The following is a 57,671-nucleotide window of genomic DNA, read 5'->3' on the forward strand; positions in this document are numbered from 1 at the left end:
AGATTTTTTTTGTCTTCTGGTACGACTCTATAAGTTTCGTTTGCACACACGCAGAGCGTGTGGTTTAAAAAGACTAATTAAAAAAAGTGTCCTCAAGGACACTTTTAACAAATAATAATTCTCTCTTTATACATATCTCCAAATATACACTCCAACCGCAATTAATGAGAGCAGTATCACGATAGTATAGATAAGGGTTAAGTTGATGCTGTTTCGCTTTGTTTTTTCTCGGTAGTTTGCGTCCCCTTTTCCTGCTATTAACATGGTTCCAATTAATGCTGCGATTCCAAGGATAATGACGATAGTAAACGCCGTATTCACTTTACTGTTTCACCTCGATTATAAAGATGTCTCATTTTCGATCATTGCGTTTTTCGGGAGCTTTTCGCTTGTTTCTTGAACGATGATCACAGCTGCAATCACCATAATAATCCCAACATATTGCCACATTTGCAAAGTTTCTTGAAAGATAAAGAATCCTATAATGGCTGCAACAACTGGTTCTATCGTTGCAATTATGGATGCCCGGCTTGACTCAATATACTGTAAGCCTTTTGTATATAGGATAAACGCCATCATCGATGATAGAAATCCTAATCCAATGATGTAATTCCAAGCTTTTAGATCCGTAAACAGATTCGCTACCGTCCATATACCGCTGAACGGTGTTACTGCAACAGCAGCAAAAATAAACGTATACACCGTGACAGTAAGTGAATCATATTTTTCAAGGGCAAACTTGCCAAAGATACTATAAAGCGCGTAAAAGAAACCGGATCCGATTCCCACCACTAGACCGAAGGGAGAGATGGTACCTGAAAAGTTTGGAAAGACCCCCACAACAAAGGCACAGCCGACAATAGTTACCACAAGGGCCAAGATCTTTCGAATGGTGAGTTTCTCTTTAAATAAAATTCTAGCAAATATCGTGACAAATGCTGGTGCTGTATATAGGAGAATCGCAGCAACAGAAATCGATGTTTCCTCAATCGCTACAAACATGCACCAGTTAAAAAAGACAATACTTATTATTCCTGTACCGATAAAATATTTACTGTCAGATAACTGAATCTTGAAGGCTATCGGATTTCTAAATAAAGCATATGTAATGAGAAAAATGGAAGCTGCGATTGCTCTCACAGTGACAACCTGTAGTGGCGTAAAGCCAATTGCGTACAGATTGCTTACAAATAAACCAATAATGCCCCATAAAGCCGCACCTGCTGCAATTGAAAGCCCCGCTGTCTTTTTGTTCATTAGCGTTTCCCCCGATGGACGTATTGCCCACATATTACCAGATTTTCTGATTATTGAAAAGAATCTACACCTTTAATCATAGCAAATATCTAAAGAAAAGGAACTCTAGAAATAGTCAATGCTTAGAATAAAAATAATCCTTATTTTCCCCTTTGTGGTTTTGCTTCAAACATAGCCATATCGGCATCTTGCACAAGGACATGTGCTGTAATGCCCTGCTGCACTCATCCCGATGTAATGGATGCCGGCAAATGGTGCAGGCTCTTTTAGCTTACCTTGAGTTAAAAAAAACATATATCATGCACCATTTCAAAAGATTTGGGGCGATGCAGTCACCACCTTAATCTTAGGATGGTTTTATAGAGAAAATACATTCTACAAAACACCATGAAATCTCCAACCAAAAACCAAAAAAGGCTCTTAAATCCCACTCCCATGCAATTTCATTGCATAAAATACTTGTACGCCAATTTTGCAAAGGAGAGATTACGTGGGAGACAAAAGTACATCAAATTCTTCGAATGACCATTCTCATTGTTTTGAACCATTCATTAGCCCTAACCCCATAACTTCATTTAATCCGATTCAACGCTTTCCTCAGATAGATAAAACAGCTTTTGTGAGTCAATTTTCCAGTGTCATAGGTGATGTTTCTATTCGAAACAATGTTTATGTAGCACCTAATGTCAGTATACGTGCGGATGAGGGAACTCCGTTTTATATAGGTAGTCATACAAATATTCAGGATGGAGTCATTTTACACGGCTTATTAAATAGAAAGATTTCGGTTGGAAGTAAAAGGTATTCTATCTTCATTGGTAATGAGGTGTCCATTGCTCATGGGGCTCTTGTCCATGGTCCTTGTTTTATTGGAGACAAAGTATTTGTTGGTTTTAATGCCATTGTTTATAATGCAATTGTTGGAAGAGGCTCATTTATTTCATATAATGCAGTAATAACAAACGGTGTTCGAATACCACCTAATAGGTTCGTCCCACCAGGTGCGAATATTGATTCTCAAGTTAAAGCGAACCAACTTTCACCGGTGCCAGAAGATAGTAAGGAATTTGCACGTGAAGTCCAACGGGTCAATCAGGAATTCCCCGCATCTTATCATTTATTATTTGGAAAAAACCGTTGCTCCTGTGGAATGGCATATGACTAGCTATATATTAACCCTGACATAACTAGCTTCAGATAGTGAGAAAGGTGAATTTGAGGATGTTCAAATTCACCTTTCTCTTTTATTCGTGTAAAATCTTCTATTACCTTAGTTGTTGGAAGTGCAATTTTTTATGGTAACTTATTTTATCAGATCTATTCCTTCGTTTTATTTCCGATATGGCTTTTGTCCTAATCTATTCAATTTTAGCCATTCTTCACCTTTGTAGCACTGCCTCTGACAATGAGCTTTGTGTGAATGGTTATTTTTTTACAGACTTCACGCTTGGTTGCAATTTGCTCAAGCAGTAAGTCGACCGCGGATTCGCCCATAATTTCCGTGTACAATTTTACGGTTGTAAGCGGTGGCATCATGTATTGTGCAGACGACACATCGTTAAAGCCGACGATGCTTAGGTCCTCCGGTATTTTAACATCTAGTTCATAAGCTGCCTTGTAGCAACCGACTGCAATGGAATCATTAGCCACAAACACCGCGGTTGGTTTTTCGTTCTGACTGAGCATTTCCTTAAGGATTTGATAGCCATCCTTTGGATTATAGCCGCCAATTTTGACGAAATCTTCATTAAAAATTCCTTTTTCCTTTAGATAGCATTCAAAGACATCCTGTCGTAAGTCCTTGAACCGATTCCCATACATATCTGTTTCAACGCCACCGATAAATCCTATTTTTTTGTGTCCTAGTTCAACCAGATAATTAAGCGCCGTTTTCGTCGCAGAGGTAAAATCGATGACTACCGCATCAAAACTATCCTTATCTGGATTTGAATCCACAAACACCGATGGCTTATCAAAACTTTTAATCAACTCAATATCTGCTTTTTTAAAGGTTCCAAGGCAGATAATCCCGTCCAATTTTGAAATACTTCTCTTTGTATCGTCCTTTGTAATTCTGAAAAATTCCATTCCCATGCTTTCAAGCTTCTTTTCTAATGCAACCCGAATCGAAAGGTAATAGGTGTCGACCAATTCCTCTTCAAGTGAATAGGAATAGTAAAGCCCCACTACCCCTTTCTTTTTCGTTTTTTTCTTTTTCGGGGTAACGACATAATTTAGTTCCTCTGCCGCTTCGAAAATTCGCTTTCTAGTCTCTGGTGCAACGTTTAACGTTTCATCATAGTTTAACACCCGAGAGACCGTTGCCATGGAAACCTGCGCTAAATCTGCTATATCTTTAATTGTCGCCATATATCATACCCACTTTGTCTTAATACTTCTATTGTAATACATAAAATTCCAATTTCACACTGCTTCTTTGTAGCTTTTTTTTTTTATGAATTTCAGCTTTGTTTCGGAAATGATGATCGCTACAAGGATAATGATGGCTCCGATGATCATTCTTGTGGTTAACACTTCACTTAGAATGATAACGGAGAATACCATGCCCCAGAATGCTTCTGTTGATAAAATGATGGCCGCATTTGTTTCGGTTGTGAATTTCTGTGCGACTGTTTGCAATAAAAACGCGATTGTTGTGGAGAATATCCCTAAGTACAGAACCGCGGATACTCCTTCAAAACTTGCCGCAAAATTCATTTCACCTTTGAAAAGAACGACGATGAAGCCCAAAATCGTAGCAGCCGCCATCTGAATAACCGTTAATAGCACTGGATCTTCATCCTTCACAAACTGTGCGGTATAGAAAATATGGAATGCGAATGCAACCGCACATAATAGAGTTAAGAAGTCTCCAAAGTTGATGCCTCCTGAGAGCTGAAGTGATAACACCCCTATACCTGTTATCGCAAGCACTGCGCCTAAGAGCTCAAACTTATCCATTTTTCGTTTAAAGATAAAGAATGCAATAATCGGAACAATGACCACATTTACCGCCGTCAAAAAGGCATTTTTCGATGGTGTGGTATAGACTAACCCGACTGTTTGTAGAGCAAATGCTAAATATAGAAAGATTCCAATAATCGAACCCTTGATTAACGTACTCTTTTTGATATGTTTTAGTTTCTTAAAAAAGACAAGACTCAACAAAGTCACACCAATTAGGAAACGGATGGCTAGAATTTGATAAGGTGTATAATGTTCCAGCGACACCGCGCTCGCCACAAACCCGCTTCCCCAAATGATGGCTACGATCGTAAGACCTATTTCCCCAAAATATTTCCGCATGTAAACCTCCACCTACTGGGACTCAAGGGACAGGTCCCTCGTCCCATTTTTTTAGATTCGTGGGACAGGGGACCTGTCCCCGTGTCCCATTAATTGAAGAAAGACGCTTGATGTCCATGTGAAGGAGGTATCGACGAGCCCTGTTCCGTTATGAGGGTCGAAGTTTTCTGCCATTCCGCCGACAAGTGTTAAATTTAAGTATTTCTCTCTGATTCTTTCTCCAATTTCACTGTAGCCAAAACTTATTAATGAATCAATAAAAAGATAGGTGACTGGTGCCCAAATTGGTCCGAGCCAGTAGCCATTTTCCTTATAAAATGGGCTTGATGGCATTTCTGTTGCAAATCCATATTTCGTTTCAAAGTTCTCCGTAAGGTCATCCACAAGTTGATCCATTACCTTTTTATCAAGACGATAGCCGATTAATACAGGCAAACGGAGAATCAAGCTTGAGCGAATGTCGATCCTTTCAGCATCTTTACCAACGCGGCCAAAGAATCCATTTTCGTCGTACAATCTTTCCATTAATAAAGCAAACATTGAATCTGCTCTTTCTGTAAATTGCTTTGCTTCTTCCTGCTCTCCAAGCATGCCTGCAAATTTCGTTAAAATATCATATGTTCTGATTAAAAAGCTAGCAAGGTCTGGTGCTTCAACCGGCATACCGCGATGGAATAATGACGCATTATCCCAGCCGGAATCATTGCCGTGCTTATAATGTGGAAGTCGACCTTCATATGTTCGATATAGGTCAAAATACTTCATAACTTTTTTTGTAGATTCATAAACCTCTCTTAAGCGGTTTTCATCTTTAAAATAATCATTTTCTTCCATGAGTTTTTCATAAACATATGCAAAGATTGGTGGCTTAATACAGTTATAGGATACAAATTTATCATTCACAAAATCAGGGTATGCCCCAGATTCATCCTGTGTATCGATAAAGATTTTTAGTTGGGCATACGCTAGTTCAGGATACTTAGCCCCTAGATTTAACGCATTGAAACAATTGTCCCAGGACCAGATATTGTACATCCACAGCTTTGACATGTACATGGCGTAATCTTTTAAAAGGCCATCTGGGTGAACGACACTTGACCAAGTGATATATGCCGCACGGTCAATCGAAGCTTGGTAGACTTCATTTTTCTCCGTGATATTTCCGAGCCACTCTTGATAGAGTTTCTCGACCTTTTCTTTACCCGCTTCAAAGCTGGTATACTCTTTTGGCTTGAATACGGTACGGTAGCTCTCAATCACAAAATGGCCATTACGCATGCGAATGTCGATAAAATCATTTCCGATAACATTCCATGGTGCTTCAACTGACATTTCTCCAGTGAGCTTGCTGATCATCAGCTTTAGTTCCTTCGGATAGATATGGTATTCATACATGCCATCCTCATATTCATGCAAGGTATCGTATTTCACTTTGCTTGCCTGCAATCGTACTTCTACTCCACTAACTTTCATATGGAGCTCATCCTCTTCAGGAATGATGATTTCCGCATATTTCTCCAAGTCATCTATTAGATGAAAACGCAAGGACGTTTCTGTTGCGAGAATCTCAAATTCTTTTTCAACACCATCCTGCAAAAGATCGAATTTAAAAAGTTTTGAAGGGGCGTCATCCCCACCATGAACATCGCGTATATAAATTTCTTTAGAATCCTTTTCCTGTGACACGCAAAAATAAGAACCAAATCTAGAAAAAGGAATTTCTCTAATATCTAAATTCATCTATCATTCTCCTTTATGGAAGAAGCAGGGTTTCCCCTGCTCTCTTAACGTGCTGTGAAAAATTTACTTTCTTCTACTAGGCTATCCTTTTCAATCTTTCTTATTTCAAATTGAAGGCGGAAGTCCTCAATCACTGTTCGATATCGAGGTAGCTGCTCTTCACCACAGCTATTGCTTCCAACACCACTTTGCTTATAATCAATGGTCAACACATTGAATGGTGACTTCTTGATATTCCCGCGGTGTTTCGCCTCTTCAAGTGCACTAGTTTCATAATCATGAATCGTAAAGTCATACTCTTCTTTAAAATTAATCAGGTACTTGTGGTCACCTTTTGCCAGAGCTAGGAAAGAGGTATCACATCTTGATCCATTCTCCTGTGGATACACATAATCAGTGTGCATATCTTCTACAGTCTTGTTGTAAAGGCCAATTGGTTGGCTACGTTTCGTATCTTGATAGGATTCAGAATCCCCACGGCCATACCAAGTAACCTCGCTGTAATCTTGGTTAAGATGCATGGTTACACCGATTCGTGGCAGCATTTCTGGAATTTCTATGCCGCGTAAAACTTTTTCACCTTTTAAGTCAACATTTAGCACACCATTTTTCGTAATACGGTAATTGTATGTTAAATGGAAGCCCCATGCTTGGTTTACAGTTGATACGTACTTCGTGATGACGACGTCCACATGGTCTTCAGACACCTCATAAGTGACTTCGCCGAGCTGTTCTTTTGTGTTTTTAAGGAAGTACTTGTTAATCCAGTCATCCTTTTTATACATATCATTGTCAATAATCGCTCTCCAAAGCGTTACTTTAGGGCCTTTATTGATAATCTCTTCCCCTTCAGATTCAAAGGATTCAAGTGTGCCATACACATTTGAGAAAACAGCCTTGAACATATCATTTTCGATTTTAAGCTGAGCTGCTTCGTCTTCAATGGCAAAATCAGACCCGATTGAAGCGACAGTTATTACACCTTTTTCAAGTTTCGTAGATTCTAGTAAAAAACTTTCCTTTGTAATCTCGTGTCCTTTTTCTGCATAGAGCGTATCTTCCGCCTCTCGATAGCTTAGGTAGATACGAACATCGTCATATTGAGCAGCTTTTGCAACATCGATTGGCAACGTAATTTCTACTTCTTCATGAGCCTGGATACTCGGTAGCTTGATTTCTTTTTCCTCGATAAGTGTGCCGAAGGATTTCACTTCAACATGAAGTACGATTCCACTAATGTTTTTAAAATCGTATAGATTCTTCACACGGATTTTGCCTTCTGTTAAGTTAACTTCCTCCGTCACGATTGGCTCGATGACCTTTTTATATTCAATTAGTCCTGGTGATGGCGTTCTGTCTGGGTAGACAAGTCCGTCAATACAGAAGTTTCCGTTTGTCGGGAAGTCACCGTAATCGCCGCCATATAAATAGTAAGTTTCACCATTTTCATTCGTCGTTTCGATTCCATGGTCACACCATTCCCAAATAAATCCACCTTGTAATCGAGGATACTTTCGCATTAACTGTTGGTACTCTGTTAATCCACCAGGGCCATTCCCCATTGCATGTCCATACTCACATAATATATGAGGCTTCTTACCTTCTGCATTTTTACCGATTTCTTCGAGTGGTTTTAAGCGAGTATACATAGTTGTGTAAACATCACTATAAGCTGCAACTCTGTCACCCTCATAATGGACGAGTCTAGTAGGATCGATTGCCTTGATTGCGTTGTACATCGCCGTGAAGTTGCGTCCAGCCCCTGACTCATTTCCTAATGACCACATCACAATACTTGGGTGGTTGCGGTCTCTTTTTACCATGCGAACTGCACGGTCTACATATTGTTTTTGCCATAATTCATTATCGGAAATCCAGTTGTAATTACCCGTGTTTTCGAAGCCATGGCACTCAAGGTCCGCTTCATCTATTACGTATAATCCGTACTCATCACATAAATCATAAAATACATCATTATTTGGATAGTGCGCTGAACGAACAGCATTAATATTATACTGCTTCATCATTTTAATATCCTGAAGCATATCCTCATAACTTACCGTTCTACCTGTCTTCGGATGTGAATCATGACGGTTCACTCCGTTAAAGAAAATGCGCTTTCCATTGACACGAATTTCATTGTCGATGACCTCAATTGAACGGAAACCAATGCGAAGCGGCACAATTTCCTTATGACCGTTCGGTAAACAATATTCAAAAACGAGATGATAAAGATTAGGCTCCTCTGCATTCCATAAATGCGGCTTTTCTATCAATCTACTAATCTCGAATTTTCCATCAGCCACTTCAATGTCAAACTGATCCACTTTCTCATTTTGGTGATAAAGAGTCGCAAATAAACCTTTTACATTGCTTGTTAAAAATTCTCCACCGATTTTCAAGGTGAAATTTTCATAGTTTTCATCAGGCAGTGTTTCCACAATAACATCCTGAAGCGTATTTTTGTTAATTTTAAAAAGCTCTACACTTCTAAAAATTCCTGACAGCCACCACATGTCCTGGTCTTCTAAATATGTGCCGTCAGAGAACTGATAGACTCTTACCGTTAAGCGGTTGGTTCCTTGTTTCACATACTCCGTAATGTCAAATTCAGACGGTACTCTGGAAACCTTGCTGTAACCGACATGCTGTCCGTTCACATATAAGTCAAATGCAGAGTCAACCCCATTGAATTTTAAAATAAGTGCTTCGTCGTCTGCTAAATCTGAAACCATTAACTCCCTAAAATAGATCCCAGTAGGGTTTTCCTGTGGTACAAATGGTGGGTTGATAGCAAATGGGTATAAAACATCTGTATAATGCATGTTTCCGTAACCCTTGATTTGCCAACTGGATGGTACTTCAATATCATCTAAACCTTCGATAGCAAAGTACTCTGCCTCGAACCCCTTTGGTGAAAGTTCCGGCGAATCAACAAATAAAAACTTCCACACGCCATCAAGTAATGTATAGCCAATACTATTTTCTTTGTTGAATGTTTTTGCGTTCTCTTTCGTTTCATATCTATAAAAATCCGTATGTGCAGGGAGTCTGTTAATCCCCGTCAGATGGATATTCTCCCATCTTTTCATCTCTCGTCGCATTTTATCTTCCTCCGCATAAATCTATGTTGATCTTACTTAATTGATCCGCTGATTCCCTCGACAATATACTTTTGGGCAAATAGGAACACGAGAACTGGTGGAATAATCATGACTAACGTGATAGACATAATTGGTAGAATTTGAAGGTCATGAATTCCTTTAAATGCCGCAAGCCCTAGTGCTAAAGTATATTTTGATTGATCTTGAAGGTAAATTAATGGACCTAAGTAGTCATTCCATACTAATAAAATATTTAATACGGCGATTAGGATAAGTGGTGCTTTCATAATCGGTAAGAATATTTTAAAGAAAATCTGGAATTCGTTTGCACCATCAATTCTCGCTGCATTTTCAAGATCCTTCGGTATGTTCATTAAGAATTGTCTTAATAAAAAGATGTAATACGCTGATCCAAAAAACGCTGGGACAATTAATGGTTTTAAGGTGTTAATCCACCCAAATAAATTGAATTCCATGTATAACGGAATCATCGTTACATCCCATGGAATCATCATCGTCGCTAGTAATAAGATGAAAAGTCCATTCTTATATTTGAAGTCGTATCTTGCAAATCCGTAGGCTACTAGAGAGCAAGAAATTAATTGACCTAGCGTAGTCATTACAGTGACGATAACTGAGTTTTTTAAATAGGTTCCAAACGGTTGACTGTTCCATGCATCAATAAAGTTTCCCCACTGTGGCATTTCCGGGAAAATCTTTGGAGGGAAGCTAAACACTTCTGCCTCTGTTTTTAACGCAGAAAGGATAACCCACACAAATGGTAATAAGAAGTAAAGTGAAAATAACGCAAGAAGGCTGTACATTATGATTTTATATTTCTTTGACATCTTCATTTTTTCTTCTTCCCTTCTTTTTTCACTTCATTTTCGTAAAATACCCATGTAGATGATGATTTAAAGATTAACATCGTTAAGATTAAGATGACGATGAACATAAACCATGCGTTTGCACTTGCATATCCTAGTTCATGGTGTTTGAAGGCGTTGTTATACACGTATAGTCCATAGAAATATGTTGATTTTAACGGACCTCCACCGGTTAAAAGTAAGACTAGGGCCAATTGTTGTAGTGCGGCGATTACCGATGTAATCACATTGAATAAAATAGTTGGTGTGATACTTGGGATCGTGATACTGAAAAACTGACGAAACGGACCCGCACCATCAATTGCTGCTGCTTCATATAACTCTGGCGGGATTCCTTTAATGTCTGTATAAAAAATAAGCATCATTGTTCCGACACCCCAGGCACTGGCAATGACGATTGTCAAGATAGCCCATTTCGGATCGACTAGCCATTTTGGCCCTTCAATGCCTATTAATGAAAGCAAGTAGTTTAAAATTCCATATTCAGAGTTGAAAATCCAGCCCCAAATAATTGAAATCGCAACTCCAGATACAACCGCAGGTAAATAGAAAATGGTGCGGAAAATTTTCATTCCTTTTAATGGTTGAGTAATGAGGAGTGCTAAGGTTAGGGCAATAACTAAGTTTAATGGCACAAAAATCGCGGCAAATTTAAATGTAATGACTAAAGATTTATAGAATTGTGGATCGTCCGTGAACATCGTTTTATAGTTGTCGATTCCCACAAAGCTTGGTGCACTTGTAATTGGCCAATCAAAAAAGCTCATGATTAATGAGAAAGCTAATGGACCAAGGGTGAACACCAAAAATCCAATTATCCAAGGTGAGATAAATAAATAGGGTACTTTCCTACTTACTAGCTGATAGCTATTCGCTTTCTTTGTTTTATTTGACATAAGATGACCCCTTATTCAGATTAGAAAATAGGGTAAAGCACTGTAAAAGCGCTTTACCACGTTAAGTTTTTTACTGAGCAGCGTCCTTTAATGCTTCTTCAGGATCTACCATTGTGCTTGGGTTAAAGATCGATTCGAATACATAATTTAGATTGTCAGAGACTTGGCTCCAGTCCTCCACGATGAACGAAGCAGGAGTGTATCCTTCACTCTTCTCAAGCATTGAATAGAACACACTCTTAATTTCGTCTTGCTCAAGCTTTTCGCTTTCAACTACAGATTTTAGAACCGGTAGTTCGAAATCGATTCTAGCTTTGTTAGCTTCTTCGCCAGTCCAGAACTTAATGAACTCAAACGCTTCGTCCTTGTGCTTAGAATTCTTAGAAATAGAAATCCCTGAAGAACTTAAGATACTAACACTTTGTCCATTATCAAACGTCGGTAATTCAACAACACCATAGTTAATTCCAGCCTCAGTTAATGGGTGAAGTCCCCATGCACCATAAACAAACATGGCCACTTTACCAGATTTCATTTCTGTAGCTCCAGATCCCTCAGTTGAGATAGCATAGCCTTCTTTCAACATATTTTGGAACATGACAAACACTTCAACTGATTCTTTTGAATCAAGATTTCCTTTTAAGTTACCTTCTTCATCAACATAAGCTGCGTTATTACCCCATAGGAACATTTCGAAATCATAAGGGTCAGGCTTTCCAGAGAAAGCAAATCCAGTTACCTTTGTTTCTTTGTTTGTTAGTTTCTTAGCTGTATCTTGAAGGTCTTTCCAAGTCCAGTCTGCTTTTGGATATTCAACACCTGCTTCGTCAAATAGTGCTTTGTTGTAATACACAACATGTGTTGTGTATCCAACTGGTAATCCTAGGATTTGGTCATCCGCTGAGTTATAGTTCCAAAGAGTTTCATAGAAATTGTCTTTGTATTCAGCGCCTTCTTTTTCAATGTAAGAATCAAGTGGCTCTAATGCATCCTTGTATTGTGGGTAGTTCCACATATACATAATATCCGGAGCATCCTTCGCACCCATTCCAGCTGTGATTTTTGTATCATACTCACTTCCGTAAGCCTCTAAAACAACTTCAATATTCTCGTGAGATTCATTGAATTTGTCGATCATATCTTGCTGTAAGCCCACATCATCCCCAACATCCCATGTAGCAAATCGAAGTTTCACCTTTCCATCTTCCGTCATGTCACCACTGCTTTCCCCAGAAGATGAGCTACAACCTGCTAAAAGCAATATTGTTGCAATGAATAAAAAGAAAATAGATTTGAATTTTACTAGTTTCATAATTGCCCTCCTTTTTATTTGACACCTTCATTATATTTTGAATTTTACTAAATGTAAACGGTTTTATTAACAATTTTACTAAAAATTATTTTTGGTTAAATATGTATTACTTATAGTGTTGGTAAGGTTTAACAGTTTTTTTTGTTAGTTTAGTAAACAGAGAGAAAAAGACATTTTCATTAGTAAAGTGCGCTTATCGGATTAGTTAGTTTTAGTAAAAATCGGGTCACAGGGACAGGTCCCTTGTCCCAGTTGAGGGGATGGATACGGAGGCCGACTCCTGTCTTAGATATGTGGACATGCTTCTGCTCCTAGGGCGTGGAGAATTGAGTTTTGCTGTATTATGAAGGACTTTTCATATGGGATTTTCGCTCCTAATGATCTTCATCGGGCTTATGAAGAACTTTTCGAACGAGTTTTTTGCTCCTAATGGTCTTCATCGGGCTTATGAAGGACTTTTCGAACGAGGTTTTCGCCCCTAATGGTCTTCATCGGGCTTATGAAGGACTTTTCAAACGAATTTTTCACTCCAAATGGTCTTCATCGAGCTTATGAAGAACTTTTCGAATGAGTTTTTCGACTCAAATGGTCTTCATGCTTACAAAACAATTAATCTCACCAATAGTAAAAAGCCGATTCCCCACATATGGGAAATCGGCTCATTTATTTTTTGGGCCCATAAAACAGGCACCTCTAAATCGGACTAATCGTAAATTCAAATTCCATGTCTTCGTTTGGATTTAGCAGGTATTCTGGGTAAACAGGCGCTCCCCAGCTGTCATCTCCTCCAACGCCCATTTGTTTGCCTGCAACCGTTACAACTGTGTAATGTACATTTGGTAGTTCATAATGATGGGCAGCATTTTCTAGTTCAAACGCCGTGTAAGGTGAGAAATTACATTCTACTGGACGGGAAGTAGATGCAATTTTAATTCCTTTTCCTTCACGGTTGGTTAGGTTTACCCAACGTACTCCCGTGCGATTGCCAGACTCTTGCGGTTTTACATATCCAGACAAGTTGTCTGCAACTGTATTTTTAAATACCCCGAGCCTTGCGCCAGTAGCGCGGTCTGAATAATTTTCTTCTGGCCCCATCGCGTACCACTCTAATTGGTCATAATCAGCAGAAACCTTAAATGAGAGTGCAAAGATTGGCATTTGCGGAAGGTTGTCAGCGCCACGATAGTTTGATTTTACACGAACACTTCCATCTGCAAATACAGTAAACGTATTTTTCACTTCAATTTCCGAATGGACCGAGAAATTATAGGTAAAAGTAACCTCGATACGGTCCTCTTTTTCCTCTACCTCCCAGCCAATCGATTTACGAGCTAGACTAGCTGCATACCAGCATCCTGATGTAAACCCTTGAGAATATCCTTTGTCATTGTCGGTTGTTGCTCTCCAGAATAGTGGAAGTAGTGGTGCCTCAATCATCTCTCTACCTCCATATTTCATCGAAATCAGACTACCCGCCTTGCGACAGAACATAATTGTAAAATCAGTACCATGTATACCAACATTCTGTGTTCCGTATGCCACTCGTAGATTCCCGCTAGGAACTTTTGCAATCTGTTTTTTCTCTTCAAACACAAATTGGCCAAAAGCAATCTCATAACCAGCATCTGCCCAAATCTCTTCTTCTTTCAGTTTAAAAGATGTATGGATGACATACTCGCCTGCTTCATCAAGTAATTCAGATGGCCAACTAAATTCAATTCGTCCCTCACTTTGTGCAGGAATCACCACTGTTTGTTTCTGATTACGATACAATTCCTTTCCATCTAAGAATAAAACGTATTCTAGTTCATATTTTGATGTATCTTCAAAAAGATTTTCATTTATAATCGTTACGCTTGTTTTATCCACAATAAGTTTTATATTTTGATAGAGATATTTTACTTCTTGCATCTTTGGTGATAGCTCGCGATTGGCATAGACAATGCCATTCGTACAGAATCCGTAATCGGTAGGACGGTCACCAAAATCTCCTCCAGTTGCAAGAAAATCCTGACCATAGCGGTCCTTTTTCACCAAGGATTGGTCAATATAATCCCAAATAAATCCACCTTGGTACATCTCATATTTATTTTCAAGAGCCGTGTATTTGTCCATGCCCCCGAGGGAATTACCCATCGCATGCATATACTCACAGCTTATATAAGGCTTTTCAGGATTGTCAGTTAAATATTCCTCAATATCTGCAGGCTTTGCGTACATCCGGCTTTCCATATCGCTTGTGTCATTGTAGTCACGATTATGGAACACACCCTCATAGTGGACAAGTCGACTTGGGTCAACAGATTTAAAGTAATGTGTAACATTTAAAATAACTTCTCCTGCATAGGACTCGTTCCCACATGACCAAATCAAGACGGACGGATGGTTTTTGTCTCTCTCTAGCATTGAAACGGCTCGATCTAAGACAATATCATTCCATTCTGGCTTGTTTCCAGGAATATTCCAAGATGGTTCAACCTGCCCCATCTTCTGCCAGGATCCATGTGTTTCCAAATTCATTTCATCAATCACATAGATTCCGTATTCATCACATAACTCATACCAATAGCTTTGATTTGGATAATGGGAGGTACGAACGGCATTGATATTGTGTTGTTTCATTGTTTTAATATCCCAAAGCATGTCTTCCTTAGTAATCGCACGGCCACTACGATGGTTAAATTCATGACGATTGACACCCTTGAACATAATTCTTTCGCCATTGAGTCGCATGATTTTATCCACAATCTCAAACTTACGGAATCCAACCTTTTGTGGAATAACCTCAATAAGCTCACCTGAAGCGTCATAGATTTGGAGATAAAGTTTATACAAATACGGGTTTTCCGCACTCCACAACTTTGGAGCCTCTACTTCCATCTCTACTGAACCCTTTTCATCCGTAAGTGCACTACTTGTTTTTACTACTCTGTTTCCTTCTTTATCACAAAGCTCAGCTACAATTTCGGAGCCAACTGGGAGATTTGGGAGAAGCTTAAAATCTACTTTTAGCTCTGCCTTTTTAAAAGATGAATCAAGTTCGGTATGAATGTGGATATCCTGTGCATGAATTTTAGGTACGGTATATAGATAGACATCCCTAAAAATACCAGAAAATCTCCAAAAGTCCTGATCCTCTAACCAACTTCCCGTACTACGTTGAAACACCTCAACAGCCAGTTTATTTTCACCTTCTTTTATAAAAGGAGTTAATTCAAACTCAGCTGGTGTGAAACTGTCTTCGCTATACCCAACAAATTCCCCATTCAACCAAACGTAGAAAGCGGATTCTACACCTTGAAAAGAAATATACACAGGTTTGTTTTCCATATTCTCTGGTACTTTAAAGTACTTCACATAGCTGCCAACAGGGTTAAAATCCCTTGGGATTTCTGGAGGGCGTATATCTCGATGTCCATCCCACGGATAAATTGTATTCACATATTGCGGCGTTCCATAACCTTGTAATTGAATGTGGCCTGGAACGGTAATATCTCCCCAGGCCGAGCACTCAAAGTCCGTTTCGAAAAAACGCTCGGGTCTTGAATCAGGGTTGATTGAATAATGGAATTTCCAATTTCCGTTCATGTCGTAACGCATCTTCATCGCAGATGCATTTTTCGCTTCCTCAATTGTTTCATAGTAAACATGGTCAGAATGAGCAGGTATTCGGTTCACTGCAAACACATTTACTTCCGTTAGCCAATCGATACTTGGAGTTTGGACTCGTTTTGTTTCTTGAATTTGAGTATTCGACATCATCATATTCTTCCTTTCTATTCATCTACCATATAGTGTTAGTTACTGGCTGTTTTCATAAGCTTTGTTTTTTTATCGTTGACTTCAGCTTCAGGTGGATGCTTTCCGCGGGCTTGAGCCTCCTCAACGAAATGTGGAGGCGGCTTGCACAGAAACGAGAAAATTGGCCGTCAACAACGCCACGTCCTGTGGCATTGTCGGCACTAGCACATCCTGTGCGTCGGAGACTCCGACAAAGAGGCGTATTTTGCCTCTGAAGGAGGAGTTGAAATTTCTCGAGTTTCTAGCCGCTGCAACTGGACAGGTCGCTGCCGCTTCTGCGGGGTCTCAAGTCTCACGCTTTTCCCGCTGGACATTGAATTTACTTCTTTGAAATAACCCACGCACGAAGAAAATGTGAATACATTTTCGAGGAGTCGCCACCCTACACTCCAATCAACTTGGTTTGCGATTTATTAACAAAAAGCAACAATCTTTTTGAATAGAGCCAAGTTATTTTACCGATCCCATCATTCCTGCTACGAAATGCTTTTGAAGTAGGAAAAAGATGAGTGCTGTTGGTAATGTTGCAATCACAATAGTTGTCATAATCATCCCGAAATCAGGTGCATGGCTCGAACCAAGATTCGAAATAAGTAATGGAATCGTATGGTTTTCAGGTGACTGTAGTACAACGAGTGGCCACAGATAATTGTTCCAACTTGCCATAAACGTAATGATAGCTGCTGCCGCATAGGTTGTTTTCATCGTAGGGACATAGATCCGGAAGAATACACCAAGCTCTGTTAAACCATCGATTCGTCCCGCTTCTAGGAGCGCTCTTGGAAACATCTTTGTATTCTGTCTGAAGAAAAAGATCAGAAATGCTGTTGTAATACTTGGCAACATAGCAGCAGTTAACGTATCAATCCCAATCCCAGGTGCATATTGAGAAATAGTCCCAAACATCCGGAAGAGCGGAATCATCAGTGCAGCAAACGGAATCATCATCGAAAGAAGCAAGATATTAAAGACTACATCCTTTGCCTTACTCCGGTAGATTTCAAAGCCATATCCTGCTAGAGATGCAATGATCAGGGATAATATGGTCGTTGCAATCGAGATGATGGCCGAGTTCATTAAAGCTGGAACAAGGTTGACCGAATTTAATAGGTTCTGGAAGTTTTCCAGCAAATGTGTTCCAGGCAATAACCTCCCATTTGTTACATCAACAGATTTATTTGTCGCACTAACAATCATCCATAGAAACGGAAAAATAGAGATGACTGTAAAAATCGATAGAATAATATAAACGAAAGACTGTTTTATTTTATGCATTTTTATCACCTGCTACTTTGAACTGAATGATCGAGAAGAAAATGATCATAATCACGATTGCATATGACACAGTCGCAGCATAACCAAAATCAGGAGTATATTTAAATGAGAGATCATAAATATACTGAGAGATTGTTAATGTTGCATTACCAGGTCCACCCTTTGTTATGTTCATTACTTCATCAAATAACTGAAGCGTACCGATGGTTGATGTGATGGATGTAAATAAAATAATCGGCTTTAGCATTGGAATTGTAATTTTAAAGAATTGTTGAAATGCATTTGCACCATCAATCTTTGCTGCTTCATATATTGAGTTATCCACATTTTGCAGAGCAGACAGATAAAAAATCATATTATAGCCTGTCCAGCGCCATGTGATTGCGATAATAATCGTTACCTTTGCCCAAAAAGGATCTGTGAGCCATTGAATCGGTTCTGCGATCAGCGATAGATTGATCAGCATTTTGTTTATGATGCCATCTGTACTAAATAAATATTTGAATACGACCGAATACGCTACAAGTGACGTAATACAAGGTAAAAAGATGGCCGTACGAAAGAATCCTTTTAGCTTCAGATTTTTATTATTTAACATCACCGATAAAAACAATGCCAGAATGATCATGACAGGTACTTGGATGATCAGGTAGATTACTGTATTTTTCACAGCCGTTATAAACGTCGGGTCCGTAAATAGCCGCTTGTAATTTTCGAAACCTACAAACTGTAGATTTGTGCCAGCACCCGATTGAAAAGAAAGAATAAGTGCTTGGACCATTGGATAGAAGTAAAATATACAGATCATAGCCGTTGCTATTGAGATAAACGACCAGCCTATTAATCCATTTTTAAACCGGAGTTTGTTGTTATATTTTCTTGGTTTCGTCTCTATGTTCTGCTTCGTAGTTGCTTGTATCACTTCTCTCAACTCCCTACTTATCGAATCAAATGCGCTTGGCGTATTTGCGCCCGATTTTTTTCGAGTTAGCTCGAAAAATTTCCTTTGAAAAATCGTGGCATCCGCCGAAGGCTCTAACTTTATTCAGTTGGGGTTTGAGCCCCTACTGAATAAAGTTATAAGAATAGCCTCGGAAGAGCCCACTTCCGTACTGCAGGTGAGTTCCGAGGACTATTAAATTCGAATCTATTATTTGATTTGTGTTTCTGCTTGTTGTTGTGCATCTTTTAGTACTGTGTCTAAGTCTTGTCCATTCAGATAATTTTGCATGGACACAATTAAAATACTTTCAATCGCATATGTGTGCATCCCATAGTTAACTTGCGGAATTTCTTCAGCCCATTTCGAAAAATCGGAGACAATAGATTGACCACCAAAGAATTCATCTGTTCTCTGATAGGCTTCTCCTTCTGTAGCCGGGATATAAGTACCGATTACCCCGATTTCAGTTACTAATTTTTGATACAAATCTACATTCGAGCCAAATGTCTTTGTAAGGAAATCAACTGCGTTCTCTTTACCTGGAACATTTAGAACATACCACGATGCACCACCTAGGTTAGATGCATTTACAGATTCAATGCCTGGAAGAGTTGGATGAGGTACTACAGCCCACTTACCAGATTGAGAGCTTTCGGCTTTGATGGAAGGAGTAATCCAGTTTCCAGTCGTTACTGTCGCAACTTCTCCACCGTTAAATGTAGCCAAGAATTGATTCCAGTCTGAGTGAAAATTCATTAGGTCGTTCTCAACAAGTTCTTTATAAATCTCAAATGACTTTTTAAGAGCCTTATTATCAGCTATATGTGGCGTAGTCCCATCTTCCTTGACGTACCACTCACCTGCTGACTGAATCATGGTATGAATAATTCCTAACTCATTTGGGTCAAGCGTAAGTAATCTCTTCCCTGTTGCTTCTTTTACTTTCTTACCAATTTCAATGTATTCTTTCCAATCGATGTTTTGTAAGTCTTCAACCGTATAACCCGCTTCTGCTAAGTAATCTGTTCTCACGTATAATCCAGTTACTCCTGAGTCAAATGGAAGACCGTAGTTTTCGTCATTTACACTCGTTGCTTCAACTTTATATGGAACAAAATCTTCTGTTTTATAAGCTCCAGTGAGTGGATGGAACATGTCAGGATACGCTTGTAAAAAACTTTGTGCACGATAATCCTCAATTAATACGATATTTGGCAATCCTTTCGTTGTCCCAGAACTTAAGCTCGTATTCAGCTTTTGCACAATGTCATCCTGTGCATTTTCAATAATCTTGATGTTAACGTCTGGATTTTCAGCTGAATACACTTCTTTTGCTAATTCAATGGCTTTAATGTTAAAGTTTGGATCCCATGCCCAAACAGTAACCTCATTTGTATCTGAGTTTCCCTCTGGTTCAGTACTATTCGAAGACCCCGAAGAACACGCAGCCAACAAAAGCATGCTAACCATTAATAGTGCAATTACTTTCTTCATGTTTGAATCCCCCTTAAGAATGTCAGTTAATGTAAGCGTTGTCCTCCTTACATTTTCAATGTTATCATCACGTAGCGCGTAAGAGTTAGGACGATATTTTTGTAAATTTGTGATATTTTTGTATGTTGGTTACGCTTCCATTTACTAACTTGTATTATCTTTAGGTTTTGTGAATTTTTTTAGCTTTTTTGTATTGGAAGTGTGATACGAACCTTTGTCCCTTCTCCGAGATTACTTGAGATCGTCACACCATAGTCTTCTCCATATAATAGCTGGATGCGTTCGTTAACATTCCGAACACCGATCCCACTGAACATATGTTGTTTGCGCTTCGTATCCGGAAGTATATGATTGGTAGACACTTCCATTCCGTCACCATTATCTAAGACCTCACAAATAAGGGTATCCTCTTCTTTCCAAACGAGAACATTAATAGTCCCACCACTCTTTTTATTAAAGCCATGGAAAAAGGAATTTTCTATAAATGGTTGTAAAATAAGTTTTGGAATTTGAACATCGTTGCTTTCCGGTCCGATAAAATAATTTACTCGAATTCGCTCACCATATCGTTTCTGGTTAATAAAGACATAGCTTTTTAAATTATCAATTTCCTGGTCCACAGTGATTGTTTCACTAATATTGCCAATGGTATTTTGAAGGAGAGAGATTAGCGCATTAACTGTTTCGGTTGCCTCTTCTTTTCCCCCTTGCTGCACCATGAACTTGATTGAAGTTAACGTATTATATAAAAAATGTGGATTAATTTGTTGCTGGAGTGCCGCTAATTCTGCATTCCGTTTCTGTTTTTGGCTCAGCACAAGCTGGTCTACATACTCATGAAGCTCATCAAGCATTGAATTGAAAGCTTGACCAATTTGACGTGTTTCATACGTACCCGTTACCGGTATATAATGATCAAAGTCATTTTTGGGAGTATTTTCAATTTGCTTTACGAGATTTGTCAACGAATTTGTCAACCTTCTTGAGGCAAAGAACACAATGATAATCGCTAGAATCATAAATAGTACGCTAATCATGACAATCGATTTTTTATCAATGATGTCCTTAAACGCTGTTTGTTTATCAATTAAATTGACCAAATACAAATTCATGGTAGGGCTATATTCAGACATAATAATATGATCTTTCCCCTTAAAATCTGTATCCATATAATTCTTTTGTTGATCCTCTAATTGGATGGCATAGTCAAGGAGTTCTTCTTCCTTTTTTCCAATGAACTCCTCCCGATTACTAGATAAAATGGTCCCTGACGGATCCATCACTAGCACGTCATTTCCTAAACTAGTATAGCTACTATAAAACTTTCGAAAATCTTCTTCTAGAATCGTAAAGTACATGGAACCATAAATATAGTTTGACGTACGTTCCATAAATGCCTTTGATGCAATAATGAATTGATCATCCTTTTGTTGTTCAAGATGATAAAGCAGTTTTTTAGGCTGTTTTAGTGTTGCCGTAGTAATGAAGTGATCCTGCAATCTTTCATCCGATAAGGCCCATGCAGGTCGATCCGTTGCATAACTAACACCATTTATACCATGGACCAAAATGCTTACATTATAAGCTTCCACACTTGATTCTATCGTTTCCAATTGTGAATTTACTTGATAATAATAGCTGCCCAACATACGATTTGAGTGATTACCTGTGAGAAAACTCTTAACCGTTCCGTTTTGTAAGAGTTTATTCGAAGCAATCACAATCGAATAATGAAAAGTACCTAAGCTCTCCTTTATCTGGTCCATCACCTTGCTATTGTTAAAACTAAACCGCTCGACAAAAAACTTCTCTGACATTCGGAAAGTGGTCCATGATATCAATGAGGAAACCGTAACAATGATAACGATGGTAAGAAGAAACATTTTATAAAACAGACTATTATGTTTAAATCCATTACGTAAAATTCTCATGTACATCTCATCTCTTTTTTCGTCTAAATTTACTAGGTGACATTCCGTGTACCTTTTTAAAAACTTTACAGAAATAACTATGATCCGAATAACCAACCATTCCACTAATTTCTGAAATGGGTGCTGTATCCTTTAGCAGGAGCTGTGAAGCTTTTTCAATTCGAACTTTATTCAAATACTCAATAAATCCTTCTTTATTATGAGTCGAAAAATAGCTGGACAAATACGAAGGATTAAAATGGAAATGTTCGGCTACACCAGCAAGGCTTAGTGGTTCCGCATAATGTTCTTCAATATATTGCAGGATTTTTTTCATATTCAAATTAATCGGTTGATTCTTCTCCGATTGTAGGCATTTGTTTACTTGTTCAATAAAAGTTAGTAGAATTTCGACTGTTTCAGTAGATGATTGAGCCTCATTAATTGATCTGAAATATTCATACTTGGCATTCTCTATCTCCGCGAAATCGTACTCCGAATTACCCAGAAGAACGGTAATGTGAAAGATGATATGTTCAAAGAATGATTTAAACTCAAATACATCTGTTGTATAGCTTGTAGAAAATGAAGTTACATAATCCTGCAAATAGCTGAAAGCATCTTGGAAACGTTCTTGCTTACATTCGTTTGTGAACCAGTCTATCTTAAAAGGTTCAATGTTAGGAATGTCTCTTTGTAAATCTTGCTCCCGTAAAAGAGGGATGTCCGGAAAATAAAATCGATATTGCATTAATTTTGAAACCTTCTCACGATAAATGAGTCCAATCTGTGAGAAGTTTACGAACGGATCACTTAGAACAAAGCCTGAATCCGTTTGGCTTTCTGCCACCATGTTTGCAAAATCAACGACCCTTTTGGTCTGGTCTTTATTTACATTCAGAAGAATGACGGTTTCATCTTTAGTAAAGGGAATCATGTGATAGATTACTTGGGCTACAAATGATTGAAACTGTCCGGTGATTCGATCCTGTATTTGACTGCGTTCAACCCGTGGAAGGTTCCCACTAAAAACAACCCCTAATAGATAGAAACTGTCATAAGGAAACACCCTAGCTATCAGTTCGGCATCGTAATCTGTTTCATACCCTGACATAATCTTATCAATGACATGATCGATCGATATGTGATCCTGTTGTTTAGTCTCAATTGGATCTGCAGAGGGTAATTTGCTTACTGCTTTATTTAGCACGCTTAAAAGTGAATGAGCATCCAGCTTGGGCTTTAGTATATAATCAACAACTCCACTTTGAAAGCTAGACCGAACATAAGCAAACTCTCCGAAACTACTTAATACGATGATTTCAATCTCTGGATATTTTGACTTTACGTTTCTGGTCAATTCTTCTCCGTCCATAATTGGCATTACAATATCAGTAATGAGGATTTGGGGCTGCGTTTGTTCAATGACCTCAAGAGCTTCCTTTCCATTTGAAGCTTCCCCGACAATTTGAAAACCTTCCTGCTCCCAATTCACATAATGTTTGATCCCCTGTCTAATTAAGACTTCATCATCAACAATCACAATTTTACACAATTCCTTTGTTGCCATTTGTTGTTCACCCTATTTGCAAATTTTTAATACCTATTATACACGTCTATGTCTTATCTCCCTCGCGAACAAATATATGAAACCATTTCCTTTGCTGCATAAGAAACATACTTGTCTTTTTTTAATATAATTCCTATCTTCCAGATAATAGTTGGTTCAATCGGAATGGCTTTAATGAGACTTTGGTCTACTCTTTTCGCAAGGGATTGAGGAAATATCGAAACGCCCAGATTCTGCTTCACCATCTCCGTAATAAAGTCCCAATACGTACTTTGGTACGTAACATTGGGGCGGAACCCGGCTTTTAAGCATTCCTGCAGAACTTGCTGATAGAGAGTGGAATCATCTTGAAAATGGACAACTGATTCATCCTTTATGTCGATTATAGACACCTTTTCTCTAGTAGCAAGAGGATGAGAAGAATGAACAAATAACATCATCTCCTCCTCTACTATAGGAATCACATCAAATTCATCTTCCTCTACAGGTAATGGGGCCACACCTAAATCAAGTATCCCTTCTTTTACCGAATCCTTTATTTTTAGTGCACCATTTTCAACTAGTTGGATTGAGATATCAGGATGTAAATTTCGAAATCCTTTTATAATTTTTGGGAAGAACAAATATCCAATAAGAGGAGGCACCCCAATTTTCAGCTTTCCTTTTTTCAAATTCATCATGTCATTTAAGAGCGAAGATAAATCATCTATCTTCTCTAAAATCTTTTTTCCTTCCTCAAATACAATTTCTCCTGCAACGGTTAACTCGATCCTCTTCGCTGTCCGATCAATTAGTTCCACTTTCAACTCATCTTCAAGATTTCTTACCATTTTACTAATGGTCGGTTGCGTTAAGCAAAGGACTTGAGCTGCACGAGTAAAGCTCTTTTGCTTTGCCACTTCAATAAAATAATATAATTGCTTCGTATCCATGGTTCGACTCCTTTATAGATAGTGTTCATGACTGGTAACGTTATTATTCATTTTAGCTATATGTAGAATTTTGTACAAATTTTCGAAGATGTTGCAAACCGAAGGCGTATCGGGCTAAATGTTGAATCATAGATAAAATGCATAGGTTTTATAATTAATATTCATTTTACTTATGATTTTATATCGGTTACATTATTAATTGTTAGGGTAATAATATCTTGAATTAAAGATTCTTTAATTCAGTGTTTATTGTTTTTCTATTATTACTTGATTGTACTTATTGAGGGGGGGTTGATAGAGATTCATATTGATTCAAATTGATGTAAACGTTACTTCTAAAGACTTAACAGCATGAATAAAGGGGAAAATTAAAATGGATATATTAGGTATATTGGGGATCTTATTAGGTATCGTCACAATCGTTCTCTTTATTATTAAAAAGTTCAATATCATCGTTGCTGCACCTATAGCGACGATTGTCGTGTTGCTTTTTAACGACGTACCGATACTCGAAACTGTATTTGGCAAGGAAAACTCGTATATGACGTCTCTTGCTGGGTTTATTGCATCCAATTTCGCGATTTTCTTATTAGGTTCTATCCTAGCGAAGTACATGGATAAAAGTGGGGCAACGGTTTCAATTGCAAATAAAGTATTGTCTGTAGTAGGAACCAAAAATCCGTACAACGCATTAGTGGCATTGTTTATTATTTCTGCTTTGCTTACGTACGGTGGTATTAATGTATTCGTGATTATCTTTGCATTAATTCCAATGGCGAAACCAATCTTTAGACAACTAAATCTTTCGTGGAAATTAGTTACCATACCCGTATTTGGTGGTACTTCAACATTCACAATGACGATGTTGCCAGGGGCACCTTCATTACACAATGTTGTTCCTTCAACGGCTTTAGGTACTACATTAACGGCTGCGCCGGTTATTGGAATTGTTACTTCCATCGTAGCCATACTATTTATTCTAATTTTCATGAAATTCTCGTTGTCCAGAAGTTTAAAGAAAAACGAAACATTTAGTGTAGATGAGAAGGTTGAAAGTGGTAATGAGGCATCTAAACGTGACCTCCCACCATTCATTTTCAGTTTACTTCCTATTATCGTGTTATTGGGCATCATATTAGTATTTAGTTCTGTAAGTAACATCATTATTGTCGCTCTTATTGCTGCGATTGTGTTGAGCGCTTTATTATTCCGCAAACAAATTGCACAACAAAAAGATGTATTAAATCAGGGTGCTAACGAATCGTTATCTTCCACAATTACTACTGGTAGTACGATTGCGTTTGGTAGCATTGCAACAAGTGTTCCTGCGTTTAAGGGCGTATTCCAATTGATTCAATCGATTCCTGGACCTCCAATACTTTCATTAATGATTGGGACAGGTCTTATCGGGGGTATTACTGCTTCAGCGGTTGGTGCAATCGGAATTTCTGTTGCGAATTTTGCCCCTATTTATTTGGAAATGGGACTAGACCCTGAAACAGTTCACCGCGCAATCGCAATCGGTTCTGGAGCACTATCAATTGTCCCTTACTCTGGATTCTTGATTATCTTTAACAATATAACTGGTTTAACAATGAAAGACACTTTCAAAAATGGATTTATCAGTATTAGTGTTACCCACTGGATTGCAATGGCAGTTATTGTCATCATGACAATCTTAGGATTAGCTTAAGTTGAATGAATCTTTGCAAAGACGTGACAAGAAGGACTTTATTTTAGAGTGCTTTTTGTAATAAAAAAAATCATCTGGAGGAATTGATCATGAGTAAAAAAATTGGATTTGTTGGATTAGGAACAATGGGCTTCCCAATGGCAGTTAACTTAAAGAAAGCTGGGTTTGAAGTTATCGGTTATGATGCATTTAAAGGTGTTTATGAGAAAGCAGAAGCTGCTGGATTTACTATGGTTGATACGTTAAAAGAAGTGGCGGAACTAGCCGACGAAGCAATTATCTCAATGGTACGTGACTATGCGCAAAATGTTGATGTAATCTTCAGTGAAAATGGTCTATTATCTGCACAGCCAAAAAATAAAACAGTCATTGTTATGAGTACACTTGATCCTCAAACAATGAATGAATTAGGTGAAAAAGTTGAAAGTGAAAGTGATTTGTCATTAATTTCAGCAGCAGTAAGTGGAGGTCGTTCAGGTGCAGAAGCTGGAACACTATCCATTATGACAGCTGGGAATGAAGAGATTGTAAAGTCTTTCCACCCATACTTTGACGCAATCGGCTCTAACACATTCTACTACGGCAGCGAGCCAGGTAACAGCCAAGTAGCAAAATTAGTGAATAACATGATTCTAGGCGTGAACATGAATGCAGTGGCTGAAGGACTTAAATTAGGTAAACATTATAACTTACCTGAAGAAGAAATCTTAAACCTATTAAAAGTAAGTACTGGTGATAGCTGGGTCGTTAGAAATTGGAGCGATGTATCTGAGTGGACAGCAGAAACTGCATTATCCGTTCTACTTAAAGACTTAATTGCTACTTACAACCAAGGCATTAAACATAATGTATCTATGCCGTTCAATGCCTTATCTTCTACACAATTATTTGACTCTATGGGTAAAGAAAAACCAAAAGCGTAATTTAGTTAGTCGGCCTTCCGGTGAATCGGAAGGCTTTTTTTGTGGCTACAAATTTTGTTTGGTCCGATATAATAGTGTTTTGGTCCGATATAGTAAGATTTATGTCCGATAAAATTCAGCACTTGTCCGATATCCTGCCAGCATTGTCCGATCTTTACGGAGTTTTGTCCGATATCCTCTGATTCAGAAGTTAGTTCTCATGAACCCACTCCAATATCGTTTTAAAATCTGCCACTCTGTTCAACGAGAAATGGCCACTGGGACAGGTACCCCCTCTGTGCTATACTAGATTCCATATTATGGTTTGGAGGGTCTTTTTTTGAATTTGATCTTAAATTTTTTTAAAAAGATGACGTTACAACATAAGTTGTTTTACATTATCCTTCTCCTTTGTTTTCTAGCTAGCATTGTGTTTGTCTATAACAATTATACTTTTTATGAACGTCCGATTGTTAAAGTTATTGAAGTAAGTTTGGAAGATGAGACGGAAATGGAGGATGGGCTTGAGAACAAAGACACATTGTTCACCCAGCACATCATTGGGGAAATAAAAAATGGCGAAGAAAAAGGAAGCCTGATTCATCTTGAAAATGAATACTCCTCCTCAAAAGCGTACGATTACGAATTTCGTGTTGGGAATGAATTGTTTGTCACGATTGATGTGGATAACAAAGGGGATACAGAATTAACTGGCACAATCCTTGAAGTTAAACGTGATAAATATCTACTAATTGTTGCTTGGATTTTTATTTTTATTTTGCTTATTGTTGGGAAAAAGCAAGGGCTGTACTCTATTTTCAGCTTGGTAATCAACGCTCTCATTTTATCGTATGCCTTGGATCTTTATTTGGACAAACCGGACCGAAGTCTATTAATGATATGCAGTATAGGTATTATTTTCTTTACGGTCATATCACTGTTACTCGTCAATGGTTTTAATGAAAAAACGTATAGCGCGATTATCGCAACCCTACTTGGCACTTTTGTTTCTTTAGCCGTTGCGTATCTAGTAATATGGTTGACTGCCGGTGAAGGTCTCCGCTATGAAGAACTGCAATTTATCACACGCCCGTATAAAACAGTGTTTATGGCTGGGTTATTTATTGGTTCCCTTGGGGCTGTGATGGATGTAGCAATTACCATGTCTTCTTCAATCTTTAGTTTGTTTGAAAAAAATAATAAGATTTCCGTAAAAGCACTTGTGAAGTCTGGGTTGGAAATTGGGAGAGACATCATGGGAACGATGACAAATATTCTGTTTTTTGCATACATAAGTGGTTCGATCCCATTATTGATTCTATATTTTAAAAATGCATCTCCATTCGGTTTTACTCTGAACATGAATCTTTCGCTAGAACTAGCCCGTGCACTAGCTGGTGGGATCGGAATTGTATTAACCATTCCGATTGGGTTGTACACGACGATATTTTTCATTAGTAGAAAGAGGGCGAGATTATGAATGCTTTAGTCTTACTTGCCGCCATTTTATTTATCTTAATGGCTCTTATCGGTGGAAAAAAAGGGATACGGTCCTTTTTAGCATTGTTCTTTAATTTTGGTGTGCTCATGATTACCGTCATTTTTATGAATGATCCGAATCTGAATCCGATTTATCTAACCCTAATAGCATGTGTTGCAATAAGTGGTATTAATCTTTTTTATATCAATGAAGTAAATAGTAAAACAAAAACAGCCTTTATTTCTACGATAATCACAACGGTCATACTGCTGTTGTTTATTATCGTGATTACCGACAAAACAATGATTCAAGGGTTTGGAGAAGAAGAAATCGAAGAGCTTGGTATGTTCTCACTTTATATTGGAGTCGATTTTGTAAAAATTGCGGCTTCCGTCATCATAATGAGTACCATTGGCGCCATTACAGATGCAGCAATTGCAATCTCATCGCCTATGCGTGAAATTTATTTCCATAATCCGAATCTAAGCCGCAAGGAATTATTTGCTTCTGGATTAAGCATAGGAAGGGATATCCTTGGTACAAGTACCAATACATTATTCTTCGCCTTCTTTGGAGGCTATCTTGCCCTATTAATTTGGTTTAAGGATTTACATTATTCAATGGGTGAAATCGTAAACTCAAAGATATTTAGCTCCGAAATGGTGACGATTCTTATTGCCGGAATTAGTGTAACGCTTGTTATTCCCATTACCGCATGGATTACGGCCTACTTCTTCGTGAAAAAAGCAAACTAAATTGTGGCGGGTCACAGGGACAGGTCCATAGTAACAACTGGGACAATGGACCTGTTCATCTGTCCCTAATCCCTTTTTGTTAGAAAGGCATCTAGTTTTTGGATGACGTCACTACTCATATAGGGCTCTATTTTTTTCACTTCTTCTTTAATGTTCTCTTCTTTTACTTCAATTAGTTGAAAGAACCGAGAAAGGACTTCGTGATTTACTGCCAATTGTTTGGCGAACTTTTCTCCTTTTTCTGTGAGGGTAATAATCCCATATCGTTGAAAATCAATCAGGTCCTCCTCCTTCAACTTCTTCGACATTTTTGACGCGGATGGAACGGAAACATTCAATGACTTTGCTAATTGAGAAACACGCGCGGAACCTTCCTCATTTAAATTCCAATATATCTCCACAAGATACTGTTCTTGCTTAGCTGAAAGCATCTATTCTTACACCACCTTGAATCAAATCATTTTTCTAGAGTTACCAGGTTTATCATGATAAACATTACCTGTGATTTGATTAAAAACGTCAGAATCAATCACACCTAAAGCTCTAAGAATAATAGAGTACTTTACAATCTTCGAATATATTCTTGGACTTCTTTGCATCTTTCTCACCCTCCTTCTTGGGTCACGGGGACAGGTCCCGTGTCCCACACCATTTTTTTCTAGATAAACTAGGCCAACGTAACCCTTTAATCACGAGGCAAGCTGGGACGAGGGACCTGTCCCTCTGTCCCAAATGTTTTAGAGAGAAGTCCGTGTCTAGGGGAGCAGATGAAACTGATGAGAAAGATCACACCTGTTGCAAAAGCCATGGAACCAGAAATGGATGTATCTATCCAGAGTGCAAAATAGTATCCCATTATTGCGGATATCACCCCGAAGGATGCACTTAGACCAATCATGACTAATAGTTTGTCAGTCCAAAGATAGGCGGATGCTGCTGGTGTGATGAGCATAGCCACGACCATGATGGCACCAACGGCATCAAAGGAAGCGACTGTCGTAATGGACACAAGCGTCATAAACAAATAATGCATCCCTAGTACTGGAATACCAATACTTGCTGCAAGAGACGGGTCAAAGGTTGTGAGCTTCCACTCCTTATAAAAGAGCCCGATAACCAATATAACGACAACTAGTACAACGAGTAACATAAGTGTTGCAAGAGGGATTTCTCCAAGTACAGGCACAAAAATTGTATTCCAAGGAACAAATGAGATTTCTCCCATCAATGCGTGCTGCACATCAAGATGCGCATTTCCAACCTTTGTCGCAATCAAAATAACACCAATCGCAAAAAGAGTTGTAAAAACGACGCCGATGGATGCATCCTGCCCCACGCCTTTTGAATGGAACCACTGTACTAAAAACGTCGTTATGATTCCTGTTATGGCAGCACCGATGACCATGTGAATTCCACTTAAGCTATGCGTAAGCAGGTAGGCCATCACAATCCCAAGCAACACGGTGTGACTTATCGCATCTGCCATCATTGCCATTTTTCGAAGGATGAGAAATACCCCCACGATTCCACAAGAAATACCAACTAGTGAAGCTGTTACAAGGATCCATGCTGTGTACGTCATGAATTTCCCTCCTTGACAATAGAGTTTGCAACCATCTGTTCATATACTTCTTTTCGTTTATTTCGTAACATCATAGATTCAACGATTAACCCTTTTTTAATTCCTAAAAATAAGGATACTAGAAAGATAGAACCTGATGTCACGACAATGAATGGCCCCGTTGGTAATCCAACTCCTAAAGCGCTAATTGTTGTTCCAACAGCACCTGAAATCCCACCGAAGATCCCTGATAACCACATCATGGTTTTGAATGAATGCGTCCAATATCGTGCACTGACAGGGGGAATGATTAATAATGCTGACATAAGAATGACACCAACCGCCTGAATTCCTACGACAACCGTGAGTACGAGTATTAATAAATAGATGATGTTCATCCCTTTTATGGATAGGTTGAGACCCTTTGCAAAGTTCGGGTCAAACAGAAACAGCTTCCATTCCTTAAAGCCAATTACAACTATAAAAATCACGGCAATTGCTAAAATTGACATGGTCATTACATCTGACGAGACCATCGAGGCAGCTTGCCCAAAGATAAAATTGTTTAAACCAGCCTGATTTCCTGTACTCGTCTTGTTCACAAGAGTCAAAAGAACAATTCCTCCGCCAAAAAACACGGCTAAAATCATCCCCATCGCTGTGTCTTCGGTGATACGAGTTGTTGATTTTATTAACATGATACAGAATGCCCCAAGTAGCGCACTAATAGAGGCTCCAATCATTAAAACAAACAAGTCTTTCACCTGAAATAGTAGAAAGATCAATACTACTCCAGGAAGAGCTGCATGTGAAAGTGCATCACTCATCAGACTTTGCTTTTTCCAATAAGCTAAACAACCAACCAATCCTGCAGCTATTCCAAGGAGCAATGTACTAAGCAAAACCCATTGAAAGTTACTTGAGAGTAGAATCGACAACGCCAACTCCCTCCTTTAACCATCGAATGGTTCCACCATAAGTTCTTTCTATATTTTCAGTTGTGAAGGTTGAAGTCACTTCACCGTGTGCGATTACAGAACGATTTAAAAATAAGACTTGATCAAAGTAATCTTCTACTGTCTGAAGATCATGATGAACAACGAGTACAGTTCTACCTTCATTTTTCAATTCGTTTAAAATCGTCATTATCGCTCTTTCTGTAGCTGCATCAACACCAGCAAGCGGTTCATCCATGAAATATAAATCTGCATCTTGGATCAAAGCCCTCGCTAAGAAGACCCGCTGCTGCTGTCCACCTGACAATTCACTAATTTGTCGATGTGCATAATCAGCCATCCCCACTTTATCCAATGCCTCAAGTGCCTTTACACGATGATGTTTGTTTGGCCACTTTACCCATCCGATTTGTCCGTACATCCCCATCATCACAACATCCAATGCATCCGTAGGAAAATCCCAATCCACAGATCCTCTTTGCGGTACGTACCCAACTCGTGCCTTTTCCTTTTTTAAAGTGGTTCCGAAAAAAGAAGTTGTACCTGTTAAACGTGGGTGAAGTTCAAGTAAAACTTTAATTAGTGTTGATTTCCCCGCTCCATTTGGACCGACGATGCTTGTTAGCGACCCTTGGTTGATTGTAAATGACACATCGTGTAAGACAGTATTCTTTCGATATGCAGCACTAAGCCCATCCACAGTTAATACACTCATTCGTTAACACTCCTAGTTAAGTTATCGTATACGGTATTTACATTGTGAAGATACATTCCTAGATAAGTACCTTCCTCAGTTCCATCCTGCCCCATCGCATCTGAGAAAAGCTCTCCTCCCAACGAAACATCTAGACCTTTTTTAGCGGCACCCTCAATTACTGCCTTGATCGAGTTTTGGTTGATACTACTTTCTACAAAGACAGACGGTACCTTTTTTTCAAGTAATAAATCAACTGTTGATTGGATATCAGATATTCCAACTTCATCCTCTGTACTTAAACCCTGCAAACCAACCACTTCAATGTCATACATGCGGCCAAAATAGCCAAATGCATCATGCGCAGTGACAAGGACACGTTGTTCTACTGGAATACTTGACATCTTCTTCGTTGCCTCTGCCTTTAGCTCATCGATTTTAGCAAAATAATCTTGTTTGTTTTCCTCAAAATAGTTGGCATTCTCTGGTGAGAGTTCTATTAAATTTTCTGTTGCACTTTCTAATGCTGTCTTCCAAAGGTCTAAGTCAAACCAAATATGCGGGTCAATTGCACCACCCTCATCCTTTAACAATTGACTTTCATCAATAGATTCTCCAATCGCAAATACTGGTTTTGTTTCTTTTAATTTGTCAAAAACTTCTCCTAAATTCCCTTCCAGGTGTAATCCATTGTAAAAAATGATATCTGCATTTTGTAGAGTGGCGATATCTCCCTGGGTAGCTTGATACAAATGCGGATCAACTCCAGGACCCATAAGACTTATAATTTCAACCCGGTCTCCACCAATGATTTGCATGGGTTCCCCTATTTGTGCAATCGTTGTGATAACTTGAATCTTTCCGCTTCCAGAATCTCCGTCATACGTTTGATTTGTTGTTGCATTACATCCAATAAGTACCCACGACATACATACTCCCAAAATAAATAGTCCGAAGATGGATTTTACTTTTTTCATTTTTTCCCCCTCCTTGCATTAATGAAGAAATGTTGCACAAAGGAAACTTTTTGAGTAAAAAAAATAAGTTGTTCGACTTTCCTAACCGACAAAAAGTTTCCTTAAGGAAAAATTAACTCATTACAACCTATTCTGTCAAGATGAATTTTTAGAAAACTATAAAAATGGGCAAAAGCGGAAATTCCGCCGGACAAAGGGCAGGTTCCCTATCCCAGGCTAGGCTCGGGGAGGATGAGGTTATGGCGTTTATGAAGAACTTTTCTGTCGTGTTTTTTGCTCGATATGGTCTTCAACGGGCTTATGAAGGACTTTTCGACTGTCTTTTTCGCTCGAAGTGGTCTTCATGCTTACATAGCACATACTATAACTAAAACCATCTAATGCAAAAAGCCAATTCCCCTCCATTTGGGAATCGACTCTTTGCGTTTGAAACACAGGAACGGATGGAACAATGGATCTGTCCCTATAGTGCTTCTTTTATGATTTTTTTGTAATACATCACAGATAGGATACCGAAGATGGAGTAGAGCAGGGTGTATAGGACCATGACGATAATCATCGGGGTCCAGAGTTCCGTTCCGAACCAGAACCATCCTGATTTTACGGCAAAGTAACTATGAGATAACCCGACCACTAATGGTATACCGAAGTTAAATAATTGTTTGATTTTGATCCCATTTATCAGGTCCGTTCTTGTGAAACCTAATTTACGCAAAATCGTGTAGCTTCCTTTTTCCTCTTCACCTTCATCCATCTGTTTGAAATAGAGGATACAACCTGAGGTAATCAAGAAGACTAATCCAAGAAACCCGACGATAAACATGATCATGCCCATATTTCTTTTTTGGTTGGTAAAGGAATCTAATTGTGATTCATGTGCAGCCCATTCTGCTATACCTAATTCATGAAAGATATCGTTTGCCTTCTCCAAGTCAGCTCTCTCTTTGACATCAATCCCAATTGACTTCGTAAATTCACTGGCTATTTCTGGTTCTGCATCAGATGCTAATTTCTGATAAACTGTATCGTCCACAACCGCGACCGGTAACCCTCCATTTGTTAAGCGCAATGGAAGTACATTTTTTTCCTCAAATCCTACAAACTCTAAATCAATCGATGTTGTCTTACCTTTTACAGTAAATTCCCCTTTGTTAAAAGTCATAAATGACTCGATAGCAGAGTTGTTATTGACAAATAGTGATTGATTTTCAGCAACATCTAAATCATCAACTGAATCATCCGAGATAATGACCAACGGCATTTGATCGATACCATCTGCATTTGACGGTTGCTCTAAGCTAATTTCAAGTATATTTGTTTGGTCTGAAACAACATGCAAAAATTCAGTTTCTGTAATCGAATGGCCAATCTGATTTTTATTCAACTCTTCAATAAATTGGCTAGCACGCTCTTCATTCGGTATCGAAAAGTCATAAACGACAGATTCTGCCGCTGATTTTTCTGCTGAATAATACGAAATATACGTGAGTGACAGCAGCCCTAGAGATAGAGCAGAAACTGTTGTAATAACTGTTAGTAAAATAGAATTGGATTTCATACGAAACATAATCGACGATAATGACAGTACTTTATTCACAGACAAATACCCGTTATTCTTTTTTCGGATTAGATTAAAAACAAATCGTATTGATCCTTTGTAAAAAAAGTACGTTCCAATAATTACAGAGCCTAAGATGGCTATCATAGCCATGAACAGACCTTCCATCGTCGTAAACTGTCCATCGAATAGCTTGGTTGATAAATAATAGCCAAAGATGATGAGCCCAAGTCCGAGAACACCAATCACTACTTCAAGTACGGAGACCTTACGTCTTTTATCTTCTGTTGTTGAACTCGTATTGAACAATGATAAAATTTCCTGTTGTTTAATAAACAAGGCATTTATTGCCATAATCACCACATAAATAGCAGCAAACACAAGCACCGTTTGAACAAGAGCTTCAGGTGAAAAACGGAGCTTGGCAACCTCATTGATTCCAATGACTTTTAATAAAATCATCATTACAAGCTTTGAAGATACAAAACCGAGAAAGATTCCTATAATCATGGAACCGAAATACAGAATCATGTTTTCGACACTTAAAATCCAAAATGTTTTTCCTTTTGAAATACCGACTAATTGGAACAACCCAATTTCCTTCCCACGCCGCTTAATAAACAACGTATTAGCATAAACGAGAAAGACCATGACGATGCCTATGAGCGTCACAGACGCAGCCTTCATCGCAGCAGCGCCCTTAATTGACCCCGCCGCTTCATCCATTGCTGGGTCATACTGCAACGTGACAAAGGCAAAATACAACGAAACACTAAAAATGAGTGCAAACACATATAAATAATAGTTTTTGATGTTCTTTACTAGATTTCGGAAGATGAGGCTTTTAAAGCTCATGCTGCACCCCACCTAACACAGCCTGGGTCTTAATGATATCGTTAAAGAAGTCCTGTCTGTTCTCCTCGCCTCGATTTAATTTCGTAAAGATTTGCCCATCTCTAATAAAAATTACCCGGCTACAGTAGCTTGCTGCTTGTGGGTCATGGGTGACCATCACTATGGTTGATTCCCGTTTTTCATTTAAGTAACTTAGTTTGTTTAGCAAGTCTGAAGCCGACTTCGAATCAAGCGCCCCTGTTGGTTCATCCGCAAAAATAATACTTGGTTCATGTACGAATGCACGTGCTGCTGAAGCCCGCTGCTTTTGACCTCCTGAAATCTCGTTCGGGTATTTATCTTTCACTTCAAAGATTCCTAATTCCTTTGCCACATCCTCAAACATGACTTGGGCAGCCCTCGGTGAAATCTTATTTACTGTTAGTGGTAGCATAATATTTTCTTTGACTGTTAATGTATCTAATAGATGATATTCCTGAAATATAAACCCGAGGTGTTGTTTGCGAAATTCAGCGAGTTGTTTGTCTTTCATGCTTGTGAATTCCTTGCCTTCCACTCGGATTGACCCTGAGCTCACGCGGTCAATGGATGAAAGTACGTTTAGTAACGTAGTTTTACCAGAGCCTGAAGGACCCATAATTCCTACAAATTCGCCCTTTTTAACCTCGATATCGATTCCTTTAAGAACCTCTTGGCGGTTCCACTTGTTTCCGTATGTTTTTACAATCTTATTCGCTTCTAAAATGTTCAATTGTATCAACTCCTTACCTCTAGCATAGACGGGGTTCGTCTCATTTTCCTTCGAATCACCGAACAAAATATGAAAGCATGTGACATTCTTGTCACATGCTTGTTAGCTTAAGGAAATCATTCTTTTTCGGGAAGAGTAGTGTAAAAGTTGTTCCCTCTCCATATATAGAATGGACATCTATACTAATTTTTAACGGCTTTGCCGCATTTTTTGTGAGGTAGAGACCCATTCCTGTTGCTGCATGATCTCGATGGTCCGTTGTAGACGTGAAGCCTTTTTCAAATATGCGTGGAAGGTCTTTCTCCTTAATGCCACGTCCGTAATCTTTGACTTCTAAGACCACTTGATCAGCCTTCTGATAGCTGCGGATTTCGATATCTGCATTTTCACTATATTTTACCGCATTGGTTAGGAGTTGCCGCAATACAAATTGAAGCCACTTTCCGTCAGATACCACCTCTGAAACCTCTAGCGACATATCAAAGCCAATCCCCTTTTGAAAACACCATGATTTTAATGATTGAATTTCTTGAATGAGTAACCCTTTCAAATTCACCTTTTCGATATACAAGTCGTTTTCCATGAAAGGGATTCTCCGCCCGTGCAACTGAAGGTCAAGAAGCAAGTGAATCCGAAGCCATTCTGACATGAGTTGCTCCTTTAGCGTGTGGTCCTCGACCCGTTCAATCATTAATTTCATCGTTGTTAGTGGCGTTTTTACTTCGTGAATCCAAGATAATAAATCATCTTTTTCCTGTTCAACACTTGTTGCGTAACGACTTATTTCTTTTTTATAAAAATGGTGATGCTGGTTAAGAGCCGATTCTACCATTTTTTCAAATGGTGTGTTACTTTCCTTGAGACTCTCGATACCTACAGCTGGGTCCCACTCTTTTATATTTTTATAAAAAGCAGCTTCCCGATTGTAACGAATGACGAGAAATAAAAGAAAGATGACGAAAAAGACAAAAACAATATAGAGTACAGAACGAAAAACCAGGGATGAATCAAGATAGCCAATCAATAGGATCAACACTTGAAGAAAACAGAAAAACAGAATCCAACTACGCCTTTCAACGAGAAATTTCTTGATCATTTATGTGCCATCCTCTTCCCTTGCCAAATATCCTTGTCCGACTTTTGTTTCAATATATTGACCTAGGCCGATTTCATCAAGACGCTTTCGTAATCGATTGACGTTTACTGTCAGGGTATTGTCACTTACAAATCGTTCATCATCCCACAGGCTTTTGATGAGCTCCTCACGGCTGACGATTTGGTTTACATGATCAATTAGGATTTTCAAAATAAACATTTCATTTTTTGTTAATTCAATTGTTCCATTGTCCTTTTGCACGGTGTTATTTACGTAATCAACAGATGCCCCATTCCAAATTTTCAAATGAATTTGCTGTTCAAGGCTATAGTTGTAGACTCGTCTAAGGACAGCCTGAATTTTCGCAATGAGTACATCAAAATGAAACGGTTTCTGGACAAAGTCATCCGCTCCAAGCTGCATCGACATGACCATATCCGTTGGATGATCTCTCGACGACAGAAAAATAATTGGGACCTTCGAATGCGTTCGAATCATCCGACACCAATGAAAGCCATCAAATTTCGGCAGCTGAATATCGATAATGACCAGGTCAGGTTGAATTCTAGTAAACTCCTTCATCACATTACCGAAATCATCGATCCCGTATACATCATACGACCACTGCAACAACCGCTCCCGAATCTCATTAAACAACGTCACATCATCTTCAATCAACAAAATCTTAAACACATGACCACCATCTATCTGGGACACAGGGACAGGTCCCGCGTCCCACCATTTTATGGGAATCACTCCCTCATACTCCACTATAATAATACCATAAACTACCACAAGAGGCCTGAACCATAGGATGGATTCAGGCACTATATTTCAAATAAGATTTTATCCCGACGAAACAGAAAGTTTGTTTACTTACTCGTTTTATTGACACTACCCATGCTCTTAATATCTACTTCAACAGTTACATTGATATCCGCTTCAGATAGTGCTTCACACCAGTCATCCTCTACCTTTTTAAATTCCTCATACTGATAAGCTCTAGCGTAGATTCCAAATCCAAACGGGTCGATTTTATGACCTTGAACTTTCTTAAACAGTTCCTCATATCCCGTTTTCAACCGGTCCTCAATTGTTTTTTTGATTTCCATTTCATGAGATGTCATATCTACTGATAACAAACTTTCAAGAATGACGACTGACATCGAGATCTTAACATCAAACTTAAATCTGTCCTTGTCATGCGATGTTTTAACTTTTGACTTCACCGTTTTCACTTCAAAACTCAAATCATTTTTATGAAAAATCCCCTCCTCCTTTTCAGCCGGAATCGTAATGGTCGTATAACTAATTTGATGTTTCCGATTATGCTTTAAAAAGAGGAATAACGTGGATTCCGATAAATCAAGAGAATCCACATATTTTCCACGATTGTTAAGTAACGCGATTCCAGTTACTTCAACCTTTTTACCCTTTTTCACATGGGCTAAAGCTGGTGTCACTCCCTTGTCAAAAAACTCAGAATGAAGTTGTTGGAGCGTCCCTTTTTCCGTTCTTGTTCGTTTATAATTTTTATCAATATCATTCTTCAAGTACATGGCAAGTAGTGCATTGCTTTCCGGCTCATAGTTGATGACATCCGATACTTGACCGTCTACAATAACCACTCTTGTATTAAGCGAAAAATTGTTGTTCCGGTACATTGTATCTAGTATAGGAAACCAATCTTCATGTTCCACAACTCGTTTTCCTAATAAAAGGATTTGGATTTTGGCAGAAGATATCTCGCCACCAGTCACTGAATCAAAAAACTTTCTAGAATCTCGAATGGTATCAGCCTTTGTGTGGTATGTATCCCTTTGCGACTTTGCCCCCTTACTAAATACAGGGCTTGAATCATAAAAAATGAGGTTATTGTCCTCATCAAGGTCAATCCCAAGGACGAAGACAATCGTCGTATCCTCTAATGGCACTTGGTATCCACAGCTTGTAAGCATCATTAAAAGTGGAAGAAACAAAAGTCGAAGAACACAACGTTTCATTTCAAGCCCCTCCTCTTCATTAGCCCATGTATGAGGACATACCCCCATAAACAAATCGGGAAAACATACGAAAAGAGAATACTTATTCTATGTATTTCCTTAGCCCAAATTAATTCCATACGTACAGAGGGAGGATACACTAAAACAAAAATTACACTAATGATTAGGAACCAGAATAACGGTTTTGAGTGATCCTCTTTTCCAAATATCCAGCTTGTATTAAACACAGATACGAACATAAGTGGAAGGACTTTTGTAGACATCACAAATATATAAAATGCAAATACTACAATCTCTAGACGTTCGATAAAGGTAAATTCAATAACCTTCAAGATTGTAATCGTTGGTTCATTAAATTTTGTAATTTCATCAGGACTAAAGACCACAAATGCTACCAGCGTAATAATTAAATAAGCAATCATCGTAATTGTATTCGCGATAACAACTCCAATTGAGGCATTTTCCTTCTTTTGTAAAAAGGGATAAAGGTAAAAGGCGATATCAAATCCAACATATATAATAATGCTGATTTTTAAAGTTTTCATGACGGGGTGCCAGCCTTCCTTTAAAAGCGGAAGAAGGTTCAGAAATTCGCCTTCCTTAAAAGAAAAGGAATATAAGACAAGAATCCAAATCGTCATTAAAAAAACTACCACCGAATATCTGCCTATAATTTGAATATTGTTACGGACCAATAAATACGATGGGATCGATAACAAAATCAATAATAAAAAGATAGAAACTCTTGGTAGGACCCAAGCTTGTATAAACATCGCCTCTGTAATAAAGGAGTAGAGTGCTAATAAACCAAAATATACAGCTAGGATTCCCCCAACCACTTTAGCAGCCCACTTCCCAAAGTAATGTTTCAACAGGTCAAGAATCGTTCCATTCGGGTATGTTTTCATAATTTGAATAACAACTAAACTAGTAACTGTAGCAATGAACCATCCTATTATTATGCCAATCCACCCATCAGTCCCTGCCTTTTCTGCTAAATCTCTAGGTAAGGTAAGGACGCCAACTCCTATTTCGACACCATGAATTAATAAGATGTATTGGACGGTTGATATTTGTTTACCTTGTACATTCATCATTGTTTGTCTTCCTTTGGACGACTTGAATCCGCCCTTCTCAATTGAATAGCTAAAGAACTAACCGGACGTTTGGTGATTGACCAATGTGGAAAGCGTATAAACAAATCCTTCCAGTCCTGAATTCTCAAGGGAGAAACTGGACTAGTATAGGAGACACCAAGTGATTTTAGCTCAATTAAATGGATGAGTAATGTCATTAAACCTACACTTAATCCAACAAATCCAAATAAAGATGCGATAATCATCATTGGAAATCGAATAAGCCTGATGGAGGCTCCCATTTGATAATTTGGAATGATAAAAGAGGCAACTGCAGTAATTGCAACAACAATGACCATAATATTACTAACGATTCCGGCCTGTACGGCAGCCTGCCCAATGACTATACCACCGACAATTCCTATGGTTTGCCCAATTTTGGCTGGGAGTCGAATCCCGGCCTCACGTAACATCTCCAAGGCAATTTCCATAATTAATGCTTCAATGAACGGTGGAAATGGTACCCTTTCTCTCGACACACCGATAGACATGAGCAGTTTTAAAGGAATCACCTCAAAATGAAAGGCTATGATTGCGATATAAGTCGCTGGTAAAAAGATCGCCGTAAAAAAACCAACATACCTTAACAGCCGGATAAAGGAGGCGACCAACCAACGCGACGTATAATCATCTATGCTCTTAAAAAAGGAAAAAAATGTAGATGGCGCAACTAAGACATTAGGTGCTCCATCCACCACTATCACAATTCTTCCCGCTAAAATTTCCAAAACTGCAAAATCAGTACGCTCAGTTATAAGAAATTGTGGGAATGGCGAATAGGGATTATCCTCTATGTATTCATCTAATAAATTACAATTTGTAATACTATCAACCTTAACCTTTTGAAGACGGTTTTCAAGTTCCTTAATCAAATCCGGATTGGCAACATCGTCTAAGTATAAAAGGGAGACCTTCGTTTTCCCTCTTTCACCAATTCTATATTCATTTATTTTTAAACGTTGATTTTTAATATGTTTTCGGATGAGTGCAATATTTGTACTTCCAGATTCAGTAAACCCGATATGTTCACCATAAACGGAAGACTCAATCGGGGTATCCTCAATGGATCGCTCCGGCCATTTTCCAGTATCTAAAAGGAATGCAACTTGGGACCCGTCCACAAACAAGACACTTTTCCCATGCAAAATTTCGTCCGTGATTTTTGACCACGTATTCACTTCCTTGATTTGAGTAACAGATACCTTAAGTGTCGAATCCTCATTAAAATCATCAATATGGAATAACAAAGGTCTTAATACATGCTCACTGACCACCGTTGAATCTGTAAGCTCACCTAAATAAACGAGTGCAGCTTTCGCATTTGTTTGTTTAATCACAAGGTTGGTCACGACTAAATCAGGTGTTTTACTAAAAATGTTTTGTATCTCATTGACGTTATTTATTACATCTAGGCTAATCAGTTCCGTTTGAGGTCCCGAATTCTCGTTAGGGTCGGTTTGTAGCTGTTGCAATTCCTTTTTATCCTTTTTGAAAAATGACATATGAAAACCACCTACAATATGATGGTTTAGTATGCGACAATAATTGGAAAAACATTCAAAAATAGAGATGGGTTAATGCTCGGTTTTTCAAGGTAGAATGGTTACGCCTATAATGTTTTAATAGTTAGCCCAATGCGACGTCAAGTATCATCATCACAACAAATCCAATCATTAAACTCATGGATGCGAGATCTTTATTGCCTTTTTCCTGAGAACTTGGAATGACTTCTTCTGCGACAACAAAAATCATCGCACCAGCCGCAAAGCTTAATGCGTATGGAAGCAATGGTTCAATGAAGGATACCGCAACTGCCCCAACAACTGCAGCAATCGGCTCGACCATCCCTGAAAATTGCCCGTAAAAGAAGCTCTTTCGACGGGACATGCCGTCCCCTCTTAACGGCATTGAAACCGCAATACCTTCCGGAAAGTTTTGAATGCCAATTCCAAGGGCCAAGGTCAAGGCACCCGCTAAAGAAGCTTCCGTCCCTCCATTAGCAAGGGCACCAAACGCGATTCCAACAGCCAATCCCTCAGGAATATTATGAAGTGTAATCGCGAGAACTAAGAGCGTACTTCGCTTTTGTCCTTTTGGATGTAAGCCTTCTGCGTCATTGATAGGTGCATTTGGGTGAAGATGAGGCAAAATCTTATCAATTCCCCATAGAAAAATGCCCCCTAACAGGAATCCGAGCGCTGCGGGAAACCAAGCACCAATTTGATTGTCGCTGGACATCTCAATCGCTGGTCCCAAAAGCGACCAATAGCTAGCAGCAATCATTACGCCTCCAGCGAAACCTAACATACTATCCAAAAGACGCTGATTGATCGTCTTTGTTGCAAAAACAAGGGTTGCCCCTAGTGCAGTCATCCCCCATGTAAACAAAGTTGCAATCAACGCTTGCATAACCGGATGAAAATTCTCGAAAAAGTCTACCATACTCAAGAACTCCTTTTTAACCAATTACATGATAGTTTAGCTTAACCAATCTTAGGGTAAATTATGGGGCAGGGTTGGGTATGAGGTGGAGTTGGACAGATACAGATTGAGTTTTCGGGTTATCGGACAAACTTTTCCGGTTATCGGATACAGGCTCCAGGTTATTGGACATAAATTAAGGTTAACGGACACAGTTTCCCTTTTATCGGACATAAACTGATGGATATCGGACACAAGCTCCCTTTTATCGGACATAAATTAAAAGATATCGGACAAAAGAGTAAATTTATCGGACAAACCATCGCTCATGGTTAATTTCACAAAAGAATAGCCTGCTTGCTATAATTAGTAGAAGAGAGGTGAGATCATGCAAAAACTAGTTTTTGAGGACGCGTGGAATCGGACGATTTCACAGAAAGATCGTGATATAATCCAACAGCTTTTTCGTGAGGAGACCCCGGAAAAAGGAGTTAGTTTTACACCCTTCCGGATTGCAGTAAATCACAAAAACGAACGATTAGTAACGGCAATTGTTCATAATCGAACGCCACAAAATCTTGTATTTGAAAATACATCGCTACAGCTTTTTGATGAAAAAAAACTCCTGGCTGAGCACGAATTTACCCTTCCTGCCCTCCAGGTGCCACCTGAAACCAGCATGCCGTGGACGTTTATTTTTCCACCTGATAGTTTTCAAATCCTAAATTCAATCGAACATGTGACACTTAAACGTAAAAAAGAGAAGTAGACTCCATTTTAGAATCTACTTCTCTTTTCTTTATTTGACAGGACCTTTTGTATTGTACTTCAATCCATGCAGCCTCATATCAGAGGAGTACTCAGTGCCTTTTGTCCATACTTTGACCTTAGTGACTTTCCTATATCTGCTTTTGAACTTTCGTTCGCAGAAAAGGGCTTTAAGTGAACAGCAAATTGGAAATTCTCGTTTTTTAATCGGTATGGTTCCTCCACATCTGGCCCACAGCTAGCAGACCCAAGACCATGCTGCTGATGATCCAAGTTGAACGTGATAAAATCCTGCTTTATCAAATCATATGTGTGCTGAGCCTTATCCAGATTTTCCGTTGTATAATAATGAGCACTGAAATCAATTGTTGGTTCACCTGCTACAACAAAGCCCACTCCTTCAGTATTTGTCAACGTTACCCATCGAACTTCATGACGATTGCCATTTTCCTGAGGATAGATATATGGAGTATATAGCTCCTCCACCTTTTTAGCAAAAACGCCAATTCGAGTGGCCAGCCTACTGTCACTGTAGGCCTCACCCGGACCTCTCCCATACCATGACACATCATCTAAGTAAACTGGTAACCTCATTTGCAAGCCAATCCGTGGTAATGTTATCGGGCCACCACCATCTGGACATCCTTTCACAGTAATAGATATTTCACCATTGCTAGATATTGTATACGTATAAGTAACACGAATTCCCCAGGATAAAATTGGCGGTGCAATCCGAACGTTAGAAGTAATCACTACCTGATCGCTAGTTGGTTGTTGCCACTCCACGCCATCTACACGATGTTGAAGCCAATGCAGGCCATATTTCTTCCATTCAGACGCTGAACGGTGATCATTATCGATTAACGCCCTCCATAAGTGAAGCTTTGGTCCTTCTTCCATAAGATTAATATCACGATAAGACCATGAATCCATCTTCCCATAGACAAGATTAAACTCAATCTGAAAATCCTCACCCTGTACTAAAAGCTGATTATTCTTTTCAAGACATGATAGAGGTTGATGGAAAGATGGAACAATCTCCTTTTCAATCGTACTCGTTACAGGTAATTCAAACTGCGTCCAAGCAATTTCATGTCCTGTTTTTGCCCATAGCGCATCAGCTGCCAAGGTAAATTGAAGGTTTAACCAAAAGTCTGTATCAGGTTGGATCAGTTCGGGAAGCTTGTATGGAATTCCAAGCGTCATCGTTTCACCTGGTGCAACTTCAGGAGCTGGTACCACACCATTGTCAATAACCTTTCCATCTGATTCAACTGACCACGATAAATGTAAATGACTTAAGGAAATAAAGTCATAGAGGTTCGTAATACGTACCTTTCCATTAATTAAATCTACAGCCTCGACATGAACAGGTTCAATCACTTTTTTATACTCAATTAGTCCCGGAGACGGTGTTCGATCAGGCATCACAAGCCCATCAATGACAAAATTATAATCATTCGGGGTATCACCAAAATCTCCGCCGTAAGCATAGTATTCTACTCCATCTTTTGTTTGAAGACGAATCCCATGATCACACCATTCCCAGACAAAGCCACCCTGTAAACGTTTGTATTGGTAAAATAGATCCCAATACTCTTTGATTCCACCAGGTCCATTTCCCATCGCATGGATATATTCACAAAGAATATGCGGCTTGCTTAAATCCGTTCTTTGCCCCAGCTTTTCCAAAATGTCAATAGAGGTGTACATCGTTGTATGTATATCGGAAACAGTTGGATCTCTTTTTGGATCATCACCGTATTGATTCATGATGCTTCTCGTTTCACCTTCATAGTGAACAAGGCGTGTTGGGTCATTTTCTTTGATCCATTTACCCATTGATTCATGGTTACAGCCAAATCCAGATTCATTCCCTAATGACCACATAATAATAGAAGGATGATTTTTATCGCGTGCGACCATTCGTTTAGCCCTATCTAAATACGCTTCTTCCCACTCTGGATTATCACTTAGCTGATTTCCATTACCAGCACGTTCGAAGCCATGGGTTTCTAAATCTGCTTCATCGATAACATAAAGACCATAAACATTACAAAGATCATAGAATCTCGGATCATTTGGATAATGAGCTGTTCTTACGGCATTAATATTATTCTGTTTCATCAGAATGACATCCTTCTCCATCATAGCGAGAGGTACAGCCCTACCTAAATCTGGATGATGGTCATGACGATTTACACCCTTGAATTTAATGGCCTCACCATTAATGAGGCAAACTCCGTCCTTCAATTCCACCGAACGGAAACCAGTTCTATTCGGTATCACCTCAATCTGATTTCCTGAATGATCCTTCAACGTAATCAACAAATGGTATAAATAGGGGTGTTCCGCTGACCATTTTTCTGGACTCTCTACTGGAATATCGATATGGAAACTTGCTTTTTGATTTTCCGGCAGAACCACCTGTTTAGACTGTTTGGAAACCAACTTTCCTCCCTGATCAAGAAGGCGGTATTCAAGTTGATATTTTTCAAAAGCTTGACAAGTATAGTTTTCGATTACCGTATCGATGGAAAGGATCGCATCTTTATACTGGCCATCCAGATTTGTTTTGACAAATAAATCTTGAATATGGACCTTTGGTTTTGCTAATAGATACACATCTCTAAAGATCCCACTTAACCACCACATATCCTGATCTTCTAAGTAACTGCCATCAGACCATTGATAAACCCTGACAGCTAATGTATTCTCACCTTCCACAATATATGAAGTGATATCAAATTCAGATGGAATCCGGCTACCTTGGCTGTAACCAACTTCCTGACCATTAACCCAAACGTGAAAGGCGCTGTCTACTCCCTCAAACCTCAATATCATTTTTTTCTGAAGCCATTCTGTTGGAATGTAAAAATTACGTCGGTAAGACCCGGTTGGGTTTTCTGTTGGAACGTATGGTGGCTCAACCGGAAACGGATATTGAACATTTGTGTAATGCGGCTTTCCGTATCCATTCATTTGCCAATGTGAGGGAACCATGAGACTATCCCACTCACTCACATCAAAATCATTTTTATAAAAATGCTCGGGTGCGAGTTTTGGGTTTTCAGCATAATGAAATTTCCAACTTCCATTTAATAATTTAAATCCTTCGGAATTTCCTCTTTCGTATGTTAACGCAGATTGTTCATCTGTAAACGATAGAAAGTAGGCGCGTTCAGGCAATCTTCCCCTTTGTAGGACATTTATGTTTTCCCAGTCATTTTTCTTAACCATTCAAATCCCCCCCAAATACCTTTTGAAATTCAATATTTCCTCTATCTTAATAAGATGATAAAACGCACGAAAACCCTTTCAATCTACCACTCTCTAAAGAATAGCACCTTATCTTGATCGATTTCTTAAATTATCTGTATGGATTAAAATAGTACTAGCATTCACTAAAAAAGTCTTAAGAGTTTTGTATATTTTGAATAGGGAAACGTCCGTGCATTTATACATTCAATTTCGTAGAAGTAATCTTTGATATTAAAAAAGATTCATGTAATCAATAACACGAATCTAGTATAAAAATATCAATAGCTTTTAACATTTATACATCTTCTAATGTTTCTACATAGTAACAAGAAAATTCTTTTACGATTGGATTCTTCACAGACTCCTTGATTTTCAGTCTCAACTTACTGGATTTAATTTTTGGGATTTGTAAAATATAACGGTGGCCCATCGCCGTACCTAATGCAATCGAAATCCATTCGTTATCCACGAATGCCTCTAACTCAAATTCCCTTACACGTTCACCAAATCGAATCTCTTCCATTAACACAATGTGGTTGATACTTGTTTCTTTTTCCAGCGTTAATAGTAATTCTCTTCCACATCCCGAGGTCCTTCCCAATGGACTGGAAAATCTCCTTCTGATTTCATTCCCAAATTCTATTAACCGCTCTGCGTCCGGTTTCGGTATCAATCCCCGATTATCAGGGGAAATATTTAATAATAAATTTGTTCCATGACCAACAGAATGATAGTAAATATTCATTAATTCATCCAATGATCTTAAGTTTATCTCTGAGTTTGGATGCCAGAACCATTGTAATTTACGAATGGGAACATCGCATTCTGCAGGGAGCCATTCAGGTGTCTCGGGTAGCCAATCCACTGTTTCGTTGGAAAACATACTGATTTTTGCAGCACTATTTGTATTCCAGCAAGGATATGGTGCCACTCCTTCTTCATTTCCCACCCATCGGATTGTTGGCTGTCCCATATTAAAGATCATGGTATTTGGCTGATAAGTCTTTATTATTCCAATCATTCTTTCCCAATTATAAACTCTGTCTTCTGATCCTGCTCCATCAAACCAAACCTCAATCATTTGACCATATTGGGTCATTAACTCGGTAAGCTGCTGGCAATAGAAATCATCATAAGCTTCTTTATCATGATAGCAAGGTTCATGGCGGTCCCAAGGTGACAAATAAATCCCAAAGTGCATTCCTTCTTCTCGGCAAGCATCGGCACATTCACGAACAACATCACCTTTTCCATCTTTCCAAGGACTGGATTTCACAGAGTACTCGGTCGTCTCAGTTGGCCAAAGACAAAAACCATCATGGTGTTTTGCAGTTAGGATAAAGTATTTGAACCCTGCATCCTTGGCAAGCGTAACCCATTGTCTAGCATCTAATTCCATAGGATTAAAAAGTTGGGGAGAGTCGTTTCCATCTCCCCATTCTTGATTACAAAAGGTATTAATTCCAAAGTGACAAAATATCCCTAAGTCAAGATTTTGCCACGCGATTTGACTTTCCGTGGGCAGGGCTAATTTGACCTTATTCATTCGTTTCACGCCCTTTGACTTTTTAGTAAGGGGTTCTGGAGTCGATTTCAATTATCCCAGAACAGGTTTTTCCACAAATGTAATCAATCGTTTTTGCTCATGTAATTCAAATAGGGCAAGCCCTTTCTGGAACGGTTCGAAAATAATGCTTTGCACCGCTTAATAACCGGGTCTCTTTGCCATCCATAAAATGATCTTTCATTAAATATAAATGGTGACATAATAAACCTTCTACCTTGAGCGTATATCTGCGATTAAAGATTTATCTTTAATCTTTTGGTTAATCTGTTCCCTTTTTAACAGGTACCATTCGAGCTCTTTAGGATATTGGTCAAACGTGATTTCATCATCCAATCCTTCTTCCAACAGGACTAAAACTTGATCTCTACCAATCAGGCTTTCTAGCAATTGAAGCGCCCTTAAATCTTGTAGAGCTTCGTATAAAACCTCAAGCCTTATCGATTCGATTGGACCATCTTCACCAGGATAAACGAGAAAGGCATCCCCTGAAGGGAATGAATAATTAGCATCCGTATTTTTAAATGGGTCTATTGCTTTTTTCGAGTATTGTGAATACCAAAAATTATATCCCCAATGAAGAAAGCCAGCGATATTATATTTATACAGTTGTATCCCGAGAATCCGATTACGGAATGATGGCATCGAGAAGAATCGGTTTGCAACTTTTTTATATTGGCCACAGCAATAATATGTCCAAAGATTTTTTACACCATTTTCTAAAAATGGTTTGATATGATCATTGGAAGGAATCGGCGTTTTGACGAGCCCTTTTTCATAAAAGGTAAAATCTGAAAGTGCATCAATTACTGGAAAGTCTTCCAAGTGTTCTTGCAGAATTGAACTTGTTTTTTCATATGACTGAACTTGATCAAGATGCGGCTCATCGGATACATGGAAAAAACATTGGCTTTCTAATCCATTGTCTTTAATAAAATCAACTAACTCCGGAAGAAATTGATGGAGAAATTGACGGTATTCATTGCTTGTGGCATCCGTTTCCCAGCCGAAGAACCGTTTAAATTCTCCATTTTCAAGACCAACTATTTTCGGAGCGTGCCTAGCTCCCCATTGGGTAAAGAGATGGGAAAACTCAAAATGCTTTATACCTTGTTTTCTACACAGCTCAATCCATCTTTTGAGCTTTTCAAATTTGAAGGAGTAACTTTCTCCTACCTTTTCTACATCAACAAGCTGGACTGTTGGACGTTCTCCTCCGACCTCCGTATCTAAAGGAGGTGTAAATAACGGTGTTAGGATCATATTCATTCCATGTTTTGCTGCCGTATCAACAAATTGCTCAATTCTCTTCCAATGTTCCTCACTAAAGACCTCAACATTGTAATAGGTTGCCAAGCAATCGGTATGAAACCATTCTGTATGAATTAATTTTTGTTGGGGCAGTTCAGCCGGAATAACCTCTAATTCGAAAACTTCCTTACCAAGATATTCACCATTTTCCTTTTCAAAGATGACATCAATAAGGTATTTGTCCGGATCCATGTCTAATAGATTATCGACCGTAATCCAAAGCGAACGCCACTGTTTCGGAAAGGCTGTTAAACCATCCTTATTTTGATACTGATAAAGAGGATCTGGATATAATCCTGGTGTAGATTTAAGTATGAGATCATCATGATCGTGGTAACACGGTAACTCAGATGGAACCAATCCTACGGATCGTACCGTAATATTCTCCTGCAAAGCAGAGTTTATTCGTACTCTTATATTCTTTAATAAGGTGCTAGATTTATAGGCAACCTGGAAGGAGTACGTTTCGTTTAAAAGTGCTGAACCTTTTGTGACAGCCTTTTCATTTAATTCTTGAGTAGCAAAAACCTTCGTTAAAGAACTTAAACATCTCGTTAAAAATTCTAGCTCCATTAGCCATTCTCCACTCTTTCTCGTATTAGATTATAGTACCCTGCCTCTAACGCATACGTAAAAAATGATAAACCGCTCCGATCATTCCAGCATGATTAGATAGCTTGGCAAGTACAATCTCTGTATTCTTTTGAAAAGAAGGAAGCAAGTAGTTGTTGATTTCTGCTTGAACTTCCTGTAAAAAACGCTCACCCCGAGCAGTGACCCCACCGCCGATGATGACTTTTTCCGGGTTGAAAATATAAATAAGATTTGAGATGCCCATCGATAAATAACGGTAAAACTGTCTGACAGCCTTCTGAATCTCCTCATCACCCTGATCGTATAAGTCAAAAATTTCTTTTCCAGTCCATGGCCGTTCTTCCTTATAATGATTAGCAAAATGAATTAATCCCGACACCGAGGCATTTTTTTCAAAGGGTTCTCCGTCAACAAGCATATAACCCCATTCCCCCGCACTGAATGAGTGCCCGGAATACATCTTTCCATCAATGACAATCGCTCCACCGATGCCTGTGCCCACAGTCAATGTAATAAAATCTCTTGAACCGTGATGACCTAGCCACATCTCACCAAGGGCCGCACAATCCACATCATTTCTAACTTCTACAGGCAGTCCAAGTGCCTCACTAACAAGCTTCTTAATGTCAATCCCCGTATAATGAGGGATTGTTTCACCGGCAGCGACAATCGTTCCCGTATGGAAATTAACCTGTCCGGCCGTGCTAATGGCAATTCCGCTGAGGGAATAATTTGCCACCATGGTTTTCCCCGCTGCTATTACTTTTTCAATGATTGCCTGACCGCCTAGATGGGCTGCAGTGTCCATCATAAAGTGAGAAAGAATATCTCCATTTTTGGTTACAATCCCATACTTAATTTGTGTTCCCCCGATATCAAAGGCTAGGTAGTGCTTCATCCGATGCCAATTCTCTCTGCAAAAGTTTTTGTGATTAATTGCGGTCTTGTTATCGCGCCCCCCACTACGATCGACCAAGCCCCTAATTCCAACATTTTACGTGCTTGCTCTGGTGTTTGGATGCGACCTTCGGCAATGACTGGGACGGGTAATAGTTTGGAAAGCTGTTCGACTAGTTCAAAATCTGGATCTAGTTGTTTGGGACTATCATTGGTATAACCAGAAAGGGTTGTAGAGACCATATCCGCACCGCATTCCATCGCATATTCGGCATCCCTTACGTTTGCAATATCTGCCATTACTAACGTATTACTGTGCTCATGAATATAATTGACCAAATCCTTTAGGGTTTCACCGTTGGGTCGCTTGCGATAAGTAGCATCAAGCGCAATTACATCAGCCTCTACTGCCAATAATTCCTTTACCTCTTTAAGGGTTGCTGTAATATAAATTTCACTGTCTGGGTAATCGCGTTTGACCAGCCCAATAATTGGTAGACCTGTTTGTCTCTTAATAGCAGCCACATCCACAGCCGAATTACTTCGGATCGCCTTTGCCCCGCCATCCTTAGCTGCCTGAGCCATTTTTGCCATTATTTCAGAACCGTGCAACGGCTCATCTTCAAGGGCTTGGCAAGAAACGATTAAATCATTGTGTATTGACGAAAAAAAAGGATGATTCCTCATATCATCATCTCCTTATTAAAATTTAATACACGTTTGTCCTTCATTCGGTAATGAAGGACAATTTTCATAAAATAGTATGCTATTAATATATTTTTTCTACTTCAACAATATAAGTGTTGATCAATCGCAGAATACGATCATTTAATTCAGACAGGGAAGCATAATCCTGCTGAACGACTGGTAGTAATGGTAACCTCGGGGACCCCGTTTCAATATTTCTTAGTGATAAAATATACTTACAAGCACCGTATAAAGAAGGGTAACTTAATAACTTTTTAATCACGCTATTAATTTCAAATTGTAATTTCTGGGCCTTTTCAAATTCATTTGCTCGATACAATTTATCGAGCGTACAGAATAGTTCCGGCATTACTCCATACGTTCCGCCAATGCCACCGTCTGCTCCCATAATCCGGCCGCCTAAATATTGCTCATCCGGTCCGTTAAAAACGAGAAACTCTTTTCCTGAATTTGCTTTTAATTGTTGTAATTCATAGACACTTTCGCCTGACATCTTAATTCCGATTACCTTTTCTTGAGCAGCCATTTTTTGAAATAGCGATTGAGTCAAATTAAATCCTGTTGTCTGTGGAATGTTGTAAATAATAAATGGTAAGGAGGTGCTATCGATTATCTCCTGCCAATGTTTTTCAACCGATTGCTCTGACAAACGATAATAGATTGCTGGAACGGCTGATATCGCATGCGCGCCGCATTTTTCTGCATGAATCGCTAGCTCCCTGCTTTCTTCTGTTGAGTTTGCTCCAACATGGACGATTATGGTTAGCTCTCGTCCAACCTCCTGCATGACGGCCTCTACGACTCTCTTTCTTTCTTCCGTTGTTTGCAGGATTCCCTCACCAGAACTGCCTCCGACATATAAACCAGTAACTCCGCTATTTACATAAGAACGGGAAAGGTTTTTCACTCTTTCTTCACAAACCTCGCCTGCGTCATCATAGGCGGAATACATTGCAACAAATACACCTTTAAATTGGTCTAAATCCCATGTTTTCATGTTGCTATCCCCTTTTTTGGATTTAAATTTTTTGTTATGAATACTATTTCTATAATTCTAGAAAAACACCACTAAAACGATGGGCGATTAAAAATTAAGGTTAGCGGACGTAATTGTTTCATTACATCCATCTTTTTGTAGAAAGATTTTAAACCGAACTATTTGTTTGTCTGAATTTAGATACTTTATGTTCCATTTTTGTAAAGGCAGAATTTGCTATCCACATAACTCCGTACGCTAGCAGACTGAAACTAAAGAATGGAAATAGTCCCGGAATAAGGATAATCACCATGCTAACTCCAATGGTAAGTGCAGCTATACTTGCGGTATGGAAAGGATGAGCAATGGCAATGATCAGTGCATGCTTAGCAACACTAAACAGCTTGATATCAAAATGAACATAAACTGGAATAAGTAATAAAACTGTCATTAAATAAAGGATTCCCGCAATCCATACGGCAATGAATAAGACCATATCCATCATACTTTCTGAACCTTTGAACAGCTGAAAATAATAATAGATACTACAGCCCGTTAACGTGGTAACCCACCCCAGAAGATTGGTCTTTAGAAACCCCTTACGGTACATTTCCCAAAAGGTCCGAAAAATTGGAACTTCCGTTTGTTTATTGATCCATTTCCGACAAATCGCAAACATCGTAAAAGTTGCCGGGAATATGCCCCCAATGCCTAGACCCACAAGGCAGAATAATATCCAGATTAATTGAAGGGCAAAGAACCTTGTGATCCATTCCATAATTGTGTTTAATTTCTCCATGTAGCCAGCTTGAAACATATTCCCACCTCTTTTAGATAAAATTTATCTACTTATATCTTTGCTTTGAGTGGCACGTGTTTTTCAATCAGCTGTTGAAAACGAACGGCCATTATTTTATCGCCTTCACCGTTTGGATGCAGCCCATCAGGCATATATTTTTCATACTCTTCTCCAAACAGTTTAAGCCCGTCTATATAATAAATGTTTTGATCGCCATGTCGAATTAACATATTCACGACTTGAACAATTTCTGCTCTCACTTTCTCCAGTGATAATCCAACTTCATTTTCAATTTTTTCTCGTTCTCTGTGAAAAATAGGAGAAATAATCGCAATCGGCACGTCCTTGTGCTTTTCACGAATCGTTTGGATAAATCCAATCAAGGCAGGAATAAAAGTTCGATCTGATAATGTCTTTCCCCCGACTATATTTATCCCGACACATAAGGAAATAAAATCAGCAGGCAGATCACGAATCATTCTTCCAACCATTGGTTCTAAATGACAATTTCCGCTATACCCAAGGCAAGTAAGGTTAAAATCCATCTGAGCGGCAGCAAGTGCTGGCCAGGTTTGCGATGGACTATCTGAATAATAACAATGAGTGATCGAACTTCCATACGTAATCCAGCGCAAACGGAAATCGTCTACCTGTTCCCACTCTGCCCCATCATCAATCCATATTCCCGAAATTTGGACAGGTACTTTCTGGGGTAAATAGATCTCTATCACCTTCGATTGACCAGAAAGGGAATCAAAGACAACGGTTGATTCCCCTGCTGGAATATAGGCGGTTTTTACTAGACTACCATCTATTAAACAATCCATCTCCATCCATTCAGCGGATTTAGCCATTCCAATCTGAATAGACTGAGTATTACTTCGAATTTTAATTCGAACACCCGCTGGCATCTCCGCTTGACCATTTATGCTATTAGGAAAGAAAAACTCCTTCTTCTCGAAAGGGATTCTCCAAGGCTTCAAGTAATCCTTTGTTCTTTCAAATGAAACGGCCCCATGAAACAACTTTTCAGATAATGGTATCTGTTGCAAGCTCATTCCTCCAATAATATCAAACTATGACTTTAACCAGTCCAACGAAAACTTAACAAAAGCAATGTCCATGTTATTCCAGTCTGAGTAATCATATACCCGTTCATACAGAACGCCAATTTCGCCAGTTTGCAGAACAGTGAGGCAAGAATAACCGTAGAAGCTTTCCTCAATTACTTTACTATATGGCCATGTTTTCCCGCCGTCTTCACTCAAACGTACGGTTCCTTTAACCCTTGTTTTTTCATCAGCTGGGTTAGAGAATAGAACCCGTACTTTTCCGTCACCTAAATCTGGATAAAGGACAACACTTGATTGACAGATAGGATCAATTAATTCCATGTCAAACGTTACCTCACCCCATGTTTCGCCACCATCCGTACTGGTTGTGACTGCTGTTCTTTGAAGTCCATAATGATTACGCAAATAATATTTTAATTCACCTGTTGGCAATTCTATGACCTGGGACTCTGTTAAATACTGTTTTCCATTATTAATTGTCTGTGCAGTGAGAACCTCACCGTCAAGCTCCCTGCCATCATTTGGTGATTCACCACGCTGCCAAGTAACACCATGATCATCGCTATAAATACAAGCACATGATAGGTGGCCTGCTTCATTAGAAAAATAGATTGGGAACACTAATCGTCCTTTCTTTTCTCCGTGCTTCAACTGAATACCGCACCCAGGACCAGATCCAATAAACTTCATCCATTCTTCCTTAACCGATACATTTAATTCTCTTGGTTTGGACCAAGTAAGCCCATCGTCTTCACTTTGAATGATTTGCAAAAAGCATGTTCTTGCTTCTAGTAAACTTTCATTTTGGTCAATTCCCTTTTTAAAATAGATATTTCCTGCATCCTGACCATTATTGAAGACATAACCATTTTCATCAACTGTATAATTTGTTAAATTGTTTTCTGTATCATAAACTTTTCCTGAATCCGATAAAAAGTAAACATTTCCTTCATTATCAAATAACTTCCTACGTCCATCTGCATCGAAACCGATTCCCGGTTCACTATTCCATAGGCCAATTCCACCTGGCGAGTGGCAATAAATCATAAAAATGGTTCCTGTTTCTTCATCCTGTAAAAGTGACGTATCAATGGCCGCTGCCCCATCTAAACCTTCACCCGCAAATGCGACTAGCTTTTGAACAGGTCCCCAAGTCTCACCATGGTCTTCGCTGCGTCGAATCGTAGCATCTATTTGGTTCGGATTATCTGTTTGATCGACAATCCTTGCATCTATACCTGCAATAACCGTTCCCTTCGTTGTTGTAATCATTGAAGGTATCCGGTAAGCTCTTGAACCTGCAAGGTTTGGATAAAAAACTGCTTCAGCTTGGATATTTGACATATAATTCTCTCCTTGTTGTTTCAAAATAAATGTGGGTACCAATAGCACCCACATTTGTTTTTTTCTATTCATTCATCAAATCGGAAACTATAGGGGCTTTTTCTAACTCAGCAAGCAATTCATTCCCGCCATTATTCATCCAGCTTTCTACGTAGTTGTCCCATTCTTTGTCAATATCAACTTCACCAACAATCGCTTTCATTCTAAATTCGGCTACAATTGTATCAAGCTGTCCTTTATATCGCTTTTCAACTTCTTTAATTTTTGTTTCATTTAATAGATCATATTGATATGGACGGATTATCATTTTTTCCTTTACATCGTCACGTGCAAAGAACTCGCTTTTTAAAATATTTGTATATTCAGATTGGAACCATTGTACCCGTTCTTTGTCGTACGTACGGAAGTTATATGCCCAGAATCCTGAATTTCCTTCTTCAGCTGCAAATTCAGGACGAACTTTTAGAGCTGACTTATCAGGTGTGCCTTCCCAATCGGAATGCTCACCAACTTCACCATACAATGTCCATCTTGATTCATTATCAAAGTTAATATAATCAAAGATCTGGAGAATTCTCGCCAATTCTTCATCCGTTACATCCTTTGAAACATAGAATGCATCTGCTAGGTTTACAACAGGAAGAAATGCTCCCACACCTTGTTGTCCATTAGCTCCAATTTCTGGTGCTGTTCCTAGCAATTTCGCAGTGGAATCCGGACTTTCTACGATATTTTGCGGTGCACGGCCTTTTGCCCAATCATCCATGGCAAGATAGGAAGGCTGCGCAACATAGTATCCAATTTTGCCTTGCTTGTATTTTTCCCAACTTTTTTTGTCATCTAGTGTAGTAAATTCAGGATCAATGATCCCCATATCATACCACTTTGACATTAACTTCAAGAACTCTTTGTACTTTTGCGAGATTTCAGTTGTAACTAGCTTACCATCTTCCATTAAGTTAAACGTTGGTGCAACTCCAAACGCCCCCATTAGCGATGCAGCCCAGTTTGTATTATTATGCCATGGAGAAAGTCCATACGTATCATCCTTACCATTGCCATCAGGATCATCGAAAGTAAATGCCTTTAGAATTTCCTCCAGTTCCTCAAT

The 57,671-nt window shown here is 38.9% G+C and carries 47 protein-coding genes (1 of these 47 running past the window's edge); 6 read left to right on the forward strand and 41 right to left on the reverse strand.

From position 1 onward, the window contains the following. Positions 1-126: 126 nt before the first annotated feature. From ACR65M_RS06070 to ACR65M_RS06080, 3 genes are all read right to left on the reverse strand, one after another. Entirely contained in the window at positions 127-321 is a 195-nt protein-coding gene (locus ACR65M_RS06070) for a hypothetical protein (protein WP_121449059.1), read from the reverse strand. A gap of 18 nt (positions 322-339) precedes the next feature. After that, positions 340-1,257 (reverse strand): DMT family transporter, encoded by a 918-nt coding sequence (locus ACR65M_RS06075; protein WP_440272850.1) that lies wholly within the window; start codon positions 1,255-1,257, stop codon positions 340-342. Between the two features lie 165 nt (positions 1,258-1,422). Beyond that, positions 1,423-1,551, reverse strand: coding sequence for a hypothetical protein (locus ACR65M_RS06080; RefSeq protein ID WP_440272851.1), 129 nt, complete (start codon positions 1,549-1,551; stop codon positions 1,423-1,425). A gap of 196 nt (positions 1,552-1,747) precedes the next feature. Here ACR65M_RS06080 and ACR65M_RS06085 point away from each other — a divergent pair, with 196 nt between their 5' ends. Beyond that, positions 1,748-2,422 carry an LbetaH domain-containing protein gene (locus ACR65M_RS06085; RefSeq protein ID WP_341330124.1) on the forward strand — a complete coding sequence of 225 codons (675 nt, stop codon included), beginning with the start codon at positions 1,748-1,750 and terminating at the stop codon, positions 2,420-2,422. Positions 2,423-2,625: 203 nt separating this feature from the next. On the opposite strand, the gene ACR65M_RS06090 is transcribed toward ACR65M_RS06085, so the two are convergent. The 14 genes from ACR65M_RS06090 to ACR65M_RS06155 all read right to left on the reverse strand — a co-directional run bounded on the left by ACR65M_RS06090 (position 2,626) and on the right by ACR65M_RS06155 (position 24,427). Then, on the reverse strand, positions 2,626-3,627 hold the full coding sequence (locus ACR65M_RS06090) for a LacI family DNA-binding transcriptional regulator (RefSeq protein ID WP_440272852.1): 1,002 nt from the start codon (positions 3,625-3,627) through the stop codon (positions 2,626-2,628). A 54-nt stretch (positions 3,628-3,681) separates the two neighbouring features. Beyond that, entirely contained in the window at positions 3,682-4,563 is an 882-nt protein-coding gene (locus ACR65M_RS06095; protein WP_440272853.1) for a DMT family transporter, read from the reverse strand. A gap of 51 nt (positions 4,564-4,614) precedes the next feature. Continuing rightward, positions 4,615-6,303, reverse strand: coding sequence for an amylo-alpha-1,6-glucosidase (locus ACR65M_RS06100; protein ID WP_440272854.1), 1,689 nt, complete (start codon positions 6,301-6,303; stop codon positions 4,615-4,617). A gap of 44 nt (positions 6,304-6,347) precedes the next feature. Beyond that, entirely contained in the window at positions 6,348-9,407 is a 3,060-nt protein-coding gene (locus ACR65M_RS06105) for a glycoside hydrolase family 2 TIM barrel-domain containing protein (RefSeq protein WP_440272855.1), read from the reverse strand. A 32-nt stretch (positions 9,408-9,439) separates the two neighbouring features. Beyond that, positions 9,440-10,261 (reverse strand): carbohydrate ABC transporter permease, encoded by an 822-nt coding sequence (locus ACR65M_RS06110; RefSeq protein WP_440272856.1) that lies wholly within the window; start codon positions 10,259-10,261, stop codon positions 9,440-9,442. Continuing rightward, positions 10,258-11,190 (reverse strand): ABC transporter permease subunit, encoded by a 933-nt coding sequence (locus ACR65M_RS06115; protein ID WP_121449067.1) that lies wholly within the window; start codon positions 11,188-11,190, stop codon positions 10,258-10,260. Before ACR65M_RS06115 ends, ACR65M_RS06110 begins: the two co-directional genes overlap by 4 nt. A 70-nt stretch (positions 11,191-11,260) precedes the next feature. Then, positions 11,261-12,502: an ABC transporter substrate-binding protein gene (locus tag ACR65M_RS06120; protein ID WP_440272857.1), complete on the reverse strand. Its 1,242-nt coding sequence runs from the start codon at positions 12,500-12,502 to the stop codon at positions 11,261-11,263. A 693-nt stretch (positions 12,503-13,195) separates the two neighbouring features. Further along, on the reverse strand, positions 13,196-16,261 hold the full coding sequence (lacZ, locus tag ACR65M_RS06125; protein WP_494776417.1) for a beta-galactosidase, LacZ type: 3,066 nt from the start codon (positions 16,259-16,261) through the stop codon (positions 13,196-13,198). Between the two features lie 492 nt (positions 16,262-16,753). Beyond that, positions 16,754-17,578 carry a carbohydrate ABC transporter permease gene (locus tag ACR65M_RS06130; protein ID WP_440272859.1) on the reverse strand — a complete coding sequence of 275 codons (825 nt, stop codon included), beginning with the start codon at positions 17,576-17,578 and terminating at the stop codon, positions 16,754-16,756. Next, entirely contained in the window at positions 17,571-18,497 is a 927-nt protein-coding gene (locus ACR65M_RS06135; RefSeq protein ID WP_440272887.1) for a carbohydrate ABC transporter permease, read from the reverse strand. Before ACR65M_RS06135 ends, ACR65M_RS06130 begins: the two co-directional genes overlap by 8 nt. A 231-nt stretch (positions 18,498-18,728) precedes the next feature. Continuing rightward, positions 18,729-20,015: an ABC transporter substrate-binding protein gene (locus ACR65M_RS06140; RefSeq protein ID WP_440272860.1), complete on the reverse strand. Its 1,287-nt coding sequence runs from the start codon at positions 20,013-20,015 to the stop codon at positions 18,729-18,731. A 179-nt stretch (positions 20,016-20,194) separates the two neighbouring features. Then, a complete protein-coding gene (locus ACR65M_RS06145; protein WP_440272861.1) occupies positions 20,195-21,946 on the reverse strand; it encodes a sensor histidine kinase in 1,752 nt (583 codons plus the stop codon). Between the two features lie 7 nt (positions 21,947-21,953). After that, complete coding sequence (locus ACR65M_RS06150) at positions 21,954-23,495, reverse strand: response regulator (protein WP_440272862.1); 1,542 nt, start codon at positions 23,493-23,495, stop codon at positions 21,954-21,956. 53 nt (positions 23,496-23,548) lie between these two features. Then, a complete protein-coding gene (locus tag ACR65M_RS06155; RefSeq protein WP_440272863.1) occupies positions 23,549-24,427 on the reverse strand; it encodes a LysR family transcriptional regulator in 879 nt (292 codons plus the stop codon). A gap of 373 nt (positions 24,428-24,800) precedes the next feature. Here ACR65M_RS06155 and ACR65M_RS06160 point away from each other — a divergent pair, with 373 nt between their 5' ends. The 4 genes from ACR65M_RS06160 (at position 24,801) to ACR65M_RS06175 (ending at position 29,257) form a co-directional block, all read left to right on the forward strand. After that, positions 24,801-26,120, forward strand: coding sequence for a GntP family permease (locus ACR65M_RS06160; protein ID WP_440272864.1), 1,320 nt, complete (start codon positions 24,801-24,803; stop codon positions 26,118-26,120). A 74-nt stretch (positions 26,121-26,194) separates the two neighbouring features. Beyond that, complete coding sequence (locus ACR65M_RS06165) at positions 26,195-27,043, forward strand: NAD(P)-dependent oxidoreductase (protein WP_341333483.1); 849 nt, start codon at positions 26,195-26,197, stop codon at positions 27,041-27,043. A gap of 319 nt (positions 27,044-27,362) precedes the next feature. Next, positions 27,363-28,502: a YibE/F family protein gene (locus ACR65M_RS06170; protein WP_440272865.1), complete on the forward strand. Its 1,140-nt coding sequence runs from the start codon at positions 27,363-27,365 to the stop codon at positions 28,500-28,502. After that, a complete protein-coding gene (locus ACR65M_RS06175; protein WP_341330110.1) occupies positions 28,499-29,257 on the forward strand; it encodes a YibE/F family protein in 759 nt (252 codons plus the stop codon). Before ACR65M_RS06170 ends, ACR65M_RS06175 begins: the two co-directional genes overlap by 4 nt. Before the next feature lie 65 nt (positions 29,258-29,322). On the opposite strand, the gene ACR65M_RS06180 is transcribed toward ACR65M_RS06175, so the two are convergent. The 14 genes from ACR65M_RS06180 to ACR65M_RS06245 form a co-directional block, all read right to left on the reverse strand. Further along, positions 29,323-29,688, reverse strand: a complete 366-nt coding sequence (locus ACR65M_RS06180) for a metal-dependent transcriptional regulator (RefSeq protein ID WP_440272866.1) — start codon at positions 29,686-29,688, stop codon at positions 29,323-29,325. Positions 29,689-29,709: 21 nt separating this feature from the next. Then, the gene (locus ACR65M_RS06185; RefSeq protein WP_341330108.1) at positions 29,710-29,856 is read right to left on the reverse strand and encodes a hypothetical protein; all 147 of its coding nucleotides are present in this window, start codon (positions 29,854-29,856) and stop codon (positions 29,710-29,712) included. A gap of 86 nt (positions 29,857-29,942) precedes the next feature. Continuing rightward, complete coding sequence (locus tag ACR65M_RS06190; RefSeq protein WP_341330107.1) at positions 29,943-30,839, reverse strand: metal ABC transporter permease; 897 nt, start codon at positions 30,837-30,839, stop codon at positions 29,943-29,945. Next, positions 30,836-31,756, reverse strand: a complete 921-nt coding sequence (locus ACR65M_RS06195) for a metal ABC transporter permease (RefSeq protein WP_341330106.1) — start codon at positions 31,754-31,756, stop codon at positions 30,836-30,838. Before ACR65M_RS06195 ends, ACR65M_RS06190 begins: the two co-directional genes overlap by 4 nt. Further along, entirely contained in the window at positions 31,734-32,489 is a 756-nt protein-coding gene (locus ACR65M_RS06200) for a metal ABC transporter ATP-binding protein (RefSeq protein ID WP_341330105.1), read from the reverse strand. The genes ACR65M_RS06195 and ACR65M_RS06200 overlap by 23 nt, the downstream gene beginning before the upstream one ends. After that, positions 32,486-33,445, reverse strand: coding sequence for a metal ABC transporter solute-binding protein, Zn/Mn family (locus ACR65M_RS06205; RefSeq protein ID WP_341330104.1), 960 nt, complete (start codon positions 33,443-33,445; stop codon positions 32,486-32,488). The genes ACR65M_RS06200 and ACR65M_RS06205 overlap by 4 nt, the downstream gene beginning before the upstream one ends. A 463-nt stretch (positions 33,446-33,908) precedes the next feature. Beyond that, on the reverse strand, positions 33,909-35,858 hold the full coding sequence (locus ACR65M_RS06210) for an ABC transporter permease (protein WP_341330103.1): 1,950 nt from the start codon (positions 35,856-35,858) through the stop codon (positions 33,909-33,911). Next, positions 35,848-36,609 (reverse strand): ABC transporter ATP-binding protein, encoded by a 762-nt coding sequence (locus tag ACR65M_RS06215; protein WP_341330102.1) that lies wholly within the window; start codon positions 36,607-36,609, stop codon positions 35,848-35,850. Before ACR65M_RS06215 ends, ACR65M_RS06210 begins: the two co-directional genes overlap by 11 nt. Positions 36,610-36,700: 91 nt before the next feature. After that, entirely contained in the window at positions 36,701-37,705 is a 1,005-nt protein-coding gene (locus ACR65M_RS06220) for a sensor histidine kinase (protein ID WP_440272867.1), read from the reverse strand. Beyond that, positions 37,706-38,398 (reverse strand): response regulator transcription factor, encoded by a 693-nt coding sequence (locus ACR65M_RS06225; protein ID WP_440272888.1) that lies wholly within the window; start codon positions 38,396-38,398, stop codon positions 37,706-37,708. A 179-nt stretch (positions 38,399-38,577) separates the two neighbouring features. Further along, on the reverse strand, positions 38,578-39,708 hold the full coding sequence (locus ACR65M_RS06230; protein ID WP_440272868.1) for a Ger(x)C family spore germination protein: 1,131 nt from the start codon (positions 39,706-39,708) through the stop codon (positions 38,578-38,580). Next, entirely contained in the window at positions 39,705-40,805 is a 1,101-nt protein-coding gene (locus ACR65M_RS06235; RefSeq protein WP_440272869.1) for a GerAB/ArcD/ProY family transporter, read from the reverse strand. The genes ACR65M_RS06230 and ACR65M_RS06235 overlap by 4 nt, the downstream gene beginning before the upstream one ends. Then, positions 40,802-42,346: a spore germination protein gene (locus ACR65M_RS06240; RefSeq protein WP_440272870.1), complete on the reverse strand. Its 1,545-nt coding sequence runs from the start codon at positions 42,344-42,346 to the stop codon at positions 40,802-40,804. The genes ACR65M_RS06235 and ACR65M_RS06240 overlap by 4 nt, the downstream gene beginning before the upstream one ends. Positions 42,347-42,470: 124 nt before the next feature. Further along, entirely contained in the window at positions 42,471-43,286 is an 816-nt protein-coding gene (locus ACR65M_RS06245) for a ZIP family metal transporter (protein ID WP_440272871.1), read from the reverse strand. Positions 43,287-43,653: 367 nt separating this feature from the next. On the opposite strand from ACR65M_RS06245, the gene ACR65M_RS06250 reads away from it, so the two are divergent. Further along, positions 43,654-44,034 (forward strand): SLAP domain-containing protein, encoded by a 381-nt coding sequence (locus ACR65M_RS06250; RefSeq protein ID WP_440272872.1) that lies wholly within the window; start codon positions 43,654-43,656, stop codon positions 44,032-44,034. Positions 44,035-44,108: 74 nt separating this feature from the next. Here ACR65M_RS06250 and ebgA read toward each other — a convergent pair whose 3' ends face one another. The 10 genes from ebgA to ACR65M_RS06300 all read right to left on the reverse strand — a co-directional run. Beyond that, positions 44,109-47,273 (reverse strand): beta-galactosidase subunit alpha, encoded by a 3,165-nt coding sequence (ebgA, locus tag ACR65M_RS06255; RefSeq protein ID WP_440272873.1) that lies wholly within the window; start codon positions 47,271-47,273, stop codon positions 44,109-44,111. Positions 47,274-47,589: 316 nt separating this feature from the next. Next, the gene (locus ACR65M_RS06260) at positions 47,590-48,840 is read right to left on the reverse strand and encodes an alpha-L-fucosidase (protein ID WP_440272874.1); all 1,251 of its coding nucleotides are present in this window, start codon (positions 48,838-48,840) and stop codon (positions 47,590-47,592) included. Positions 48,841-49,071: 231 nt separating this feature from the next. Continuing rightward, on the reverse strand, positions 49,072-50,742 hold the full coding sequence (locus tag ACR65M_RS06265) for a DUF4091 domain-containing protein (RefSeq protein WP_440272875.1): 1,671 nt from the start codon (positions 50,740-50,742) through the stop codon (positions 49,072-49,074). 46 nt (positions 50,743-50,788) lie between these two features. Next, positions 50,789-51,661, reverse strand: coding sequence for an ROK family protein (locus tag ACR65M_RS06270; protein ID WP_341330092.1), 873 nt, complete (start codon positions 51,659-51,661; stop codon positions 50,789-50,791). Next, a complete protein-coding gene (locus ACR65M_RS06275; RefSeq protein WP_440272876.1) occupies positions 51,658-52,347 on the reverse strand; it encodes an N-acetylmannosamine-6-phosphate 2-epimerase in 690 nt (229 codons plus the stop codon). The genes ACR65M_RS06270 and ACR65M_RS06275 overlap by 4 nt, the downstream gene beginning before the upstream one ends. Positions 52,348-52,429: 82 nt before the next feature. After that, the gene (locus tag ACR65M_RS06280) at positions 52,430-53,365 is read right to left on the reverse strand and encodes a dihydrodipicolinate synthase family protein (RefSeq protein ID WP_440272877.1); all 936 of its coding nucleotides are present in this window, start codon (positions 53,363-53,365) and stop codon (positions 52,430-52,432) included. A 148-nt stretch (positions 53,366-53,513) separates the two neighbouring features. After that, positions 53,514-54,143, reverse strand: coding sequence for a YesL family protein (locus ACR65M_RS06285; RefSeq protein WP_440272878.1), 630 nt, complete (start codon positions 54,141-54,143; stop codon positions 53,514-53,516). A gap of 50 nt (positions 54,144-54,193) precedes the next feature. Next, positions 54,194-55,195, reverse strand: coding sequence for an SGNH/GDSL hydrolase family protein (locus ACR65M_RS06290; RefSeq protein ID WP_341330088.1), 1,002 nt, complete (start codon positions 55,193-55,195; stop codon positions 54,194-54,196). 24 nt (positions 55,196-55,219) lie between these two features. Beyond that, positions 55,220-56,560 (reverse strand): sialidase family protein, encoded by a 1,341-nt coding sequence (locus tag ACR65M_RS06295; protein ID WP_341330087.1) that lies wholly within the window; start codon positions 56,558-56,560, stop codon positions 55,220-55,222. A gap of 64 nt (positions 56,561-56,624) precedes the next feature. Beyond that, positions 56,625-57,671 carry the 3' portion of a type 2 periplasmic-binding domain-containing protein gene (locus ACR65M_RS06300; protein ID WP_341330086.1) on the reverse strand. Its footprint extends 654 nt past the window's final position, so 1,047 of the gene's 1,701 nt are visible here — the last part of the coding sequence; the start codon falls outside the window, past its right edge — the gene reads right to left on this strand; it ends in the stop codon at positions 56,625-56,627.

The organism is Ferdinandcohnia sp. SAFN-114, from assembly GCF_059415045.1.

Bases quoted from the DNA above. Each gene is read 5' to 3' on its own strand.
- ACR65M_RS06075 (WP_440272850.1), bottom strand. From the start codon at position 1,257: ATGAACAAAAAGACAGCGGGGCTTTCAATTGCAGCAGGTGCGGCTTTA.
- ACR65M_RS06080 (WP_440272851.1), bottom strand. From the start codon at position 1,551: ATGTTTTTTTTAACTCAAGGTAAGCTAAAAGAGCCTGCACCATTTGCC.
- ACR65M_RS06090 (WP_440272852.1), bottom strand. From the start codon at position 3,627: ATGGCGACAATTAAAGATATAGCAGATTTAGCGCAGGTTTCCATGGCA.
- ACR65M_RS06095 (WP_440272853.1), bottom strand. From the start codon at position 4,563: ATGCGGAAATATTTTGGGGAAATAGGTCTTACGATCGTAGCCATCATT.
- ACR65M_RS06100 (WP_440272854.1), bottom strand. From the start codon at position 6,303: ATGAATTTAGATATTAGAGAAATTCCTTTTTCTAGATTTGGTTCTTAT.
- ACR65M_RS06105 (WP_440272855.1), bottom strand. From the start codon at position 9,407: ATGCGACGAGAGATGAAAAGATGGGAGAATATCCATCTGACGGGGATT.
- ACR65M_RS06110 (WP_440272856.1), bottom strand. From the start codon at position 10,261: ATGAAGATGTCAAAGAAATATAAAATCATAATGTACAGCCTTCTTGCG.
- ACR65M_RS06115 (WP_121449067.1), bottom strand. From the start codon at position 11,190: ATGTCAAATAAAACAAAGAAAGCGAATAGCTATCAGCTAGTAAGTAGG.
- ACR65M_RS06120 (WP_440272857.1), bottom strand. From the start codon at position 12,502: ATGAAACTAGTAAAATTCAAATCTATTTTCTTTTTATTCATTGCAACA.
- lacZ (WP_494776417.1), bottom strand. From the start codon at position 16,261: ATGTCGAATACTCAAATTCAAGAAACAAAACGAGTCCAAACTCCAAGT.
- ACR65M_RS06130 (WP_440272859.1), bottom strand. From the start codon at position 17,578: ATGCATAAAATAAAACAGTCTTTCGTTTATATTATTCTATCGATTTTT.
- ACR65M_RS06140 (WP_440272860.1), bottom strand. From the start codon at position 20,015: ATGAAGAAAGTAATTGCACTATTAATGGTTAGCATGCTTTTGTTGGCT.
- ACR65M_RS06145 (WP_440272861.1), bottom strand. From the start codon at position 21,946: ATGAGAATTTTACGTAATGGATTTAAACATAATAGTCTGTTTTATAAA.
- ACR65M_RS06150 (WP_440272862.1), bottom strand. From the start codon at position 23,495: ATGGCAACAAAGGAATTGTGTAAAATTGTGATTGTTGATGATGAAGTC.
- ACR65M_RS06155 (WP_440272863.1), bottom strand. From the start codon at position 24,427: ATGGATACGAAGCAATTATATTATTTTATTGAAGTGGCAAAGCAAAAG.
- ACR65M_RS06160 (WP_440272864.1), top strand. From the start codon at position 24,801: ATGGATATATTAGGTATATTGGGGATCTTATTAGGTATCGTCACAATC.
- ACR65M_RS06175 (WP_341330110.1), top strand. From the start codon at position 28,499: ATGAATGCTTTAGTCTTACTTGCCGCCATTTTATTTATCTTAATGGCT.
- ACR65M_RS06180 (WP_440272866.1), bottom strand. From the start codon at position 29,688: ATGCTTTCAGCTAAGCAAGAACAGTATCTTGTGGAGATATATTGGAAT.
- ACR65M_RS06185 (WP_341330108.1), bottom strand. From the start codon at position 29,856: ATGCAAAGAAGTCCAAGAATATATTCGAAGATTGTAAAGTACTCTATT.
- ACR65M_RS06190 (WP_341330107.1), bottom strand. From the start codon at position 30,839: ATGACGTACACAGCATGGATCCTTGTAACAGCTTCACTAGTTGGTATT.
- ACR65M_RS06200 (WP_341330105.1), bottom strand. From the start codon at position 32,489: ATGAGTGTATTAACTGTGGATGGGCTTAGTGCTGCATATCGAAAGAAT.
- ACR65M_RS06205 (WP_341330104.1), bottom strand. From the start codon at position 33,445: ATGAAAAAAGTAAAATCCATCTTCGGACTATTTATTTTGGGAGTATGT.
- ACR65M_RS06210 (WP_341330103.1), bottom strand. From the start codon at position 35,858: ATGAGCTTTAAAAGCCTCATCTTCCGAAATCTAGTAAAGAACATCAAA.
- ACR65M_RS06220 (WP_440272867.1), bottom strand. From the start codon at position 37,705: ATGATCAAGAAATTTCTCGTTGAAAGGCGTAGTTGGATTCTGTTTTTC.
- ACR65M_RS06230 (WP_440272868.1), bottom strand. From the start codon at position 39,708: ATGAAACGTTGTGTTCTTCGACTTTTGTTTCTTCCACTTTTAATGATG.
- ACR65M_RS06235 (WP_440272869.1), bottom strand. From the start codon at position 40,805: ATGATGAATGTACAAGGTAAACAAATATCAACCGTCCAATACATCTTA.
- ACR65M_RS06240 (WP_440272870.1), bottom strand. From the start codon at position 42,346: ATGTCATTTTTCAAAAAGGATAAAAAGGAATTGCAACAGCTACAAACC.
- ACR65M_RS06245 (WP_440272871.1), bottom strand. From the start codon at position 43,286: ATGGTAGACTTTTTCGAGAATTTTCATCCGGTTATGCAAGCGTTGATT.
- ACR65M_RS06250 (WP_440272872.1), top strand. From the start codon at position 43,654: ATGCAAAAACTAGTTTTTGAGGACGCGTGGAATCGGACGATTTCACAG.
- ebgA (WP_440272873.1), bottom strand. From the start codon at position 47,273: ATGGTTAAGAAAAATGACTGGGAAAACATAAATGTCCTACAAAGGGGA.
- ACR65M_RS06260 (WP_440272874.1), bottom strand. From the start codon at position 48,840: ATGAATAAGGTCAAATTAGCCCTGCCCACGGAAAGTCAAATCGCGTGG.
- ACR65M_RS06265 (WP_440272875.1), bottom strand. From the start codon at position 50,742: ATGGAGCTAGAATTTTTAACGAGATGTTTAAGTTCTTTAACGAAGGTT.
- ACR65M_RS06270 (WP_341330092.1), bottom strand. From the start codon at position 51,661: ATGAAGCACTACCTAGCCTTTGATATCGGGGGAACACAAATTAAGTAT.
- ACR65M_RS06275 (WP_440272876.1), bottom strand. From the start codon at position 52,347: ATGAGGAATCATCCTTTTTTTTCGTCAATACACAATGATTTAATCGTT.
- ACR65M_RS06280 (WP_440272877.1), bottom strand. From the start codon at position 53,365: ATGAAAACATGGGATTTAGACCAATTTAAAGGTGTATTTGTTGCAATG.
- ACR65M_RS06285 (WP_440272878.1), bottom strand. From the start codon at position 54,143: ATGGAGAAATTAAACACAATTATGGAATGGATCACAAGGTTCTTTGCC.
- ACR65M_RS06295 (WP_341330087.1), bottom strand. From the start codon at position 56,560: ATGTCAAATATCCAAGCTGAAGCAGTTTTTTATCCAAACCTTGCAGGT.